Annotated in this window: 66 protein-coding genes and 1 tRNA gene (1 of these 67 running past the window's edge); 21 read left to right on the forward strand and 46 right to left on the reverse strand. The window is 46.2% G+C overall.

The annotated features are described in order from the left end of the window. Window positions 1–96 precede the first annotated feature (96 nt). From C5O23_RS08790 to C5O23_RS08840, 11 genes are all read right to left on the reverse strand, one after another. Entirely contained in the window at window positions 97–2,781 is a 2,685-nt protein-coding gene (locus tag C5O23_RS08790; RefSeq protein ID WP_107032573.1) for a tape measure protein, read from the reverse strand. Window positions 2,782–3,019: 238 nt separating this feature from the next. Continuing rightward, the gene (locus C5O23_RS08795) at window positions 3,020–3,736 is read right to left on the reverse strand and encodes a hypothetical protein (protein ID WP_240597762.1); all 717 of its coding nucleotides are present in this window, start codon (window positions 3,734–3,736) and stop codon (window positions 3,020–3,022) included. Between the two features lie 12 nt (window positions 3,737–3,748). After that, a complete protein-coding gene (locus C5O23_RS08800) occupies window positions 3,749–4,264 on the reverse strand; it encodes a hypothetical protein (protein ID WP_107032574.1) in 516 nt (171 codons plus the stop codon). Between the two features lie 13 nt (window positions 4,265–4,277). Next, window positions 4,278–4,706 (reverse strand): hypothetical protein, encoded by a 429-nt coding sequence (locus C5O23_RS08805; protein ID WP_107032575.1) that lies wholly within the window; start codon window positions 4,704–4,706, stop codon window positions 4,278–4,280. Continuing rightward, window positions 4,703–5,173 (reverse strand): hypothetical protein, encoded by a 471-nt coding sequence (locus C5O23_RS08810; protein WP_107032576.1) that lies wholly within the window; start codon window positions 5,171–5,173, stop codon window positions 4,703–4,705. The genes C5O23_RS08805 and C5O23_RS08810 overlap by 4 nt, the downstream gene beginning before the upstream one ends. Next, window positions 5,164–5,496 carry a hypothetical protein gene (locus C5O23_RS08815; protein ID WP_107032577.1) on the reverse strand — a complete coding sequence of 111 codons (333 nt, stop codon included), beginning with the start codon at window positions 5,494–5,496 and terminating at the stop codon, window positions 5,164–5,166. Before C5O23_RS08815 ends, C5O23_RS08810 begins: the two co-directional genes overlap by 10 nt. Before the next feature lie 2 nt (window positions 5,497–5,498). Then, a complete protein-coding gene (locus C5O23_RS08820; protein WP_107032578.1) occupies window positions 5,499–5,834 on the reverse strand; it encodes a DUF6706 family protein in 336 nt (111 codons plus the stop codon). A gap of 3 nt (window positions 5,835–5,837) precedes the next feature. Continuing rightward, on the reverse strand, window positions 5,838–6,191 hold the full coding sequence (locus C5O23_RS08825) for a hypothetical protein (protein ID WP_107032579.1): 354 nt from the start codon (window positions 6,189–6,191) through the stop codon (window positions 5,838–5,840). A gap of 11 nt (window positions 6,192–6,202) precedes the next feature. Then, window positions 6,203–7,438 carry a hypothetical protein gene (locus tag C5O23_RS08830; RefSeq protein ID WP_107032580.1) on the reverse strand — a complete coding sequence of 412 codons (1,236 nt, stop codon included), beginning with the start codon at window positions 7,436–7,438 and terminating at the stop codon, window positions 6,203–6,205. Between the two features lie 9 nt (window positions 7,439–7,447). Then, a complete protein-coding gene (locus tag C5O23_RS08835; protein WP_107032581.1) occupies window positions 7,448–8,095 on the reverse strand; it encodes a hypothetical protein in 648 nt (215 codons plus the stop codon). Window positions 8,096–8,108: 13 nt separating this feature from the next. Next, window positions 8,109–8,726 carry a hypothetical protein gene (locus C5O23_RS08840; protein WP_107032582.1) on the reverse strand — a complete coding sequence of 206 codons (618 nt, stop codon included), beginning with the start codon at window positions 8,724–8,726 and terminating at the stop codon, window positions 8,109–8,111. 258 nt (window positions 8,727–8,984) lie between these two features. On the opposite strand from C5O23_RS08840, the gene C5O23_RS08845 reads away from it, so the two are divergent. From C5O23_RS08845 to C5O23_RS08875, 7 genes are all read left to right on the forward strand, one after another. Beyond that, entirely contained in the window at window positions 8,985–9,407 is a 423-nt protein-coding gene (locus tag C5O23_RS08845; RefSeq protein WP_107032583.1) for a hypothetical protein, read from the forward strand. 46 nt (window positions 9,408–9,453) lie between these two features. Continuing rightward, the gene (locus C5O23_RS08850; protein WP_107032584.1) at window positions 9,454–10,035 is read left to right on the forward strand and encodes a hypothetical protein; all 582 of its coding nucleotides are present in this window, start codon (window positions 9,454–9,456) and stop codon (window positions 10,033–10,035) included. Window positions 10,036–10,075: 40 nt separating this feature from the next. Beyond that, a complete protein-coding gene (locus C5O23_RS08855) occupies window positions 10,076–10,399 on the forward strand; it encodes a hypothetical protein (protein ID WP_107032585.1) in 324 nt (107 codons plus the stop codon). Continuing rightward, a complete protein-coding gene (locus tag C5O23_RS08860; protein WP_107032586.1) occupies window positions 10,392–10,961 on the forward strand; it encodes a hypothetical protein in 570 nt (189 codons plus the stop codon). Before C5O23_RS08855 ends, C5O23_RS08860 begins: the two co-directional genes overlap by 8 nt. Window positions 10,962–10,965: 4 nt before the next feature. Beyond that, window positions 10,966–11,247, forward strand: a complete 282-nt coding sequence (locus C5O23_RS08865; RefSeq protein WP_107032587.1) for a DUF3846 domain-containing protein — start codon at window positions 10,966–10,968, stop codon at window positions 11,245–11,247. Between the two features lie 231 nt (window positions 11,248–11,478). Next, window positions 11,479–12,642, forward strand: coding sequence for a hypothetical protein (locus C5O23_RS08870; RefSeq protein ID WP_133166532.1), 1,164 nt, complete (start codon window positions 11,479–11,481; stop codon window positions 12,640–12,642). A gap of 3 nt (window positions 12,643–12,645) precedes the next feature. After that, on the forward strand, window positions 12,646–13,458 hold the full coding sequence (locus tag C5O23_RS08875) for a radical SAM family protein (protein WP_107032589.1): 813 nt from the start codon (window positions 12,646–12,648) through the stop codon (window positions 13,456–13,458). Window positions 13,459–13,517: 59 nt separating this feature from the next. Here the strand turns inward: C5O23_RS08875 and C5O23_RS14305 are convergent, their stop codons facing one another. Continuing rightward, complete coding sequence (locus tag C5O23_RS14305; protein ID WP_161553581.1) at window positions 13,518–13,688, reverse strand: hypothetical protein; 171 nt, start codon at window positions 13,686–13,688, stop codon at window positions 13,518–13,520. 187 nt (window positions 13,689–13,875) lie between these two features. Here C5O23_RS14305 and C5O23_RS14160 point away from each other — a divergent pair, with 187 nt between their 5' ends. The 6 genes from C5O23_RS14160 to C5O23_RS08895 are packed head-to-tail and all read left to right on the forward strand — an operon-like array spanning window position 13,876 to window position 15,857. Next, a complete protein-coding gene (locus tag C5O23_RS14160) occupies window positions 13,876–14,085 on the forward strand; it encodes a hypothetical protein (protein WP_133166533.1) in 210 nt (69 codons plus the stop codon). Beyond that, on the forward strand, window positions 14,078–14,281 hold the full coding sequence (locus tag C5O23_RS14165; RefSeq protein ID WP_133166534.1) for an FtsB/FtsL family cell division protein: 204 nt from the start codon (window positions 14,078–14,080) through the stop codon (window positions 14,279–14,281). The genes C5O23_RS14160 and C5O23_RS14165 overlap by 8 nt, the downstream gene beginning before the upstream one ends. 39 nt (window positions 14,282–14,320) lie before the next feature. Further along, window positions 14,321–14,587 (forward strand): hypothetical protein, encoded by a 267-nt coding sequence (locus tag C5O23_RS08880; RefSeq protein WP_107032590.1) that lies wholly within the window; start codon window positions 14,321–14,323, stop codon window positions 14,585–14,587. Further along, window positions 14,565–15,353 (forward strand): ADP-ribosylglycohydrolase family protein, encoded by a 789-nt coding sequence (locus C5O23_RS08885; RefSeq protein ID WP_107032591.1) that lies wholly within the window; start codon window positions 14,565–14,567, stop codon window positions 15,351–15,353. Before C5O23_RS08880 ends, C5O23_RS08885 begins: the two co-directional genes overlap by 23 nt. Continuing rightward, window positions 15,350–15,541: a hypothetical protein gene (locus C5O23_RS08890; RefSeq protein ID WP_107032592.1), complete on the forward strand. Its 192-nt coding sequence runs from the start codon at window positions 15,350–15,352 to the stop codon at window positions 15,539–15,541. Before C5O23_RS08885 ends, C5O23_RS08890 begins: the two co-directional genes overlap by 4 nt. Before the next feature lies 1 nt (window position 15,542). Beyond that, complete coding sequence (locus C5O23_RS08895) at window positions 15,543–15,857, forward strand: hypothetical protein (RefSeq protein ID WP_107032593.1); 315 nt, start codon at window positions 15,543–15,545, stop codon at window positions 15,855–15,857. Between the two features lie 58 nt (window positions 15,858–15,915). On the opposite strand, the gene C5O23_RS08900 is transcribed toward C5O23_RS08895, so the two are convergent. From C5O23_RS08900 to C5O23_RS09035, 28 genes are all read right to left on the reverse strand, one after another. Next, on the reverse strand, window positions 15,916–18,381 hold the full coding sequence (locus C5O23_RS08900) for an ADP-ribosyltransferase domain-containing protein (RefSeq protein ID WP_240597763.1): 2,466 nt from the start codon (window positions 18,379–18,381) through the stop codon (window positions 15,916–15,918). A gap of 175 nt (window positions 18,382–18,556) precedes the next feature. Then, window positions 18,557–19,993: a phage portal protein gene (locus C5O23_RS08905; RefSeq protein WP_107032595.1), complete on the reverse strand. Its 1,437-nt coding sequence runs from the start codon at window positions 19,991–19,993 to the stop codon at window positions 18,557–18,559. Window positions 19,994–20,005: 12 nt separating this feature from the next. Then, window positions 20,006–21,430: a phage terminase large subunit gene (locus tag C5O23_RS08910; protein WP_240597764.1), complete on the reverse strand. Its 1,425-nt coding sequence runs from the start codon at window positions 21,428–21,430 to the stop codon at window positions 20,006–20,008. Beyond that, a complete protein-coding gene (locus C5O23_RS08915) occupies window positions 21,423–21,959 on the reverse strand; it encodes a hypothetical protein (protein ID WP_107032596.1) in 537 nt (178 codons plus the stop codon). The genes C5O23_RS08910 and C5O23_RS08915 overlap by 8 nt, the downstream gene beginning before the upstream one ends. A 103-nt stretch (window positions 21,960–22,062) precedes the next feature. After that, on the reverse strand, window positions 22,063–22,302 hold the full coding sequence (locus C5O23_RS08920) for a hypothetical protein (protein WP_107032597.1): 240 nt from the start codon (window positions 22,300–22,302) through the stop codon (window positions 22,063–22,065). 39 nt (window positions 22,303–22,341) lie between these two features. Next, window positions 22,342–22,962, reverse strand: a complete 621-nt coding sequence (locus tag C5O23_RS08925) for a M90 metallopeptidase family protein (protein WP_107032598.1) — start codon at window positions 22,960–22,962, stop codon at window positions 22,342–22,344. Window position 22,963: 1 nt separating this feature from the next. Next, window positions 22,964–24,010 carry a DUF4417 domain-containing protein gene (locus tag C5O23_RS08930; RefSeq protein ID WP_240597765.1) on the reverse strand — a complete coding sequence of 349 codons (1,047 nt, stop codon included), beginning with the start codon at window positions 24,008–24,010 and terminating at the stop codon, window positions 22,964–22,966. Between the two features lie 73 nt (window positions 24,011–24,083). Beyond that, window positions 24,084–24,539 carry a hypothetical protein gene (locus C5O23_RS08935; RefSeq protein WP_107032600.1) on the reverse strand — a complete coding sequence of 152 codons (456 nt, stop codon included), beginning with the start codon at window positions 24,537–24,539 and terminating at the stop codon, window positions 24,084–24,086. 84 nt (window positions 24,540–24,623) lie between these two features. After that, entirely contained in the window at window positions 24,624–25,055 is a 432-nt protein-coding gene (locus C5O23_RS08940) for a hypothetical protein (protein ID WP_107032601.1), read from the reverse strand. Beyond that, a complete protein-coding gene (locus C5O23_RS08945) occupies window positions 25,052–25,471 on the reverse strand; it encodes a hypothetical protein (protein WP_240597766.1) in 420 nt (139 codons plus the stop codon). The genes C5O23_RS08940 and C5O23_RS08945 overlap by 4 nt, the downstream gene beginning before the upstream one ends. A gap of 4 nt (window positions 25,472–25,475) precedes the next feature. Next, window positions 25,476–26,048, reverse strand: a complete 573-nt coding sequence (locus C5O23_RS08950) for a 3'-5' exonuclease (protein WP_107032602.1) — start codon at window positions 26,046–26,048, stop codon at window positions 25,476–25,478. Then, the gene (locus tag C5O23_RS08955) at window positions 26,045–26,242 is read right to left on the reverse strand and encodes a hypothetical protein (protein WP_107032603.1); all 198 of its coding nucleotides are present in this window, start codon (window positions 26,240–26,242) and stop codon (window positions 26,045–26,047) included. The genes C5O23_RS08950 and C5O23_RS08955 overlap by 4 nt, the downstream gene beginning before the upstream one ends. Continuing rightward, window positions 26,239–27,054, reverse strand: coding sequence for a ParB/RepB/Spo0J family partition protein (locus C5O23_RS08960; protein ID WP_107032604.1), 816 nt, complete (start codon window positions 27,052–27,054; stop codon window positions 26,239–26,241). Before C5O23_RS08960 ends, C5O23_RS08955 begins: the two co-directional genes overlap by 4 nt. 11 nt (window positions 27,055–27,065) lie before the next feature. Beyond that, window positions 27,066–27,812, reverse strand: a complete 747-nt coding sequence (locus C5O23_RS08965) for a hypothetical protein (RefSeq protein ID WP_107032605.1) — start codon at window positions 27,810–27,812, stop codon at window positions 27,066–27,068. Then, on the reverse strand, window positions 27,812–28,282 hold the full coding sequence (locus C5O23_RS08970; protein WP_240597768.1) for a hypothetical protein: 471 nt from the start codon (window positions 28,280–28,282) through the stop codon (window positions 27,812–27,814). The genes C5O23_RS08965 and C5O23_RS08970 overlap by 1 nt, the downstream gene beginning before the upstream one ends. A 40-nt stretch (window positions 28,283–28,322) precedes the next feature. Then, on the reverse strand, window positions 28,323–28,892 hold the full coding sequence (locus C5O23_RS08975) for a nucleoside triphosphate pyrophosphohydrolase family protein (RefSeq protein WP_107032606.1): 570 nt from the start codon (window positions 28,890–28,892) through the stop codon (window positions 28,323–28,325). Then, the gene (locus C5O23_RS08980) at window positions 28,889–29,581 is read right to left on the reverse strand and encodes an ATP-binding protein (protein ID WP_107032607.1); all 693 of its coding nucleotides are present in this window, start codon (window positions 29,579–29,581) and stop codon (window positions 28,889–28,891) included. The genes C5O23_RS08975 and C5O23_RS08980 overlap by 4 nt, the downstream gene beginning before the upstream one ends. Continuing rightward, a complete protein-coding gene (locus C5O23_RS08985) occupies window positions 29,547–30,425 on the reverse strand; it encodes a hypothetical protein (RefSeq protein ID WP_133166535.1) in 879 nt (292 codons plus the stop codon). Before C5O23_RS08985 ends, C5O23_RS08980 begins: the two co-directional genes overlap by 35 nt. Before the next feature lie 7 nt (window positions 30,426–30,432). Next, window positions 30,433–31,191, reverse strand: a complete 759-nt coding sequence (locus C5O23_RS08990) for a hypothetical protein (protein WP_107032609.1) — start codon at window positions 31,189–31,191, stop codon at window positions 30,433–30,435. Between the two features lie 22 nt (window positions 31,192–31,213). After that, window positions 31,214–31,636, reverse strand: a complete 423-nt coding sequence (locus C5O23_RS08995; protein WP_240597770.1) for a hypothetical protein — start codon at window positions 31,634–31,636, stop codon at window positions 31,214–31,216. Between the two features lie 8 nt (window positions 31,637–31,644). Then, the gene (locus C5O23_RS09000; protein WP_107032611.1) at window positions 31,645–32,013 is read right to left on the reverse strand and encodes a hypothetical protein; all 369 of its coding nucleotides are present in this window, start codon (window positions 32,011–32,013) and stop codon (window positions 31,645–31,647) included. Between the two features lie 2 nt (window positions 32,014–32,015). Further along, entirely contained in the window at window positions 32,016–32,681 is a 666-nt protein-coding gene (locus C5O23_RS09005; RefSeq protein ID WP_107032612.1) for a hypothetical protein, read from the reverse strand. A 134-nt stretch (window positions 32,682–32,815) separates the two neighbouring features. Next, window positions 32,816–33,253 (reverse strand): NinB/YbcN family protein, encoded by a 438-nt coding sequence (locus C5O23_RS09010; RefSeq protein WP_107032613.1) that lies wholly within the window; start codon window positions 33,251–33,253, stop codon window positions 32,816–32,818. Then, complete coding sequence (locus tag C5O23_RS09015; RefSeq protein ID WP_107032614.1) at window positions 33,253–33,981, reverse strand: MBL fold metallo-hydrolase; 729 nt, start codon at window positions 33,979–33,981, stop codon at window positions 33,253–33,255. Before C5O23_RS09015 ends, C5O23_RS09010 begins: the two co-directional genes overlap by 1 nt. Before the next feature lie 10 nt (window positions 33,982–33,991). Further along, on the reverse strand, window positions 33,992–34,984 hold the full coding sequence (locus C5O23_RS09020) for a recombinase RecT (protein WP_107032615.1): 993 nt from the start codon (window positions 34,982–34,984) through the stop codon (window positions 33,992–33,994). Next, window positions 34,981–36,948, reverse strand: a complete 1,968-nt coding sequence (locus C5O23_RS09025; RefSeq protein ID WP_107032616.1) for an AAA family ATPase — start codon at window positions 36,946–36,948, stop codon at window positions 34,981–34,983. The genes C5O23_RS09020 and C5O23_RS09025 overlap by 4 nt, the downstream gene beginning before the upstream one ends. 6 nt (window positions 36,949–36,954) lie before the next feature. Beyond that, complete coding sequence (locus C5O23_RS09030; protein WP_107032617.1) at window positions 36,955–37,239, reverse strand: hypothetical protein; 285 nt, start codon at window positions 37,237–37,239, stop codon at window positions 36,955–36,957. Between the two features lie 2 nt (window positions 37,240–37,241). Continuing rightward, a complete protein-coding gene (locus C5O23_RS09035) occupies window positions 37,242–37,460 on the reverse strand; it encodes a hypothetical protein (RefSeq protein ID WP_107032618.1) in 219 nt (72 codons plus the stop codon). A gap of 396 nt (window positions 37,461–37,856) precedes the next feature. Here C5O23_RS09035 and C5O23_RS09045 point away from each other — a divergent pair, with 396 nt between their 5' ends. The 4 genes from C5O23_RS09045 to C5O23_RS09060 are packed head-to-tail and all read left to right on the forward strand — an operon-like array spanning window position 37,857 to window position 39,232. Then, the gene (locus C5O23_RS09045; RefSeq protein ID WP_107032620.1) at window positions 37,857–38,327 is read left to right on the forward strand and encodes a hypothetical protein; all 471 of its coding nucleotides are present in this window, start codon (window positions 37,857–37,859) and stop codon (window positions 38,325–38,327) included. A 4-nt stretch (window positions 38,328–38,331) separates the two neighbouring features. Further along, the gene (locus tag C5O23_RS09050; RefSeq protein WP_107032621.1) at window positions 38,332–38,517 is read left to right on the forward strand and encodes a hypothetical protein; all 186 of its coding nucleotides are present in this window, start codon (window positions 38,332–38,334) and stop codon (window positions 38,515–38,517) included. Further along, complete coding sequence (locus C5O23_RS09055) at window positions 38,517–38,984, forward strand: hypothetical protein (protein ID WP_107032622.1); 468 nt, start codon at window positions 38,517–38,519, stop codon at window positions 38,982–38,984. Before C5O23_RS09050 ends, C5O23_RS09055 begins: the two co-directional genes overlap by 1 nt. Before the next feature lie 23 nt (window positions 38,985–39,007). Continuing rightward, window positions 39,008–39,232: a hypothetical protein gene (locus tag C5O23_RS09060; protein WP_107032647.1), complete on the forward strand. Its 225-nt coding sequence runs from the start codon at window positions 39,008–39,010 to the stop codon at window positions 39,230–39,232. A gap of 494 nt (window positions 39,233–39,726) precedes the next feature. On the opposite strand, the gene C5O23_RS09065 is transcribed toward C5O23_RS09060, so the two are convergent. The 5 genes from C5O23_RS09065 to C5O23_RS09085 all read right to left on the reverse strand — a co-directional run bounded on the left by C5O23_RS09065 (window position 39,727) and on the right by C5O23_RS09085 (window position 50,117). Then, window positions 39,727–41,013, reverse strand: a complete 1,287-nt coding sequence (locus C5O23_RS09065; protein WP_107032623.1) for a site-specific integrase — start codon at window positions 41,011–41,013, stop codon at window positions 39,727–39,729. Window positions 41,014–41,119: 106 nt separating this feature from the next. Next, a tRNA-Arg gene (locus tag C5O23_RS09070) sits at window positions 41,120–41,191 on the reverse strand. Window positions 41,192–41,467: 276 nt separating this feature from the next. Beyond that, window positions 41,468–48,862, reverse strand: coding sequence for a T9SS outer membrane translocon Sov/SprA (gene sov, locus C5O23_RS09075; RefSeq protein ID WP_107032624.1), 7,395 nt, complete (start codon window positions 48,860–48,862; stop codon window positions 41,468–41,470). Window positions 48,863–48,951: 89 nt separating this feature from the next. Then, a complete protein-coding gene (gene ruvA, locus C5O23_RS09080; protein ID WP_107032625.1) occupies window positions 48,952–49,545 on the reverse strand; it encodes a Holliday junction branch migration protein RuvA in 594 nt (197 codons plus the stop codon). A gap of 170 nt (window positions 49,546–49,715) precedes the next feature. After that, window positions 49,716–50,117, reverse strand: coding sequence for a hypothetical protein (locus C5O23_RS09085; protein ID WP_107032626.1), 402 nt, complete (start codon window positions 50,115–50,117; stop codon window positions 49,716–49,718). Between the two features lie 103 nt (window positions 50,118–50,220). On the opposite strand from C5O23_RS09085, the gene C5O23_RS09090 reads away from it, so the two are divergent. Genes C5O23_RS09090 through galE form a run of 4 tightly spaced genes read left to right on the forward strand, consistent with a single transcriptional unit; the run spans window position 50,221 to window position 53,806 of the window. Beyond that, window positions 50,221–50,898: an RluA family pseudouridine synthase gene (locus tag C5O23_RS09090; RefSeq protein ID WP_107032627.1), complete on the forward strand. Its 678-nt coding sequence runs from the start codon at window positions 50,221–50,223 to the stop codon at window positions 50,896–50,898. 31 nt (window positions 50,899–50,929) lie between these two features. Beyond that, the gene (locus C5O23_RS09095; protein ID WP_161553582.1) at window positions 50,930–51,766 is read left to right on the forward strand and encodes a 1-acyl-sn-glycerol-3-phosphate acyltransferase; all 837 of its coding nucleotides are present in this window, start codon (window positions 50,930–50,932) and stop codon (window positions 51,764–51,766) included. 28 nt (window positions 51,767–51,794) lie between these two features. Further along, a complete protein-coding gene (locus C5O23_RS09100; RefSeq protein ID WP_107032629.1) occupies window positions 51,795–52,739 on the forward strand; it encodes a GNAT family N-acetyltransferase in 945 nt (314 codons plus the stop codon). Between the two features lie 35 nt (window positions 52,740–52,774). After that, window positions 52,775–53,806, forward strand: a complete 1,032-nt coding sequence (gene galE / locus C5O23_RS09105) for a UDP-glucose 4-epimerase GalE (protein WP_107032630.1) — start codon at window positions 52,775–52,777, stop codon at window positions 53,804–53,806. A gap of 180 nt (window positions 53,807–53,986) precedes the next feature. On the opposite strand, the gene C5O23_RS09110 is transcribed toward galE, so the two are convergent. Continuing rightward, window positions 53,987–55,505: the 3' portion of an acyl-CoA dehydrogenase family protein gene (locus C5O23_RS09110; protein ID WP_107032631.1), read on the reverse strand. Its footprint extends 185 nt past the window's final position; 1,519 of the gene's 1,704 nt are visible here — the last part of the coding sequence; the start codon falls outside the window, past its right edge; its stop codon occupies window positions 53,987–53,989.

The raw sequence follows: 55,505 nt of genomic DNA on the forward strand, positions 1-55,505 counted from the left end.
AAAAGCATGGGGACTGAACGTTAGTCACGGGTTTTGCCACCCCCTAATCTGCCTTGTTCCATGCTTGTGATGCCTGATATTTGAAGATAAATTTATTCAAAAACATTTAACCGTACAAATGTACGACCCATAAGTTTTACAATCAATGGTAACTGTAGATCCATTAAGATCCTCAACCAGTTTATGAAGTTCCTCCAGGCTTAATTTTGTAATATCTATTTGCTCAACAACCTCATTCCCATCTGGAGCATCCCCAAAGAATGTGGATAACTCCTCATCAATGCGAGCCAATTCTGCATTACAAGCCTTAGCATCGGAAATAACTGTTGTTAAAACTTGCCTAAGAGCCTCTTGGAAAGCCTCCATTTCCTCGGATGATGCGTGGGTTGCCTCCTGGATCTTTTGCGATTGTTGGCTAATTAAGGCATCAACCGCTTGGGTGTAGGCATCACCAGTAAGGGTTGAAATTTCCTTTGATTTCTCAACACTTTCTGATATTACACTATCCCAGAGGGCATCAGTGGCATTTCTAAGATTTTCAGAGGCTACATCTACCACTTTATACATCTGGGTTGTTACGCCCTCTGGAGTTTGGTAGGTAGTCCATTGCATTTCCTTATGAGTTGCCTTATCTGCCTTTTTGATTAACTCATCAAGCTGTTTTTTCTGCTTTTCTCGGAGATCAGCATATTCTTGTTCAATATATTTAGCCTGGATCTTTGCTTTTGTAGTCCTCTCCAGAGCCTCAATAAGTTCATCATGTTTCGCAATCTGATCCTCCAGGGCACTATTTTCCTCCAATAAGGATATTTTATATTCCTCACACATAGCATTGATCTTTGCCAGTGCCTCCTGGTAGGTTTTAGTGTTTGAATCGGCTGTTTTAAGGATCGCAAAATAGGTGTTCAGTTTGGCATAGCCATCCTCAACCGTATCATTAAACTCCCCAGCCATAGTTTTCGCCTCCTCTGTTGTGTTATCAAACAGCATGAAAGCACTGATCAGCATTCCGAAAAGGGTTAATATAGCTCCTATCGGATTGGCTGCCATTGTAGCCCACAGCATTCTGAAAGCAGCGGTAACTTTGGTGGTTGCCGTTGCCAGCAATCCCTTTGTTACTACCTGGGCTTGTGTGGCTGCATTTTCAGCGATCGCAGCAGCTTTACCTTGAACGGAGGCAACGGTTTCAAGTTGTTTCTTTTTGGTGTAGAAATCCGTTTGGGCTGCCAGAGCTGCCTTTCTGGTTATGGTCTGGTTGTCTATAGCTCCAGCCAGTTTTTTCTCTGCTGTAGCGATCCTGGTTGCATCGCCAGAGGCTTTTGCCCAATACACCTCATATCGGGCTGCCTCAACCGCCTGGGTGGATGCTATAGCGGTTGTTTTGGCTGCCTGGAGTTTGGCAGCAGCCTCCTTAACGCTTAACCTCATGGCATTGAGAGTGGCATTCTGGTTTGCCACCTTTGTTGCCACCTCTTGCTCCAGAGCTGCCTTATAGATCGCACTCTTTGAGGATAGATCAATCTTACTAAGAGCCATCTTTTGCTCAACGGATAGCACACCCATCACCACCGCCTCATAGTTGGCACTGGAGGCAGTGATATTGAGATTGGATAGATACTCTTGCTGTTGAACTGTGAGGAGCTGTTGAATGGTGTTGATTCGGAGTTGTTTTACCAGATTTGCCTCATCCTCCGCTGTGAGCTGTTGCTGGAGGGCTGCAACGTGAGCCTCCTCCGCTGCTGTCATTGCTTTTGTCTGGGCTGCCACCTTACCAGTTGCAACCGCCTCAAGTTGCATCAGTTTCAGCTTTGCGGATCTGGCTGTATTGTCAATGAGAGCAACCCCAGTGTAACCCTTTGTTACAAGCGTCTGGAGCACCACTGCTGCCTTATAGGAGCCATAGGCAACTGTAACGGAGGTTAGGATCCTTAGAATCTCCTCCATGTGCTCCACTAAATTTGTAGCTCCACTGATACCAGCAGAGAAAACACCCTCTCCCTTTTCACCCAGATTATTGAGAGCCGTATCCCAGGCATCCTCCAGATTGGCGATCTGCCCAGTAAGGGAGGCGGATTGTTTCTCCATGAGGTTGTAGAATTGACCGCCAGCATCAGTCATTTTGTTTAATACCTCCTCAACTTCGGGGAAACCGATCTTACCAGCCGATACCATTTCATTGATCTTATCAGCCGTAACACCGTATTTCTCCGCCAGCTCTTTCACCAGAGGAATACCCCTACCAGTAAATTGTCTAACATCCTGGGCATATAGCCTACCTTGTACCATTGTGGTACCATAGAGGTAAACAATATCATTAAGAGGAATCGAAAGTCCAGAGGCAATATTTCCAAGCCTTACCAGGGTGTCATTTACTTTATCAGCAGACACTCCATAAGCCATAAGCTGTTTGGCACCCTCCGCAACTCCCATTAGATCAAACGGTGTCTTAGCTGCTGTTTCTACCATCTGATCCATGAGGGTTTTCGCCTTGCTCTGGCTCCCCAACATGGTTTCAAAGGCAATCTCTAACTGCTGGAATTGCCCTCGCACTTGCACAATGCTATTGAGCAATCCCATCATTCCTTGCCCTACCAGATAGTATGAGATATATTCTCCAGCCCTCTTTGCAAAGGATTGGAAAACATCCTCAACGCTCTCAACTTCATCAATAGCACTATTGGAGAAATCTCTGATTCTATTCTCCATTGCTTGTGCCGATACATTGAAATCGTCTATATCCAGAGTAGCCCTAAAAGCTAATGCACCGTCTATATTTTCCATTATATTATGCCTTTGATATAGTTTTTAATATCATCCTTAGTTTTTAGCTCTCTGTGAATAATTTTCTCTTGTTTGATCGGTTGTCCGTTCTCATCAGTCTGGATCTCCGCTGGTCTTAGTAGATCGGCTAACATAGTTTGCACGTTCAACCAGGAGATCCCCCAGAGCAAATAATCGTAAGTCCATCCAAACTGCTTTAGGATCTCCCCACGATACCCCCAGGGGCTACATAGCCCCCTTACTCTATCAGATTCGCTCTGTTCTCTTTCGGCTTGGTCGTTCCCATCTCCACGATTGATCTGATAGAGGAGGTAAAACCCCCTGGATTCATCATCTGGCTTATTACATCCGCCAGCCTTTTCAGCCTGGTTACTGTAAGGTGCTCAATAAAGAATTTCTGGAGCGTTTTCACCTCGGAGTTGGGTTTGATCACGGAGGGATCGTTAATGACTGCAACGGCAGCAATCTCCGCCATGAGGGGGATATACTTAAAGAGCTTTTTGCTCTCCTGGATCGGTTGATCCTGGATCGCCTCCTCATCATATTCTATCTGGATATATAGCTTTCGCAGATAGTCAATAGTTCCCAGATAGAGCGGTTTGATATAGAAATTCCTCTGATAGATATGCTCCATCGTTGTTTTCTCCACATTGGGCACATCTGCCTCCGTAACATCCCAACCTTTGGGAATGCGTTTATCCCTCCAGATCCTTGCTTTCTTAGGGAATTTCTTATTCCACCAGCGGATAAACCTGGGAGGTTTTACTGGGTAAATTTTCAGAGGCACTGTAAATTTAACACCCATCTGTAAGAGGGCATCAATGGCTTTCTCCTCCACCTCCAGGCGTTGCTGGCGGTTGAGTTCCGTTGGTTGTATCTGGTTGCTTTCTTTATCCATAGTAGTGAAAATTAAGCCCCCCATCCTGGGGTGGGATAGGAGGCTTTCCTGGTTCATTTTCGGGATCGGTTACGCTGTTGTCTTGGTGGGATCATTGAATGATTCATCCGCCATCAGCTCTGACTGATATTTGAGTGTCATAGGCACCAGGCAGATACCCTTTGCAGAGTAGGTGATCTCAAACTTGGGAATGATACGCACGTTGGCACATCCGACCATCAAACCCTCCTCTGGCTGCTGCCATACAGCCCATTCCTTGTAGGGGAGTTTCCTGGGGCGTACCCATTTACGTTTACCCTCCGATCCAGTGATAGTACCACCGAAATAACGAGCCATCAGCTCCAGATCGGGATCCATCAGAGAGAGCTGTACGTTGGTGGGAGTTTCACCAGTGAGCGTGATACGCTTGCTGGAGGTTTCAGATTTGTGCTCGGTGATTTCGGGATCATCATCAACGAGCTGGCAAGTGTCCTGGTAAACATCGCCCAGGTCAAGCCATCCATTTCCGTTAGGAGGCATAGAGCCATCCGAAAGAGCCTCATGGATCCAGATCTTTTTAAGACCCATTGTTGATAATATAGGCATGGTTTCTTTGTTTTTATTGGTTACACTTTTTATCTCTTACTGTTAGCTCCAGAGCCAGTGAAACAAAATGCTCATCGTGATCTGGTTCCTTGATCGGTGGATTGAGCCTCCCTATATTCCAGTTATAGCCCATCCCTCTCTCATAATGGTTTTGCAGTATCTCGATCACCTTTGCTCGGATCTCTATGAGCCGTTTGGTGTTGGTTCTCTTTACTGATTTTCCTCTCCCCATCGAGATAGTAAGATCTGGCACATGGATATTCACATTGATTTGACCGAATCGCACGGATCCCTCTCCGTCAATGGTATGAGGCACAATGATCACATCCTCCTGGGTGTAATCGTTTCGCTCATAGTCCACGCATCCAGAGATCATCTTTGCCACATCGCTCTCCTGGAGCAACTGGAAAACTCTTATTGCTATTTCCTCGGTTGTTATCATGCTACATTTCCAAATTTCTCCAGAGCCTTTTGCTTGGCTTTGGTTATCAGTTCTTTTACCACGATCGGAAACTCCTTTTTAGCTTTGAGTTCAGCAGGGAGGATCACGTTATATCCCTTAGCCTCTACATAGGCAGCATAATTCATTCCAGCTACTATAATGAGGGAGAATTTGTTGGGCAAAGAGGATGCTATTTTCATAGCCAGCTTTAACGCCTCCTCCGCACCCTCTCCAGGCTGGTTTGTCGCATCATAGTAAACTATTTCCTTATCCTTTACCACAGCATAGGCGATTGAGTTAGTGAGATTGCCAGTCCTATCAGTGTAGTTGTGGTTATCTTTGGCATATTTAGCCAGGCTTTCACCCAGATATTGCAGAGTGAAAATCGTGGCTTGCTCCAGGCGTTTCTGGAATAGCATCACCTCATCAAACACAGCTCCTTTACTGAATTGTGGCGTTATCCCCATAGCTCAATGTATTTGCGGTTTAACAGATCCAGGCTTTTGATCTCAAACTCATCCTCAATGCCATTCTCTCCAATCACTTTGATCAGCACACCGATAGCCAGATTACCCACTCCAGAAAAGTGCTTTGGGATAAACACGTTATAGTTGTAGGTGTATTCTTGCCCATCAGTGCCGATAAAGTGTTTTGCTGGCACCACATTATCAATCTGGCACTCACATCCAGGCTGCCAGTCAGATCCATCATCACTGGAGTACAATCCAGTTTCGGGATCCCTGGCTACCTGGGAGAGCGATTGGTATAAGAATTTGCCGTTGATCCTCATTGCTACCAGTACATTGACCCATCAGTAATTGAGGGGAGATCATCAACAAAATCATCAGCATCCAGATCGTTTTCAGTACACAAAGCCTTGATCCTTTTCTCCAGCTTATCTACATTGTAGCCCTGGGAGGATTTTCCCAGGCTATCACTGGAGAGCACGATCAGCTTTTTGAGCACCTTGATTGCAGCCACGGCAATAGGCTTTTTGTCCTCCTGGGTGTATTCAGCATCCAGATCGGTAACATTGGCATCCGCCAGGGCTTTCATCAAAGTGAGCCGATTTGGAGTGTATGGCTCCAGCTCTCCGATTAGGGCATCAAACTTTGTCAGATTCTCCATCTCTTACTCCTGGGTTAGGGCATCATTGAGAGCCTGGGTTTGTTCCTCTGTGAGCTTAGAGAGAGCGTTTTCCACGCCCTTAGCTTTGGCATTAGCAGCCACCGATACACCGATAGCAGCCAGAGCCTCCTTGATCACGTTGATCTCATAGCTTGTACCCTGGAAACTTACCATCTCCTTAGACTGGGGAGCCTCGGAGGGTGTGGGAGTTTCCACAGATATGATCACACACAGTTTGCGACTTACCATGTCATTGACACGGTTAAGATCGGATAATGTGAGCACATCACCCTTGCGGTGGATATGCTCAATATTATCACGATCCCTAAAGTCTGTTACAACTTTCAGTTTAAGCATACATCGGAAATTTAGGCGGTGGGCAATCCAGCGTTACCCTCATACTCGGATTTAGTCCAGTATGAACGTGCAACACCGTTTTCATCGTTGGGAACGGTCTTTTCCTCAAAGCCACGAACTTGCAGACACACGATCGCATCAATCTCTGTTACCAGAGGGAGCATCCTGGCAGCACCCTCCGTGTATTCAGCAGCAACCTGGTTGCCAGAGGCACCAGTACGCCACTTAGAAATACGAATGCCGTTGCCAGCGTTCAAGTAGTCCACATTGTCCTCCTCCATCAGCTCACTATCCTCAATGGCGGGCTGGATTTCAGCAACAACGCCAGCGGGCTTGATACCGATAAAGTTAGCATTCCAGGGCTGGATAGGATAGCGTTTGCCATCCTTCGCAATGCCCATCTTTCGTGTGATCACAGTGATCGGGGGGATCTGGTTCTCCTCCAGCAAATCGTTAAGCTCTGAAACCTTGACAGTCTGAGCCTTTTTATCATTGCCATGAGCCATGAGGCGTGTGCTCTCATCCATACGGATCCAGGTGTAGAGATCCTGGCTCATCAGAATTTCGCCAGGCTCAATGCCACGGTTGCGGAGATCAGAACAGATCATAGAAAGCATGAGGATCGGGTTCACCTTGCCAGCAGCGGTGTTTGCAGTGTTCCAGAGGTAGGCACTCATCAGTTTGTTTGCCTCGCTCATCTGGTAATCCACCTCATACGCACGACCGCCAGGGTTGTTTACCGCTGGGATAAACTGGCATACACCCCAGTTAGAGAAAGCAGTGAGGAGGATAAAGTCCATCACATCCTTACAGCCCAGATATGCGTTCTGCATATCGTTGCGGAAAGTCTTTTCAATGGCTTTTACCTTATCACGCTCCTTGATCCTGGGGTTCTCATAAACCTCCAGCATCTTACGGTATTCCCTGGCTTGGAGCTGGAATGTGTGTCCGATCCTGGGGATCTCACCAGTCCATATATCGAAACCATCAGAACGCCTCAAAGGTGTGGGGGATTCATTGCCTACCAGAGTAGCCATAAGGCGCAACCGATACTTACCCACAATAGCCTCCGCAGTGAGCGACATCTGGGGTGTGTTGTAGGCACACCACCGATCGGAGTAGGTTTTCTCAAAGAGAGCCACTTCCCTTTCAGAGGCTTTATCGAATGTTTTTCCCCAGGTTGCCAGGAGATCCAGAGGAGCACCGTTTTTGTGCAACCCCTTGAATGTTGAAAAAATTGATTTCATAGTTTACCGTTAGTGTGATTTAGTGAATTTCACATGAGGGTTGGCTTTGAGGAAAGCCCCAGTTTCATCTTTCTGGCTGGCAGGGATCGGGAGCACACGCCTCTCATAGAGGGCATACTGGAGAGTGTCAGCAGAAACATCCATTGAGGTTTCAAATTCCTTAACCTCATTGTCTGCCACCGTTACAGAGTTGGCAAGTCCTCTGGATTTGGATTTGGGAGTGGCAGCACCATCGGAGATAACCTCCTCCAGCACATCGCCCACAGCCAGACCAGCGATAGCAGCAGACAGAGTGATTTTGTAGATGTTGCCCTTTTCCTCCACCTTTGTTACGGTGGGAACGCTTGCTATTGCCGTGGCAGCAGCACCCTCTTTGAGGATCATATCACCAACAGCAAAGAAAGGAGCATAGAACTCATCGACAGCCAGAGTGATCTGCTTAGGATCCTCGGAGTCAATTTCAGCGACTTTTGCAGTCTTGATCACTTGCACCAGCCTGGTTTCCTCATCATAGATCGCCAGCACTCCACCAGGGATAATATCGCCATCAGCAAAATTCTGATTGCTCCTATCCAGGTTAAAGCCTCCGATCACTTTTGAGGGAGAGCCAGTAAAGATCGGGCGTGATCCAGTGAAAGAGTGTTTCTTGCGTTTCATCTTTACTTGTTAATTATTTTGCGGTTATTGATTCCAGCAAGCTATCGGCAGCCTCATCAACTTGCTTTTCACTTGCAGCTTTTTCGCCCTCCCCATCTTTGGGCATCAGACCATCTGTAATGAGATCTTGCTTAATGGCAGCCACAGCCTCCTCAATATCCTCCTCATCGGAGATTGATTTAGCCAGGCGGTTGCGGAGATAGCTGGGGATTTTGTGCTTTTCCATTGCGGTTGCAATATCGGAGGAGCGTTGAGATTTAGACTTTTCGCCCTCCATTTCAGCAATTTTTTCCTTGAGCTTTTTGATCTCTTCTGCGTGTGGATCATCGTTGCGCTCCGTTTTGCCCTTACCTTTGCCCTTGTCGGGATCTTCATCCTCTTTGGATTCTCCCTCCCCACCTTTGCTCTGGTTGGCGTTCTCCTTTGCGTTCTGCGCCCATCGTGTAGCCTCACCCTGGCTGGATTTGGCGATATTCACGATCTTGGTTGCAGTCTTTTCGATCAGCTCCTCATCGGTAGAATCATCCTCTACGACATCACCGATGCTTTCGGTGATCTCTTTAAGGTACTTCTCCGATAAATGAGTGTCTTTACAGCGGTCTTTGACCTTTGTGTAGAGTGCTTTGTTCATCGTTGATACTGATTAAATTATAGAATGGTGCAAATATAATAATTTTCCTCCAATAAATGCGTTTGGCAGACACACAAAATTAACCAGGTAAATAAACTATTTTTCAGTTACTTAAATTAGCCAGGTAAATTTTACTTGAAAAATAATTGCTGAAAAGTTTGGTATATTAAATAAAACACATTAACTTTGCGATGTGTTTGAAAAACACAGATAACTCAAACTGATTGCAACACCGAATTAAAAAAACAAAAGAAAGATATGGAAACAAAAATTGTTTATGTGGTTTACGGATCACGCACCGAGATCAGCAATCTTATCGCCTTTCTGGTATCTGGAGAATGGGCATTTAACTACAGCGGAGAATATCTGTATTTCCCCAACGATCCCACAGAGCTGATCAAAGAGGCTGGGATGGATCTCAAAGTAGTAACCGAAAACTGGTGTACAAACTGTTTCGGTTTTAAGGATGCTCCCAAGGAGTTTAATCACACAGTGGAAAGATCGGAAACAGTTGTTAAAGCTGATACGATCATCAAAACCAACAACCTCACCACTGCCTCTGAATACATGGCGTATTTCAAAACACACGGAGCCACCGAGATCCGAGATCCAGAAACCAGACAAAAGGGAGGCAGAAAGTATCTCCACAAAGGAAAAGTAAGCTATCTCTATCAATTCTAAAACCACCAGGGGAGGGGCAACCCTCCCCACAAAAGGAAAGCAGATCATGGCAGAAAATAAATTTAAGATCGGAGAGATCGTTGCCGTTTCCGACAAAAAGGAAAACATCCTATATACTGGTATGGTAAAAGGCTGGGATTATAACCTTTGCACATTTGAGATCCAGTATGATATTGACTATTACAACGCAAAAAATGAGCGTGTTTTTACGCTTATGGGAGCACCAGAAAACAAGCTCCAGAGCCTAACTCTTACCGATAGACAGAAAGAACTTTTTGAGGAGTTGATCCAGGGATCAAAGAGATACGGTAAACTTGCTATTGAGAATTGCGAAAAATGGGTTTCCGCTGGCTATGCTGGAGGCAAAACCACTCCAGATAAGCTCTATTGTTATTGTGGAGAGGGTAATGGCTACCAGGGAGCCGATGTTGCTCCAGCCAACCGAATTGCGGTGATCTTTGATACCAGGGAGGCAGCTATGATAAATAGTGGAAATGCTGGTGATAATGGGTATGGCGAAAGGATAATGCTGGAACCGATGGAGGCTTACACTTATTTCAATATCCTCCAGACGGATGCCTACAGAGTAGCAATGATGGCTCTAAATGTGATAACAAACGGACTTTAACCAGGAGGGGAGCAATCCCCTCCACAATGCAACACCGATAATGGGAATACTTAAAGATGTGATCCGTTCAGTGATCGAAAAAGATGCAAAGGAAAGAGGGCTGGATATTCAGTTTCTTGATACCCCTACCAGGGTGATTAAGACAGCAGCCCAGGCGAAATATGATGATGTAAGACGTGCGGAACCTGGCTATGTGCAAGGCGTTCACAGAGCCAGGAAAGAGGCAACACCCTCCATTTGCCGATCATGCAAACACAGCATGAGATATGGATCGGGGATCTATTGCTCCTGGACTGGTAAGACACTCCACAATAAGAAAAGCAAGTGTAACAACTATGTAGAGAAAGGAGGCACCAATGGATAAAGAAATGATTGTGGATCTCCAGAGCTACTTTGATGGCAGGGGCAAACTCAACAACGCGATAACAGCGATTAAGTGCTACTCCAGGGATTCCAAAGAATCCTCCGTATTTTTTGGCTATGTGGATGGATTCAAAAACAAACGCACAATTAACATCCCAATAGACCCCAAAGATCTTCTCCCGATCCTGGAAAAATATGTGAATAATATAGATATTCAGATCATGGAGATCACCAATCCAAAAATCCTGGATTATGAACTTTCCCCAGATGGCATACCCTCTGGCTGGGAGCAAAACATAAGAGAGAGCATTGAATCTGCCTTAAAGTGGTATAATCACGATCTGGCAAAAGGCACTCCAGGTTATGAGCTTTGGAATGAAATAACGGATCAATCTGGAGTATGGGAAACGCCAAACTGTTTTATCGTGAATGACCTGGGCGATGAATCAAAGGATGATATGCTCCTATTACAGATCACCAACCCCAATGAGGTAATATCTGGATTATCACGGATGGTACCAGTAACAATAAAACTCAAATTCATAAGCAGATTAAAAGGATAATAATATGGCAACACTAATCAAAGCAGACGGAACCAAAGAAACGATCCAGCCCCAGAACGGCACGGATTTCTCCCTGGAGGAGTTGCAAAAGTATGTGGATGGATATATCCAGGAGGTATGCCTCAACAACCAGGAGGATGAGATCCTGGTACTCAACGAGGATGGGAAAGATCGCTATACAACCAACAAGACTGCAACCGAGCTGGCACTGAAACACCGTGCTATCTTCCCCTGGGATTGGATTGATGGTGATGTGGTACTCTGTAAAAATTCAGAGGTTCGATGATCACCATAAACGGCACAACATTCTACGATAAACCAGGGAGCTGCGGATCATGCCCCTGGTTTAACAGTGGATCTTCCAGACTATCTCCCAACCCAGGGAAAGGGCATTGCACCATGTTTGATGAAATGCACCACCGATACATCAACCCTCCCAGACGGTGCCAGAAACTCTTTAATAAGGCCTTTCGGATGCCAGAGGGGAGTAACTTAGTAATTGTAATCAATTCGGAAAATGATGGAAACTAAAACTCATACAGTTCATTTTACACTGGGTGAAAATTTTGGCAGGGTTATAGTAAAGATAGCCAGAGAGCACCTAACAATGAATCTGAATCCTAACAAAGCTCTATCAGCTATCCAGGATAGTTTGGTAGGGTGCCCCAGAGATATAGCATTAAAGATCCTCTCTGGAGAGCTGATCATAACCACCGACAAAGATAAAGTTTCGGTTAATGTAAGCAAATACACCCCAGACATGAAAGATCTTTACCCTCCATTCTATATTGAGGAGTGGGCTGGGCAACAGATCCTAAACATGAGAGAGGATGCGGAGGAGTGGATCAATGCACTCAATCATCTGCGAAAAGCCATTATAGATGCGGATGGAGAGTTTAAGATCACAGTTTCTTATGATCGCCTATTAAGATTTTTCTATGATGGTGATAGCGAGAATCTGATTGATCCGTTTATGGATGGTTCAGAGGATAACATCCTGGCAAATATTAAAACCACGATCAATGGGGTACGCAAATTCTCTGAAATGGCTTTTAAGAAAATGGCTGTTATTGAATGGCTGGGCAAGGCATATCCTGGAGAGATCCCCGATGGATTTGTTATGCCTTACCAGGTGAGAGATCTTAACACCCAGCTTACAACCCTTTTGTTTGATGATAAGTCAGTAAAGCAGGAGATCGCCAGACGTAACTACAGATTTGATTTGCTGGATCGTTTCCTACAGAGCGAAAGGGATATTGCGAAAACGCTCAACAACGGCATTATTCAACCAGTGGAGATCACTGATAACTATGATGCTGGCTGGTTATCTCCGAGTGGGGATTTTTATGGTCTTAATGGAGAATATGCAAATATGCTCCATATTCAGATAGCCGATGCCCTTTTACAAGCCAGAGTGATCCCCAATGAGGTAGATTGCAATGCGGATGTTTGGCTGGAGGAAAAAGGCTGGGTAAAGATTCATGGAGATATAATACATTACGATGGGTACTCTCAAAAACCGATGGTAAGAATAACCGAAAAGCAGAGAGAGCAACTGGTAAGATATGGCAATGTATGCCACAGAGGTTTTTTGAAATTCGGTTATAGATTCAATCAGATCTCCATGATAATGTTTTCATCTATTGAGCCTCTAATGCTTGGTAAACTATTTGAATTATAAAATATGGAAAAATCAGTAAAACGCTTTAACGGAAACGCGATATACAACCCCAGCGGAAAGGCTGGGGAATATGCTGCCTGGGCTTGCAATTTCTTTACTGGGTGCTCCAACGATTGCGAGTATTGCTATTGCAAAAAGGGATTCCTGGCAAAGGTCTGGAGTGATAAAGCCCAGCTCAAAAAGTGTTTCAAGGATCGGGATCATGCCCTGGAGGTTTTCACCAGGGAGATAGATGCCAACCTGGAGGCTCTGCAAGCCTCTGGATTGTTCTTTACGTTCACCAGTGATCCAATGCTCCAGGAAACCAGAGATCTCACGCTGGAGGCGATCTTTACCGCTAACTCCAGAGGGATCCCAGTTCAGATCTTAACAAAGAGAGCTGATTTCCTGGATCACCAGTCAATGAAAGCTCTGAAATTGATCGCTGGCTCAATCGCCTGGGGTTTCACGCTTACTGGGCATGATGAGCTGGAGCCTGGTGCCTCCTCCAACATTGAACGGCTCCACGCTATGAAAAGACTGCATGACTGGGGATTTAAGACGTTTGCCAGCATTGAGCCAGTGGTGGACTTTGCCAGTGCTTTCTCAATGATCAATCTCTCCCTGGGTTATTGCGATCTCTACAAAATAGGTCTTATGAGCGGAAAGCGATACAACGCCCAGGAGAGATCAGAGGCTCATTTTCTCCTGGATATGCTGAAAGAGGCTCCTGGCAGATACTATCTCAAAGATAGCCTAATTAAGTTCCTGGAGATAGACAGAGCGGATCTGCCAGCCGATAAGTTTGTGAGTGTAGAGTTTAATATATTCAAGTAAAACCAACTATTATGAGTTATTGCCCAGATTGCGGATGCAAAATGTATAATGGCGTTTGCTCAAACTGCCATGAGGATCTGATTATATTTGATGAGTGCCTGGAGTATGGCATTGAAATGAGTGAGGAGTTTCTGGAGAGTGTAGATGAATGTAGGGAACGCCAGAAAGAATATGCCCAGAGGGAGGATGTTAAACGAGCTATCGGTAAGCAATGAGTAAACTTTTAGCAATATGGCGGATTCTCTGGGCTGATCATTATGCTGTTTTCACCTTTGAGGATGCTGCCCCAGATCCTACCTGGCTAACAGTGCCAACATTTCGCTGGATCGTATGTAAGACCTGGAAAGAGTGTGATCTATTCTGGTTTATTCGGCAACGATTAACCAGCATTGAAAAGTATAATTCACCGATGGAGCAATGAATAAATTAAATGGACTTATAATAGAGAGTGAGGTTTACATAGCCAAAATATCTGATAATCCAGCAAATCGCTGTGAACAATGTGAGTGTAGTTGGTGTGATGGCGAAAAACTTGGCGATGCTCTTTGTAAGGCTGTATTATGTAGTAATGAATACTTGATACTATCTCAATCTTTGACGCATAAAATTAAAGATTGTAATGAGTGAGAAATGCCATTATATCCGTGTGCGTGGCGTGGGGCGTGTGCTGATCCCTGGCTGTATGGCGGTTGCTGTAAGTGGAGATCTGGATCAATGCACTTGTAACGCTTCACCCACACCACATGAGGAGATAGAACGGCTCAAAAAAGAGAATGAGAACCTAAAAGCAGAAATAAAACGGCTCAAAGGTTTGTTATATTAAATATAATAGTTACCTTTGTGTCTGATAAACGCATTTAGTATGAAACAGCAAAGGAAAGTAATCCACGTTGAACTCCATGAGCCATACCAGGGAAAGCGACACTATTATTTTGGCAGCGTGGCAGCCATATATGATGTGCTCCCCCTGGATGTGGTAGGGATCGCCAGAGAAACGCTCTGGAATACCCTCAATGATGGGGAATACACTGGCAGACGTGCCACTATCAGAAAGGGCACACTACATTCAAAAGAAACCAACAGAGGCATAAAGAAAGGAGGCAACGATGATCGGAGCGATAATAGGTGATATTGTGGGATCACCATACGAATTTCACAACACCCAGGATTATGATTTTCCCTGGCTCTCTCCAGGGAGCACTTTCACTGATGATACCATTTGCACTATTGCAATAGCAGATGCAATTAACAGACGGATCACCAGGAATGATGGAGATCCGTGCTATATGGCTAATCTCTTACGCTGGTGTAGAAAGTACCCCAATCCCAAAGGCGGTTATGGAGGTAGGTTTGCCCAGTGGATCCAGTCAGAGCACCCAGAGCCTTATAACAGTTTCGGGAATGGATCCGCTATGAGAGTAAGCCCTATCGCCTGGGCATTTGATGATCTCTCACAAGTGCTCCAGGAGGCAGAAAAGACTGCAATGATCACCCACAACCATCCAGAGGGTGTAAAAGGAGCCGTTTGTGTGGCTCACATGATCTGGGCTGGCAGACACGGAATGAGAGGGAGTGAGCTTATGGAGATCTCTCAACGATATTACCCAGGCTGGGAGCTGAAAGCCCCAGAGATCGGCAAATTTGATGAAACGTGCCAGGGCACTCTACCAGTATGTTTCTGGGTTTTATTTTACGCAGATTCATTTGAGGATGCGATACGCAGAGCCATCGCCATTGGTGGAGATAGCGACACAATAGGAGCTATCGTTGGAGCAATGGCAGAGGCGATCTGGGATATACCAGAGAAGATATGGCTTTCCACTCTCTCCAGGCTCCCCAGGGATATGCGTAATGTGATAGAGCGTTTCTATGAAAACGTGCTCCCAGACAAATGAAAATCACGTTTACCATTCCTCCAGAGATAGTTGCCAGGATCATCATGGAGGAAAAGATCAAAGCAGTTAAAGCTCTGGTTGCCGATCTCAATTCAGAGATCCAGGATCCCAGGCACAAATACACCTGGCAGCAGCAAGAGGGTTGTATATACATCCTCAAAGGAATAAACATAGTAACATCTATCTGATATGGCAAAAGATTGGAATAACGCTGGATTTTTCTCTGGGATCACGGAGGATTATTCAAACTATCGCTGGTACAAAGGAGAACCCCAAAACCCCTACATAGGAAACACAGAGATGCCTCTGGCAGCCTCCCTCTGGGAGTATGAGAGAAATTTCCATGCCTCCTACCTGGATCAGTGCGACACAAGCCGATCCCTGGCAGAGGCATACAAGCAATGGAAAGCGGAATTTATCCAGGAGTATTTACCTGGTAAAGCCCCCAATCCTTATGGAGATACAACCGATTGGGGAAAGGTGTTTGAAACTGGTAAACGATAACCAACAGCACCAGACAATAACGGGTCCAGATTGCATAGGCAGTTTGGATCCGTTTCTTTTATAGCTCCTCCAGCTCAACAACCCAGCCCCTACCAAATCCATACTTTTGAGTAGTTTCCTGGTACACTTTGAGTACCTTGAACCTGGAGCCAGCTCTAAACACAATCTCATCCTCACTGGGATAATAGGAGATCGGCTTTATATTGGCTCCCTTTTTACTCTTGATCACCAGCATAAGGTTATCACCAAACATGGTGGTTTTATCTATGTTGGTGGTGGAACTCATCAGAGCCTTATTCACATAGGGAGTGCCAGAGGATAGGCATTTCTGCATATCGGCTATATAGGTTGATAGAAGACCCTCCTCAAACGAGATCCCAGAGAAAACAGTACCCTCATAGCGTGGCAGCTTTTCCAATACAGCGTTTGTTGCCTGGATATACTTAGGACATAGCCCATCATAATCCACAACACGCCCATAGGAGGGATCTGGAACGCCATAACTGTAACGATTGATCCACTTGGATCCACGGCTATAGCGGTTGATCAATCCCAGTTCATCCTCACTAATACCAGTAAGCCTGGAAAATTCAGCGATCTCTGTTTTATTGTAACAGTATTCTGTGAGCTGGAAACGCCCTCCTACTGGTGTCATAGCGGAATGATTGAGCGGAGCATCCAGATACTCCTCCAGGGCTTTCTGGGCACTCTCAACGGTTTCCCCATTGAGCTTAACCAATCGCCCTTGCTTTGAGAGATATTTCAAAGCCAGCTCTTTCTTATAGTCTGCCATCCTCATGTAGGCAGCATTGACATTATACGCCCACTGACTACCAGAGGCAGCCATTTCTGCATTGTAAGCATCCAGGAGCCTTGCCAGCTCCAACTTTTCCTCTGCTGTAGCATAGAGATCAATCACAGATCCATCACCTCCAGCAGTTTTAGCCAGTTTCGCCAGCCTTGCCTTTTCAATCGCCAGGATCTTAGCGTTACCTCTGGCAGTAATCGCTCGGATCTCGTTTGCAGTCGCTCCCTGGCTTATGGCATCAGCCAGCTCCGCCTGGATCTCTTTGAGTGGTTTACTCTTGCTCTGGAATCCCAGAACGGTATTAGCATCAGCAATCGCCAACTGGAGATCCTTTTGAGCCTCCACCTTTGCCAGTTGAGTATTGAGCATCTTAACCATTTCTGGAGAGGTCGGAAACTTGTTTTTATCGGCTACCCATTGAGCCTCAAATTTGAGTTTCTTTATCTGATAATCCAGATCTCCAGTTGAGATCTTATCCAGAAACGCCTTGTAAGCGTCATAGAGGCTCTGCACGGCACTTTCCCCATACTTGGCTACTAATTCCTGGTGGTGTTTCTCCTCTGGCGTAGGAGGCTTTAATATTTGCTCCACCGCCTTTTTGTTATCCTTGATAAAATAGGGCAATGTGCCTTTCTGCTCCGCCTGGTTGTATCTCTCCTCGTTGGCTTTGATCCAGTCCTGGAATTGATCGGGCATTTCCTCAACGGCTCCTCCAGGGTGAACGGTGCCAGGATCCTCTCCATCCAGGATCTTATCAACCATATTGCTCACATCCTCTTTGTTTGCCAGTACTGGCACCATGTAGCAACGGCAATTAGGGTGCCAGCCAGTCCACTTGAAATCCTTTGGGTAGATCCCTTTCAGATCATCACAAATATCCTCCGTTGGATGATTATTGCTCAACTTGATCTCCACACCGATCACAAAGGGGAGCTGCTGCCATCTGTCATAATCAGCGGTGCGATATGCAATGTTGGTTTCAGTCCTGGCTAACCTCTGGGCATTTCGGGAGGAGGAGCGATAAACACCCCTCCCTGGGTGATAGTTTTTGGGGTTATCATCTATCCACTTATAGCCACCACTTTCACTGTCAAATACCCTCCGTTTCCACTTGTAGCCCCAGATCGGAGTGCCATCATCGTTTTCACCGATCTTGACACGAAAACGCCTATAAAAGCGATCTGGATCATTGAGGTACTTTTTGATCTTTGAGGCTAACTGGTTTGCTGGTGTGCCCTCTCCGATAGCCAGATCCAGGCTCATTTCCAGCTCTGATTTATACATACCAGTGTACCTCCAGACTTTCTGAGATAGATCCAGCCCCTCATCACCAGTTTTCCTGGCAAAGAAAGCATCCATAGCCTCCATGTTGCGCATGAAGAATTTGGCAAAGTGGTGATCCTCGATAGATCCTTTGCCGAAAATGGCTTTAACCAGAGCATCGTTATTCTCATTTGCCATCAGCCACTCTTTGCCGATCCCCTCTTTGATCGCCTGGTAGGTGCTGCTATACATTGAGCGGAAAAGCGGTGTCACCTCATCGCTTAATCCATACTCCGAAAAGGAGAAAGGCTTTCCCTCCTCCAGTTCCACATCTTTTACCAGGTCAATGATCTGTGAGAGCATCCTCTGGTATATAGAGCGAACTTTGGCAGCATATCCCTCCGTGCGTTTGAATAGCTGCTTTTGCATCTGGTTAAAGTCCAATTTCGGCATAATCATTTATGGCTAAAATGTTCACAATGATCCCTGGTCAGAAACTTGCTATACTTGTGGAAAGAGCATTTGCATAAAATCCAGTGCCCATCCAGAGCCTTGCTGTGAAAGTCGGTAGCGTGTTTGCAATCCTGGCAAGAGTGCTGGGGTTTGCTCGGTGTTACTTTCTTTGCCATCATTCAGCCTCCCCAAAAGCATCCATTTTATTCAGCTCTCTCTGTTGCTCCAGTTGTTGAGCCATTCGCTCCGCCTCCTCTTGCTTAATACGATCCATTTCAGCCTTAACATCCTTAACCAGATAAGACATTTCCAGGTAGGTTTCACGGCTCAACGCTCCATCATTGTACTGCTTGGAGAGATCGGCAAGCATTTCACTCACATCATCACCAAACGGTTCCTGGAACTCATGGCGCAACACCAGGGCATCATATTGAGCCTTGTTGCGATAGTCCAGCACATTCCCCATTATGGCTTTCATAATGGAGGCGTGGCGATTCATGTAGCCATCGTGTTTCTCCTTGTGTCGCTCCGCCTTGATGACTGCAAGCAACATGATTTTGCGGATAGCCTTAGCCGATAGGTTGCCCAGGCTTTTCATGTTATCAAAATCTATGTTGGGAGTGAACGACTTGGAGAGGATATGTTTATCCAGACGTTCAAACTGGTTGCGCTTGCTTTCGCTCGCTTGATCCCATGTAAGGTAACGCACATCGCCACCGTTTTTGAGGATATACAGCTTTGCCTCATCCTCCGCTTTAGGCAGAGAATTAAGGATCTCCGCTGTTGCCACCATCGCTGGGTTGGCAAAGCGATCAATCACATCAGCCTCGGTGCTTTCACTATCCTCTATCTTTTCGATCAGAGGTTGAACGCTGGAGTGCTCTGGAACTTGCTCAAAGAGCAACACTGGGATTTTGCCTACTGGGTTGGGCATAACCAGCACCTCCCATCCCACACTTTCACGCTTGGCACGATAGATTGTATCAGCGGTGTAAATATCCACATGATACACGGTGCGATTGCCAGCCTCGGTAAGATAGTAGCCCCAGGCAAATGAGGTCAAACGCTTGTACTGGTCTTTGACGATGTAGATCGTATCTCCGTTTTCGTGGGAAAGGAGATTGAGGAGGAGCCTGGGGTTGTTATCTTCATCCTTATAGCAATGATAGAGGATCGCAGATACACCCTCCGCTCCAGCAGCACGTTTCGCCTCCCTAATAATAGAGTTGAAACGGATCTCCCCCATGAGGTTCTGGTAATAGGAGAAAGCATCATCGGTGCCCTCGGATCCCTGGCTCCATTTCACTGGTCTGCCATAGAGGAAAACCAGGGCGATCTCATTGATGAAAGGTTGGTAAGGGATAGGAATTTTGTTGCGCTTGCTCCAGCGGAGGAAATTGCCCTTTTTGTCGTACACAGCACGATCCTCACGCTCCATCACCTTATGAGTGTTGATCTCATATTCCTTGCGGAATTTGGCAGCGGATTCAGAGCGATCACGCATCATAGATAGTGCCCTGGTTACATCCCTGGATGCAAGCAGCTCGGCAAAAGACTGTTGATAGCCCACAGCAGCCTTGATCTCGTTTTGAATTGCGTTGATTAAACCCATATCAGTTTATTTTCAAGTTAAACCTAAAATTTGCTCTATATTGTCGGGGATCTCCACCTCATTGTAATCAAACCAGGATCGCATAAGAAACAGATCCCTCCAGTCTGGGGAGTGCCCTATATCGTTTTTGATCTCCTCTTTCGGCTTTAGCTGGAGCTTTCCATCACTATCACCTTTCCAGGTTTGCAGTTGTTCCAGCTCACGCACGATCTCCTCTCTCTCCGCCTGGCTTACAATATCCTCCTCCATACCTACCTCATTGGCGTTTATATGCTCCGCCAGCTTGTAGCCACATTGAGCCTGGAGGTTTCTGTAATTCTCTCCAGCCAGAGCAACAGAGTTGTTTACAAAGCCCTGGATCTCGCAATTATCAACCACGCCACCTCCAACGCCATCCTCATCCACAATACAGCGATAGTTAGGGATCCTATACTTTTTCTGTTTGTTGATAATCCAGGTTTGAATCTCGGTGGTTGTGCTGGTGGGGAAACTGATCTTTTCAATGATAGTCCACCCATCCCAGACCGCCAGCCTCGCATAGTCCGCTCCGAAACGTGCAATATCTCCAGTGATATAGTGTTTACCAGTACGCACGGAGATCTTATTGCCGAATATAGCACATATAGCATCATAGGAGCATAGGGCATTGGGGTTATCATCGTAATCCCAGTTACCCTTAAACAGTCGCTCAAACTTAACCTTATCAGAGGTTGATCGCAGACCCTCTATGTAGTCTGGATCTATAAAGGGGTTTTCTTGCACCAGACACGCAACATAGTAGCGATACTCCAGGAGCACCCCAGTTTTCCAGGGCTTGTAGAAAGTATCATACATCCAGTTCTTTTTGGGGTTACAAGTGATAAAGAGCTTTCGTTTCAATCCCAGCTCTGCATTAAGGCAGCGACCCACACGAGTTTTTAGAGTATCATAGGCACCGAAATTAACCTCACCGCCCTCCTCAATCCAGCCACCAGTAAACTCAATGGAGCCATAACGCTCATAGAGCGGATCACCTGGCTTAAACTGGAGATCCAGAAAGTCAATCCTGGAGCCATTCCAAAACTCAATGTAATTCAGTTGCCCATTGTATTTCCAGAGATCATCTGGCACACCATACATCTTTGCAACTCGCTTGAACGTGATATAGGTTGATTGGGTGATCCTCTTTAGCTCGGCACGACCAACAAACCATTTAGTACCAGCATAACAGAGGCACATAAAAAGCAACCAAACGGCACCAGTCCACGATTTAGCACCACCAGCAGCACCACCATAAAGGATCTCCACATGATCTGAATCGGTCAATATCTGGAGAGCCAGAGATTGCTTTTCATGTTTCTTGCCATCTCTGGTGGTGATGAAATCGAAGCATCCACGCCTCCACAATTCCATCTTGACTGCAAGTGCCATCGGCACTGATACCGCTTTGTTAGCCATTATTGCCAGCCTTGATCTTTTCCAGGAGCGTGTTGTATTGCATCAGCTCCTCCACAGAAAGAGCTGATAGATCAACATCGTTGCTTGTTACCTGGGCATTAATCTCACTTTCGATCGGCTGGGTTGCTTTGCCAAACAGATACTCAATTATCCAGCGGATAGTTGAGCTTTCACCCTTTGCTGATTCACGGCTTATCGCCTGGGAGAGGACAATAAACACCTGGCTTATCACCTCATCCTTTTTCAGCTTAGGGATCGGCTCCCCATTCTTGATCTTCTTAACTATCTCCTGGAGATCCTGGTTTAGCTCAACGCTTAGGGCAGTGGCTTGGCGTATATCTACACAGAGCAACGCCTGGAGCAAATCCTGGATCTGCCCCTGGGAGAAATCGCCATTGGCTGCCAGATCTATCCCATACCGCTTTTTCAGTACGGTGTAGATCTTTGGTTTCCTCCTATTCTCTGGTTGATTGTCGGAGGAAAAGCGGTTGCCAATCTTATTTCCAGGTTGAAATAATTTCTTTGCCATTTTTCGTTGTATCTCCGTAGTAACGTGTTTGTCAAACACACTTTATAGGTAAAGAAAATCAGACAGCGTTTCACCGTCTGATCCTCTTTACCTGGTGAACGTATTACTGGGCGTTCTGGGCATTCTCTTTCTCTTGCTCCTGGTACTTGTTATAATACCAGGCGATCAGATCCTCACCCACATCATCAAAGGCATTCAGCTCATCTGCCAGAGCAACTGCCTTATCTGTTACGCCCATAATGAGCTGCTGTTGTCTGGGGGTTGCTGTAAACGCCCCAAACTCTCCGTTTAATTGCTCATGGATCACCTGGATCTCATCAGCAGATAGTTCGATCTTTTTCATAATACTTTACTTTCTATGAATAATTTACAAATTTAACGATTATAGCTTATACTTTCGTGCTATGTTGATCACTCTTTTGGTGTAGCGGTCTGACTTGCCATGCACAGCTTTGGTTACAGCCTCCGCCCAAAACTCACTTACGTTTGTAGCACCATAAGAGCCATAGCCCTTTTTCTTTTTATCTCCCAGCCATCGGTGATAGAGCTGGGTGATCTCTTTCTTAGCACCCCTGGCATTGGCACTACTCATGTGAGCATTCCAGGTTGCGTGTGCCAGCTCATGTGTGATCGTGTGCTGGAGAGGTGCGTTTGTTCGGTTTTTGAAACCAGTATCGTAGTGCTTGGTTCTCACATCGGATATGATAGCCTTTCGTTTGCGATCAAAGAATTTCTCATTGAGGAGAATACCAGCACTCTTGCCCTCTCCTCCGATATAGGTTACACCCAGTGCATTCATGCCAGAGAGATCAGCGATCCTTACACTCCTCTCCCTCACACCCAGCACAGCATGAAATCGGGAAATGCCTTGTTGCAGTTCTTTTGCTACCGATCGGTCATTTATCGTTGATATGGAGCGTGAATTTTTCACAGCCTTAGCGACAATGCCAGCATTGGCACCACCACCAGACACATTCACAACTCCGCCAGAATTTCTGCCCATGTTATTTCTTTTTGGCGTTTATAAAATCAGTTACATACAGCAGCCCATGTTTCCTACAGAACTCCTGGATCTCATCTCCACCGCCATACACGATCAGATTAGGTCTTTCAAGTCCAGAGATCTCCTGGGCTACCTGGAGATCGGATTTTAAGCTCTCCATCCACCCATCCAGCCCACGGGTAAAAAAGGCGTTATATCCTTTGGGGATCCCCATTTTATTGTATTCAATGAATTTGTGGGAAACATTGAGATCAGCATAAACTTTGATACCGCACTCCTGGAGGTATCGGCAAAGCCAGCGTTTCTTATAGATCAACTGAATACCCCAGGCGATAGGGGTTTGATCATGGCAGCTACAATTAGGCTCAACAACCGCCTTGCATCCACTTGTGAGCAACTTGATCGGATCCTTAAAAAGAGCCTCAAAACGATAATCATCAACGTAGAAATGATACGTTGTTACATCCTTTCTCAATCGGCTGTTTGCTCCCCAGGGAGATAGAGGCAGCTCCAGGTTTCCAGCTTGCTCCTCCAGTAACAGAGTGGGGATCTCAAAGATATTATCGCTCGGATATAGCACATCCTTAAACATTGAGCGATAGAAAGCCTCTTTCTCATCAGCTTCATCATCGGGATCCTCATCCTCGCTTTCATCATCCGCTGGATCATCATCTGGATCCTCCAGACCATCCTCTTGTTTCGGAGCCTTAGCCTTGCTCTTTTTCGGCTTTTCCTCCTCCAGGGAAAGATCTGGGATCACAAGTCCTATGGCATCATAATCCACATCTTTGAAAAGATCCTCCGTGTTGAGAATGTTCTGATCCCATTCTCCGTTATTTATATTCCCTCGGAGGATAATTTCCCTCTCATCCTCTGGAGTTGTATCAATGTAGAGCACGGTTGGCACCTCTTTCAGCTTTAGTTTTTTTGCAGCTTTGAGCCTTTGGTTGCCATCCAGTACAACCAAAAGCCCATCACGCTCAACGATCGCCAGAGGTCTATGCTCATAGAAACCGTTGATCTTTATAGATTCCACCAGGCGTTTCATCCCTTTGGGAGTGATACTCCTGGGGTTCTCTGGCAGATTATGGAGATCCGTAACCTTACGCCATTCCAGAGGCTCACTTATCATCGCTCACCTCGCTTTCCTGGCTATCCTTGATCTCATCAACCGTATCAACTGGTGCCATCTTCATGTTATCCACCTCATCCATCACAGCAAACGCCTTGCGTATGATCTCCGCCACACGCACAAAGCGATAATGCTTTCTGTTTCCCAGGTAAATCAGACGGCTCCCATCATTCACATCAAAGCCCACGGCATAAAAGCGACCTCTGTAGTCCAGAGGCAGTCCTATTGAGCCGTAGATATACACCTTATCGGCACTAATCCTGGAGATCGTTGCCGTTCTGTTATACTTTCCATTGAGGAAAATATCTACTTGATCTCCCTTTTGGGAGTGGTTCCTGGGGAGGATTTTTACAATATGATCCCCCAGAGTTTCCCTTAACCCTCCCAGCACAAATAACACCATGAGGATCAGAAAGAGAGAAACAGTAATAATCAGTATATCCATTGTGAAAAATTTACTCGGTTAATGTATGTTGCAAAGATACAAAATAAATGTGTTTGTTGAACACATTTTAAGCAGAAAATTCTCTCAAAACCCGAAAACTAACATAGCAGCATCTCTGCCATGTTCATTTGTCCGATTCTGCCAGCCAGTCATAACTCTGAAACGATCCTGGGATAGCTTGGTAACATTCCTTTTCGGAGCCACCATTTCAAACTCTACTCCCAGATCGGATAGGTAGTCCTCCCAGATAGAGGCATCACGTTTGACAGAGCCAACGCCTTGCAGTTTTTTCCGCTCCGCCTCCCTGGTCATTGGCTCATACCAGGTGCGCTGCCTCGGATCCTCAACCCTCACAATACACCTGGTGCCAGCATCCAGAGCTTTCTGGGCATACTCCTCAACGATCCTCATAGCCTTGTGGATCGCCACACAACCGACACTAACAAAGGATCGCTGGCGGTTATCCCATACAGCAATCCCAGTGTTAGTACCAGTATCAATACCGATATAGATCATTCCGCCTCCTTGATATGTTTGGGGATCTCATAGAGCACAACACCTTTGAGCTGGTTTGCCTCTTTCCTGGTGCCATAGAGTTGCGCCATCAACAGATCATCGGGGAGATACTTATAACGGATCTCCTCAACCAGTACGGAGGAAATAAACTCCTCACTCATCACATGGAGGCTCCACAATCCGTTTTCTCTCTGAACGGTTACGATTGCAGCCTTATGGAGGAATGAGCCAGCACGATACTCCCCATACTCATCAGAGGCGATCACCTCACTGTTTGCCGAATCCTGGAGCTTCTGGATAAACTCCTTTTTCAGCTTTCTCTTTCTCTTTTCCCAGTAGGGAGAGAAAACAACCCTTTTTCGTGGAGCTTTTTCCACAGCCACCTCAACGGTGGGCACATCTTTTTCTTTTTCCATGAGTTTATAACTTGTAGGGTGAAACAATGTCAAAGATCGCTTTGCAGATCTCTATGTCATAGAGGGCATCATGGAGCTTGGTATCATCCACCTGGATCCCCAGAGCCTTTGCAACGGTGCCTTGCTTAAAGTCTTTCATTTCTGATCGTTTTTCAGCCAGATACGGTGTAGCCAGCACCATCACATCGGCACTATTGCTCCAAAACCAGGAGCCAAAGTATTGATCATCATTCTGGAGAAACCAGCCTCGGAGAAACTGATTATCAAAACTGGCGTTGTTGTAGCCAACCAGGAAAAACTTATCCTTTTTGTTGTAGCGATCCACATACTTTGCCAGCAGATCCACAAACTGACGGTAGATCTCCTCCATAGGAGGGTAAGCCAGAATTTGCTCCCTGGTTACACCAGCCACAGCCAGAGCCTCATCCAGGATCTCCGCTTTCGGATTGGGTCTTACTTTATAATCAAATTTCTCCTTGATCACACCATCAATCACGATCATTCCGCTCATCTGGTGGATCCCATGCTTTCCTGGATATGTGCCAGTAGTTTCCAGGTCAAAGAATAACGCTTTCATTTTAACTCTTTTATGTTGAATTTACGATAGCCAAACATGGCATAAACTTTTCTCATGTGCTGGAGGATCAATCTATAGTTTTCCCTCCCAGCGGTCTTAATGATCCGCTTTTTCTGCTTTCTGGGGAGCCTGGGCATCGGAGTGGCATCTATCATCCACTGGGGTATGTTGATTACACCGTATTTGTCGCTCATTTTGCACCTCCTTTCTTGTATTCCCTCATGGCTCTATGTAGGCTCCCTCTCTGATCCAGGAGCGTTGCCAGGCGGTCAATATCCACCAGATTCTCTCCATCCATATAAGCCCACACCTTTCTTAGAGCCTCGGAGATCGCTTTTGCCTCCCTCATATCTTTGAGAGATCCGCCAACCTCCTTATTTGTGGCGGTGGATTTTCCTTGCTCCTGGGCTTCTGCAACGGCTCTCTTTGCAGCCCTCACCTGGGCACCTGGAGTTTCATAGCTGTTGCCGATCTCCCTGGCTGCCTTTGTGGAAAGGGTGCCAGATATGATCTGATCCTGGAGGTATTTGGGGAGATCCAGCAGAGAGAGACATTTGCTCACAAACGCTGGCGATTTCTTAAACTTATCGGCTATTTGCACCTGGCTATAGCCAAACTCCTCCTTGAATCTGCGAAACATGATTGCACATTCGTATTCAGTGAAACGCTTGCCCTCATTTCGCATCATCTGTTCTATATAGAGTTGTTCTGGGGTGCTATCTTTCGGAGCTTTGAGAGCCTTGATAAAGGGGATGTTTGCACCCTCCTCTATAGCCAGCATAGTAGCACGGTAACGCCTTTCACCATCCACCAGCTTGTATCTCTCATTTCCATCCTCATCCTTGAAAGGAATAACAGTTATAGGATTGAGTACTCCAGCAGCCTTGATCTGCTCTTTAAGCTCATCTAGATCAAAATCAATTCGCACATTGAAACCATCCATCACCACGATATTTCGGGGATCAATGAGGAATATATCCGTTCTTTTTGTAGCGTTTGTTTTCATTAACAAATGATCTATTCAAATTCAAAAAAATTATCAAATAATGTTGTTTCGTTTTTTTCTTGAGTTTTCCCAAGAATGAAATCACATATAAAATTCCTCGCATAATCGGGGCTTATCATTGACCGTTCCTCGCTACAGATACCTGCCTTAGCTCCTTTCTTTGCATGAATTATACTTTTCTTTTCTTTGTCAAATTGATATGTTTGTCCGTTGGTTGGTTCGCAATTTACAAACCAATAAGCTGTGGGTTTGACAAAGAAATCTCCTCTCATCATTCGATTATTATCTATTAAAGAGGGCTGTTTAACAAAATTAGCCTTTAAGTATGTTTGCATAGACCAGGGATTTTCAATGATCAATCGAAAACCCATTATCTCCGCTAAAGAATACAGCTTGATTAGTAGCACATAGAAAGTCAAACGATTGTTTGCTCTTTTGATTATTTCATTCGACTTTGATTTAGTATCAAGTTTTCTATAATTCTTTGCGTTCCATCCAAATAACATTTGACTAACACAAGAGAAATAGATACACGGAAAGAAAGCCATAACCAAATCATCTTTAGAAATGCCATCAAACAAGCTGGGTTTTCCATCATAGGCTTTTTCAATCTCAGCGAACAAATCATCCGTATGATCTGTTTCGCCAAAATTATTTTGAATGTCGTAATCTTCGGCTGGGATCCCAAGTTTAATAAACTCGTTTTTGAATGTTCCCGATTGCTCAAAGAAACAATGTACTTTCCCTTTAATTTCCATTAGTAACGAAAGTTTGTGAAATGAATTACTACGCCCTCAAATACATTACCCTCGTGAACGCTGCCAAAAAACCAATTCACAAAGTCCTCTACTGAAAGCCCATCGTTTTTAGCCAGAGCCTCCACTGGCACCTCTCGACCATCAACCCATGCCTGGGGTATGGCATCATCGGAGCCATAGGTCATGGTGATTTTTTGCATTCCGATCTGATCACGCCTAGCGATCTCCCTCTGCTGGGAGTTATACGGTCTGCCCTCCCATTCACGGATAGAGAGATACTTACCACCAGAGGCTATATCGGCATAGCGACTATCCCACACGCCTTTGTTGTTGCCTCTGATCGTGTGGATCTTTTCCCCACAATTCAGTTTTTCCTCAAAACCAGTGGGCTGTTTTGCTCTCTGGTGTGTTACTGGAAACACCTTACAGAGAGTGAGGATCACTTTCTTTTTTGCTACTTTCTTAGTCATTATTCTGTTGTTAGATTGTTCGACAAACACACTTTTGGTATCAATAACGCTTTCCATGTTTGGGAGAGCGGAGAGAATTGTATGCCATCTTTTTCTTTATATGCCATACCAGATCAATGTTATACTCCCTTGCAAGCTGGAAACAGTGCCCTATGGTAGTGTGGAGCTTTGCTGTGAGGGTTGCACGTCTATCCACCAGGGTACTCACAACAAACCAGATTTTCTCGGTGAACGTGTTGCCTTGGTTTATGATCGCTGGAGGAGTGCCATACGGCAATTCAATCTTATTGGCTCCAGCCATATCCAGACAGCGGATTACAACATCTGCCAGCTCATCCTCCAGGGTGTTTTTGATTTGCACCTCAAAGTTTTCTTTGAAATAGATGTTGCCAGGGTGGAAAGTCTGATCAGAGAAAATTCCATACCTTTTCCAATCCTCGGAGTGGGTTTTCGCCCTATGGTTTTTCCTATCAGCCTCAACCGCCTCCATCAGCTCTGAAATGATCAGACAGAGGAAATGGATGTTGCTGGGCTTATCCTCATAGAAACCATGCTCCACGGATGTTTTATGTGCCCAATCTCGGAGCTTATTCCAATCTACTGGTGTCATTTTCTCCTACTGCCTCCACGCAGCTCAATTACGTTAAACGATTTGAAACGATCAACCAAACGCTTTTCAAACCTACTTTTGAGATCCTTAACCGTTAGGTTGGAGGTGATATGAAAGCGTTTCTGGTACTGCTGGTAGATCTCATACCTGGCAAACAGAAACTCATCCATCACTTGATTTAGCATCGTGCCAAAACTTTTCTGGTTCTCTGTTTGCAATCCCAGATCATTGAGGCAGATATGTAGCGGATTGCAGCCATCATAGGTTTCCACCTTATCTGTTTCGTTGTAGGTGTATTTGTTGATATGCCCATTCACCTTGTGAAAGTTCATCAACTGGGTTGCACTGATATTCCTAAACACCATCTCATTACCAATTTCACGGAGATAATCCGCAAAGATCTGCATAAGGAGCGTTTTCCCAGTTCCAGGCTCCCCTATGAGGAGGATATTTTTGTGGATCTTATAATCCTCCTCTGGGAAAACATCCTCTGCCAATGCACATCCATTGAAATAGAGGAGTAAGAATTTGAGCACTTTTCGATTGTGCTCATCAACCTGGAATGTGCCCAGCTCTCTTAGCATGAGATTATTGGCGATCGCCATAACCAGGCTTCTGTGTCTGGCATATTCCTCTGGGTCTGAAAGATCATACTTAAAACCTTTCAGAATAGTCTTTCTGTGCCTCATCGTTGCTGCCGCCTCCTTCTCTTTGGTTAGCTGGTAGCGTTGCGCCTGGGCATCCCTTATTATTCGCAGAGCCTCCTCCTGGGTTAGCTGTTGCGATATGTTGCCGTGGATAAACTCCATTTCGTTGCTGTTGTTCGTAATATGCGTTTATAACCCATTTTCGTATGGTGAAATAATCACTCTTTGTTTTCTTTCCATTTGATCCTTTCCAGTTGTTTAGAATATCAATCATGTCCTTAACGGCATCCTCTCCAAACTCTGCAACCAGTTTGGCATACTCATCATGTGTTAGGGTTACAAAATCGCTGTATTTATACTTTTTCTTTTTCTCTGCTGCTGCCTTTTCCTTTTCTGTGAGAGGTGGCGGTGTTTCCCCCTGGGGAGGATCATCAGCTATCAGAGGTAAGACTGGATCCACATCTGGTTTCTTTGGTGGCTCCACTTTCGGAGGTTTCACTTTCGGCTCCTCAACGGATAACATCTTTGCTTTGGTGGCGTTTCCGCCTTTCAGCCCAGCCTCTCTCCGTTTAGCTCTGATCTCCTCTCCTCGGATAATCTGCCTACTTATAAGAGCACCATCATCACGCCATGCACACAATCCAGCATCAATGAGGGTTCCTATCACTCCATCATCATTTATCGCCAGGAGGCGGTTTATTTCGCTCCTGGAGTATGGATCTCCGTTAGGCTTTAGCAACGCTCCTCGCTCAACGCTCCCCCACATTAGGCATAGCAGATCAACCCAGAGAGATCTGATCTCTGGAGATAGCCCCCTCACACCTGGCATGGAGAGCCATGCCAAGGTGTCAAAGGGCATTAGTGGGATTTGACGTTTACGAGCCATGAGATTGTTATACCTCCAGAATAGCAATATCTGGTGCGATTTCACGGATCTTATTCAGCACGGTATCAATGCACTGATCACGGTAGCTTTCGGTAAGCTCATTGGCTCCAGGGGAAACGAGCTGTAGGAAAACCTCTCCATCTTTGAGGTAGTGATCAAACTCCACCTCAATAGCCTCCTTTGCAGTCCCCTTGAATATCGCCACGTTCACTGTGAAACTCTTGGGGAGGTTGCTTTCTACCTCCTGGCGGTAAACATCGGCTGTAGAGCCAGAGGGATCACGCTGTTTCTGGATCTCCGCCTTTGCCTTAGCGGTGAAATTTTTGAGCTTTGAAACCAGAGTCATGCACTCCTGGCGATCGGTAAACACGCCACGATTGAGGCGGAGGAACTGCCCCAGTTTGGCTGGGAGCCATCCTATAGTGCCATCGTTGATGCCAAAGCGTGTGTAGGTGTCTGTGAAAGCAACCGTGCCCACGATCTTTGATTTGGTGTAGAAATCACGCTCATTCACAGTGAGGGTGATTTTCATATTTTCACGATCTACCTTGATATTGGCTGTGAGCTGGTCTATTGTACCAACACGCTTTTCCAACCAATCCAGAGGTGTTGAGATCACGCCCTCAACATTGATGCTCTCTGGAGCCTTTGTTGCCAGAGGAGCTGGCTGGGGGGCTGCCTCCCCATTGCGATAGATAACCTCAATAGGTTTCTCACCGTCATAGTTGCCGATATTGACAACGATCTCTTTGTTCTGATCTTCCATCTTTGAAATTGTTTAAGGTTTGTTAATCATCCGTACCAGTACGGAAATTTCTGATTGCCGACATGATTGTAGGCTGTTTTTCACCAGGTGTAAGAGGGCGTTTCTCCAGGAGGTGCCCATCGGGGGCATAGATTGCAGCCATACCGCTTTCAAAGTCCTTGAAAAGGAAAACATCGGTTGTAACCCATTCGCCACCAGATTTGATCTCCTCCAGGATTCCACTCATCCGCTCAACGAGGGGCTTGATCTTACCTTTGTATTCGGCACGGATCTCTGCAAGCTGTTTTTCAAGCTCTGCAACCTGGATGCCTACATTGGCATATTCTGCCCTCCGAGCGTTGATCGCATCCTGGTCAAACTTGTTGGTATAACTCCGCTCCAGAATCTGATCGCAGTTATCCCTCATTACTTGCTCCCTCTCCTCTACTGGGAGATCCAAGCACATAATTTCATCTACCATTGCGTAAAGAGATTATAAATTTGTTTGTAAAAGTTGATATGCAACTGGTATTTGTTTATCAGCACAAATGCCAGAACCATTATTGTTATGATCCGTTTGGTTAGTGTCCTCCAGCCCATCCATTTCCCCAGAAATATGTTGAAAAGGAGAAATATAAAGAGAGCTGATTGAGTGCTGAAAACACCTCCGAAAAACACCACTACAGTAGCAGCAGTAAGGGTGTTGCACACGATCCCCAGTAGGGAGTAGTTGCCCTGGGTTTTGAGCTTGCCGTGGATCTTTTCCCCCAGGAATAGGAGCACGATCTGAAACACCAGAGCCAGAGCCACAACACCGTAAAAAATGTTAGTCCACATAGCCATTTTTATTTGAGGTGATCACCAACAATGAAATTGAACTGGTGGTATTCAGCCCAGAGCTTGATAAACTTTTTGCCGAAATACTCTGCTTTCTCCTTCGTTTCCTGGCACAAGCGGAACCCAAAGTTCGCAGTCGCAAACGAGGAGCGATTACCCGAATCCAGAGAACCGAAACCCGCAAGCGCACCATCATTCGCACCAGCAGCGAGCAGGGCACCCCTACGATCTTCATCCATGCCATTCACCTCCTCCTGGGTATAGAGGGCAAACCAGGGGTACCAGAGGATCTGGGAGCCTTTGCCATCGGGTTTAGGCTGGAAATTACGCCCCCAGAGAGCACGGCTAATGGTTTCCAGCTTCATCAGCGCAATGATATGTTTAGGCATATCCTGGCGATAATCCCAGTGATCAAGGAATTTAGCACACAGAGCCTTTTCCCTATCCTCCGAAAGGATAGGATTTTCTCCCAGAGCCTCACAAGCATCCTCATAGCTCTGGATCGTCTTGTAATCATCCAGGGAGGGTTTGGGGCAATTGTCCTCTGTTGCAGTCTTGCCAGTAAGGGCATCAAGGAGGCGGATCATACGCTCGTCACCGCCATTTTCGTTTGCTACCTTATAGGCAGCATTGAGATTACTTTCGTATATCTCCACTTTTTTGTTTTCGCTCATCGCTTAACTTTTTTAATTTGTTGATATTTTGTTTGGTAACTCTTATTGCATTTAATAACCTTAGCTTGTTACTTGGAGCTTTCGGCATATTCTCCAGAATCATTGGCAAATGCCTGGCTAACTCATGGATCAAATTATCTGGTACGCTTATCATTTATCCTCCAGTATTTATTGGGATCGGGGATTTCAATACCCAGATACTCTCTGCCATATTCCCTCAACTTTTCACAGTATGTTGAGAATGTTACGGTGTCCATAGTGGCAGTAGATCCAGGGAACTCTATGATCTCTCCAGTGTGTTTGTTCACTACCTTATCAGCAGTTATCCGAGCCTTGAAAAATTCGTGAACTTGCTCCACACTCACAAACTCCCATCCAGCCTCCAGGAGGGCATCCAGCATCATTGGATAGATGCAACCCCATAGCCAACCATTCTGATCATTGCTTCTGGGCTTTCGGATCCTCTTGATCTCAATCCGATAAAACCCATCCAGGGCATTGTTGAACCAGTCGTAAAGAGGTTTGAGATTGAACAAACCTTTCCTTTTTTCTATGAGGGCTTTGTTTGCCATTAGATACGATCCAGATTTACAGTTAGACCACGTTTGCCAGCATATACCTCTTTCCCAGTCGCTCTCTCAATCTCCGACACAAACAACGGCTCATCGCCATTATCCTTAGAGAGATGGAGCAGAACGATATTTTTTACCTGGGATAGGTCAGAACTTTTCAGATACTCTTTGCAAGTTTCCAACTCCATGTGTGAGGTTAGCAACCGCTCCCTCTGGGAGGGCAATGTACGCCCCTCTCTGATCGCCTGGTATAAGGCGTTATCGGCATAGTTGCACTCTATCAGCACATGATTGAGATTGCGAAACTTGTATTCACACACATAGCTATCGGTAAGAAACATGATATTACCACTCTGGGGGTGATTTATCATGTAGCCCACGCACGGCACATCATGGAAAGCTGGAAAGGGAATAATCTTAAAATTTCCCAGTTTGTAGCCCTTACCAGGAGCTATTGCAACGGAGCGAGATCCCCAGACCTCTTTTGCAGTCCAAACCTCTGGGAGAGCCAGAGTGGTAAAACCCATTTCAACCATGCCCTTAATGTACTTTGCGTGATCTCCGTGCTGGTGTGTGATTAGGCAGCCCACAACCTTGCGGATGTTGAATCCTAAAACCTTTTTTACCTCATTCAGTCGGATCCCAGCCTCCAGAATCAATGCCTCATCGCCAGCATCCAACACATAGCAGTTACCGCTGGAGGAGCTACCTAACACAACCAGTTTCATATCACGTCAATTAGTAGGGTACAACTACATCATCATCGCTTTGGGGATTTGCCACCTGGGGAGTATTCCCCTGGGAAAGATCCTCAAAGGAGGTGGTTTCCAGATCAATCACATTGCTTTCCATACCCACGCTGGAGGTTGGGAGCTGGTGATCAGTATCTATCTCCATTGCTCTCTCATCGCTCTCTGCCTCATAGTTAAATGCCTTTTCCATTTCCACAGAGAGATAGCCGTATTTACTAAGTAAATTGCGGATAGTGGTTTTGATCGCCATGCCATGAAAGTTGCCCAGCCAGCCCAGAGTTTTGCTATCGGCAACCATAGGCAGATTTGCCAGGTTGAGCAGACTTTCCACAGTTATATCTTTTCCAGAGAGTGCCTTTGAGTATTGCTTTGCATGAGCAGCCATCGCCTCAACCGACATATAGAGGGTTTTTGAAAAGCCGTTCAGCAACTCAAAGTAGCAGAAATATCCTATCACCTTATCGGATTTTTTCTCTCCGTCAAAGTCGTATATCCCAGTGAGCTTTGAGCCTTTTCGCAGCTCTCCCTCATAGACCACATCGGCATTGATCGTGCGATATTGACCAGTACGCATAGCCAACTGGATCAGACCTTTGTAGCCTATCTGGAAAGTGGGCGAATAGACATCATCCCACACCTCACGATATGATCCATCGGGATTTTGTACGGTAAATTTCTGTCTGGATTTGTAGGCGATCACGAAAGCGAAACCCAGAGCCTTGCTTATAGGGAGGCGGAGGGAAGCAGCTTTAAGGCACTCCCAGATCACACGTTTAGGTTCGCATTTCTGGAGCTTGGAATCACCTCCAAAGAGTTCCAACACAGAGGTTATGAATGAGCCAGCGTTTTTCCCCAGGGCATCCTGGATCTGCTGTTGCACATCTTTCTCATTGATCGCCTTTTTGAGGAGATCAACTGGCTTTAACTTGGCTGGTTCCTGGTTTGCAGCCGTTACGGTTGTTGTTTGCGGTGCCATCATCGTATGGTTATTTTAGCATCCAGGGAAACACAGAGGTTGATCACCTGGGAGATTGTTGGGATAATCTGGTTTACGCTCTCTCTGTTGTCAATGAAAATCGGAGCTGATACGCCTTTGTGTTTGCACACGGCATTGATTATATCCAGTCCAGCATTGAGCTTTCCAGCAGCATTAACATCGGGATAGGGAGTGCCATTGACAGTGCAAATGCACGTTACATTCTCGTTGCCGTTCAGTTGCTCTTTGATGAAAGAGAAAGAAACGTATGTGAAAAGGCTATCAATCTTTTCCTGGAGCTTTGCATCTTTGGCTTTCTGAAATTCCAGGGCTATCAGCTCCCATCCCTCCAGATCTGCCAGAGCTTGATTGTTGGCAATACGTTTTTCCTCCAGATCATTGATCTCCTTATCGGCTCTTTCGATAGCATCACGTTTTAGCAGAGATCTTTCCAGTTCTCGGATCTCTCCCTGGAGTTGCACTTTCTCTTTTGAGAGATCGGAAACATCCACCGTTTGAGCGTTCATTGTGAGCTGATTTTCCAGCTCGGAGATCTCATTGCGGAGAGCCTGGCAAACGGTATCATTCTGGATCATGGCATCCACATTGGGAGCCTCTGGGATTGAGGCTTTCTTTGCCTCAACCTGGGCACTGACGGCTTTAATGTTAGCATCCGTCTTACTGATAGCGTTTCGGATCTCATCAGCCTCTTTCTGAAGCTGGTTTTGCTCATCTGTGAGCTTTTTACCCTTTTCCTCATTGGCTTTGAGGCGTTGAGATTTATTACTGTTGAAATTCGCCTCCAGTTCCGCCTTTTTAGCCTCAATATCGGCTGCCTCCAGAGGGCGGTTGCAAGTAGGGCACACAAATGTACCATTGGGGATCAGAGGCATAACCTCTTTGAAAATACGGATGTATTCCGTTTTCATTTCAGCTATGGTGCTAACCATCTGGGTTATTTGATCCTCCTTAGCCTGGAGTTTCTTTACCAGATTGGATCGTGCTGCCTGGGCATTGGAGAGATCAAACTGGAGTTTCTGTAGATCCATTTTCGCCTGGTTGATACCAGAGAGGGCGGTGGTTCTGATCTCATTCTCTGCTTTGTTGAGTTCCATGCGTTTCTGTCCGATCTGTTGTTGTATATCGGATTTACGCTTATACTCTGCCTCTGTAGCCTTAGAACGATCACTGATCTGATCATCTACAGCCTGGAGGCGTTTTTCTTTATCGGCTTTCTGACTCTCCAGCTCCTCCCAGTTTTCGGGCTGGGGGCGGAGGCGGTTTGCAGTATCTATCTGGCTGGGGATGATTTTCAGCTCATCATTGCAAGCCCTCTTTTTTGCTGCCACCTCTTTAGCGTATGCTGCCAAAGATCTGCCATTGAGTTCTGCCAGGAGCTTAACGAAAGCCTCATTTGTGCCAGCAACCTCCTCATCACTAACAGTACCCACCATTTCCAGGAGGATTGCTTTCTGATACTCTGGTTTGAGGCTCACAAAGTAGTAAGGGTTCGTTACCAGCTTGAAAACATCCTCTGGTATGATCTCTGCAATCTCTGAATCAAACTCCCTCTTTGTGCCCATTTTCACATCATTGATATAAAACTCCGTGAAATGGTTGATCAGTCGCTCCTCGGTGTTTGCCGTTGCACGGCTCCACTTTTCACAGTAGCAACGCTGGATCTTAACTTCTCTGCCATCAACGAGCAGAACGGCTGTCACAGAGTGTTCCAGGTGCAAAATCGGTTTCTTTGTTATCGGATCAATCGTTTTAATGTTGAAATTGGAATCCGATCTGCCAGTGCTATCCTTGCCGAAAAGCAGCCAGTGGAAAGCATCAAAGATGGTGGTTTTGCCAGTACCGTTTTCACCAGATATTACAGTTACCTGCTGGGTGAAATCCAGATACAGCTCCCTCACACCCTTGAAATTCACCAGCGATAGCGATTTAAGCGTGATTGTGCTCATACTAAATTATTTATTGATTATTGAATTGAATTTTTCAGCGGTATTTGCAGCCATTAGCTCCGCTCTGGAGTATTGGATCTTTGAGCGGATCGTGCTACCCATCCTGGAGCCAGTTACCAGTCCATCATGCACCCAGCGTTTCACTCTTGCCTCACCAAACACCCTATAAGCCTCACGTTGCGACATGAGATCTTTTGCTGGCGTTGTGCTCTTGGCATAGTTAGCAGCTCCTAACTCCGACATTTGGGAGCAGATGTTTTTGAGTTCGTATAGATCCAGAATTATTTGCATGATTATTTTCCCTCGGTATTGTATCTTACCATACGCACGGCAAAATCTTTGAGGCTTTCCCCATCCTCATCCTCCACGATAAGGAGGTAGGAGAAATAAGCACTGCCAGCAGCAGTAACGAGGTGTGCCCAGTTGCCCATAATGATACCGTAAATTCCTCCGATACCGAGCAGTGCCCATACAATGAGCCACACGAGATTGTAAATTTGACAACCTTTCATCGGTGTTGCATTTTTAGATTGTTGTTAATCGAATAATTCACTCTCTGGGATGTTCAGATGCTTTGCAATGAGAGATCGCCTTAATGCGTCTGGCTTTTGAGTGCCGTATATCCAGCACCTAACCGTGGCTGGATGCACCTTGCATAGTTCAGCGATCTCATCTACAAATGCCGACTTGGGAGCTTTTTGCGCCTTTGGGGGCAAAGCATCATAGTGTTCCCGAAATCTGTTTTTTGCCATAATTTTTACGCTTAAATTGTGTGTTGCACAAACATATTTTGTTATATTTGCACCACTCAAAATGTTTTAGTGATGCAAAGATAAAGACTTTCTACGAAATTACCAAATCTTTCGCGAAAGAATTTCTATTAAATTTTTGCTCAAAATTACAAGTATATGATAACCAACAAGATAGATAGATATAAAATTTTGATCCGATTTATGATAGAATCGGGCATAATCACCTCACAGAAAGATCTTGGGGCGAAAATGGGGTACTCTAAGGAGAGCACAATATCCCAGATCATCAATGCAAAGGTGAAAGAACCGAAAGACTTTATAGAAAGACTATCGGGGTTTGTTCCAGATCTTAATAAGAGCTGGCTGGAAACTGGAGAGGGATCAATGCTCAACTCGGAAACTGGGGAACAAAATTTTTTTGGGGATATAAACGGTAACGACAATAAGTTTTCTGGGCGAGATATGACAATAAACCCTCCTTGTGCAGTTGGATTTGATATAGATCGTATCTTTATAGAGATCGCTGCTCAGAGAAAGCTCACAGAGGAGGCACAAGCTCAGACACGCAAAGCCCAGGAGCAGATGGATCGGCTTCTAACCATTATTGAAAACTTAAACAAGAGATAGAAAAATGGAAAAGTATTATCGAATGGTGATAGACCTCTACAAAGAGGCACTGATAAACCAGGTAAATTCAGAGAGAATCCTGGAGGTGAAAAAAGAGATCGCAAACGCAATAACAACTGCCAGAATCCAGGGCAATCCTTATGACGGACTGCAAACACTCCTGGAGGATGTAAATATGATAGTGATATAATGGCAGCGTGTCCTAAATGTGGCAGCACAAATATTCATGCCGATAAAAAGGGTTTTAGTGCTAAAAAGGGGATTGCTGGGATGCTCCTATTCGGAGGATATGGATTATTAGCTGGTGCCCTGGGAAGCAATAAGCTCCGTTTGACGTGCCTGGATTGTGGTTATCAATTCAAACCTGGGGAAAGTGCCCCAGATCTGCCACAATACACATCAGCCAATAGCTATGATCTGCCAACATCAGCACCAACTAACCAAAAGGGCACATCCGAGCAGAAAGTGAGAATTGAAACGATCCTAAAGTACCGATCAGTGATTAAGGATTCAAAGGTAACACTTCTGGAGGATCTGAAAGCAGAGGGGAAAACTCATGTGATCGTACCTGGAGGAGAGATTGAGGCTCTTAACAAACTCCAGGGAGCCAACAATGGAATGAAAAGGATCGTTTCTTTTAGAGAATGTGATAAATGAATACACCAGTGAGTAAACAGATCATGGAGCGTTTCTACACCGCTCTGGATGCGATTATAGCGATGAAAAAGATCCGAGGGGTAAACACCTATTGTCGGTTGAACGAAATAGACAGACGCAATTTCATAGCCCAGAGGAAAGATCTGGATCGAGGCTGGTTCCAGGTGAGCTGGCTACAACCAATGGTGAAAGACTATGGCGTTAGTGCCAGGTGGCTCCTCCTGGGAGTTGGAAAGATGTTTGAGTAAGAAAGAAAGCGGAGCCTGGAGATTGGGCACCGCTTTTTGTTCTTTCCCCCATACCCCCTATTTCATATACTCTTTATAATCATAACAATTATAATCTATATTTTTATATTATAGTTTATGTATATACGCTCACGCGCACGCGAGGAAATATTTGCTTAGGCAAAAGGCGATTTTTCGGAGATTGATTTTCAATCATTTACAAACATTTGCCTAAGCAAAAGACTTATTTGCCTAAGCAAAAGAAAATAGCTCAAAACATTTGCCTAAGCAAAAGGGCGAAAAATCCCTATTGAATATCAGCGAGTTATAACATTTGCTTAGGCAAAAGATTATTTGCTTAGGCAAATGTTCATAAGTGATTGATTTTCAATGCTACTTACTTTTGCTTAGGCAAAAAATTTTGAAAAATTCGGGCGAAAAACATTTGCTTAGGCAAAAGGCGATTTTTCGGAGATTGATTTTCAAGTAATTACAAACATTTGCTTAGGCAAATGTTATTTTTGCTTAGGCAAATAACGCTCCTCTTTGACATCATAAGAGGTAGGGATCAGATCCAGAACGGCTCTATTGGCTTTATCTATTGGATCCCAGGATTTACGGAGATAAATATCCGTTACTTTCATTGAATCATCCACATGATTGAGTGCTGCGTGAACGGTGTACTTATCCACCCCAGCATCATTGAGGGCGATGGTTGCCCATGTGTGCCTGGCAGCGTAAAACTCCAGATCATCTATCTGGAGAGCTTTGCCGATTACTTTCAGCCCTTTGTTTATTGCAGCCGTGAATGTATCAATGGAGGCGTAAAGCCGATGGAAATTGAAAACCCTCTCTCCAGTCGGATCTTTGTATTTCTCCAGGAGAGCCTTTGCCTCTGGTTCAATCTTGATGGAGATCTCCGCCTTATCGGATCTCCTGGATCTGGTTTTGGCTCTCTGGTAAGTAAGCCTCCCTCCCTTGCAGTCGGTACAAGTATAAAGATCCGCCTCATTCATGCCCAGCAAAAGGTACGAAAGCATAAACACATCCTTTGCCAGATTATGCCTATTGGTACCAGGTTGCATGATCATAGTATAGGGGTGCGCTATGAGTGCCTGGAGCTGATCAATGGTTAGGGCACGTTTCCGAGTGATCGGCACTTTGGGGATCGTAACCTTTTTGAACGGAGAGAGAGGGATCCTAATAATCCCAGCATCCTCATCATTAAACTCAGCCTTTGCCTTATTGTGGATCGCCCTCAACACGGAGGGATAGAGGCTTTGTGCTCGTTCCCCTCTTTCTCTGTTTTTTCTGGCTGGTAGTTTCTGGAGCCAGAGGATCCAATCATTGATCAGCTTAACGGTGATCTCCTTGATGGATATGTTTTCCCTTTCAACATACCTAACCAGGCTATTGATCGCAACATTGTAGGTTCTTGCAGTCCCGATCCGCCCCTCATTCTCCAACTGTTTTGCATACGCTCTGCCATAAGCCACAATATCCAGATCAAACACCTCCTGGGTATCTCTGGTGATTATTTCAACCACTTGCTCAACCGTCATGCTCTTGATCGCCTCTCCGACACGATCACAACGCGATCGGTATTTCTTTATTAAATCATCAGTGAGATCAACGTATTTCTGGTTTTTCAGTTTTAGGGAACGTGTTAGATCCTCCCTGGTAACATACCAGGGGGTTGAGAGGTATTTTTTCCTCATATTTTGAGTTACGCGGATCTTGATATTATAGGTGCCATCAGCCTTTTTCTGGTGGGCATAAACCTCCGCCTTAAATGTTGCCATGTTTTTCTGTAGAATAATTGTAGAATATTACACCGCAAAATTACTAATTTTTTGCGGATTTTGAGAGCGTAAAAAAGCCCAATCTTATTCAGACTGGGCTAATTTGTACCTCCGAAGGGAATCGAACCCTTATCTATGGTTTAGGAAACCACTATTCTATCCGTTGAACTACAGAGGCTTATGTGTAATATTCTCAATTTTATTCATCAGCTCCATCACGGAGTGGATTATAAGAGTTTTCGGGAGCCTTTTAATAGAGTGGAAGATTAGGAATTTCCCATTCTATCCGTTGAACTACCAAGGCTTATTTGAATGCAAAATTACAACTATTAATCGATTTTTCCAATTTGCAGCCTGTTTTTATTGCGGATTGAGGCCAAATTGGAGTCAGGATCGAGGCTTTTTGAATCTCAATTCGAGGGTGCGGATTTATATAGGTATTACGTGACAGAGTTTATCTTGCGAGTGAAAGATTGAGATTAAAGCCGAATGAGGTGTTGGTTGTGGGGTAGGAGGTCGATGATACGATCGGGGTATTGATCTGATGATCGAAGAATGCTCCGAGCGTGAGGCGACGCGACATGATATATGATGCGGTGAAGTTCATGGTCAGAGAGCGGGTGCCTGATGTGGGCTGGGTGTAGGCAGTTTCGATGCGGCGGATTAGAGCCTGGGTTTCTGAGAATGCAAAATCGGCGTTGAGGGTGAGGTCGTTGGATATGCCTCGTCCCGATCCTTTCATTTTGAGGACAGTATTGAAGCCGATGATCTTGTAGCCGAGTCCTATAGTCAGGCCGCGCTGATTGGCTTCGACTATCTGACCGGCTGAGGTGTTGAGTGTCAGAGTGCGGGAATCACGATAGTCGGCCGAGATTGTCATGTCGTTCTTAAGTGTTACGGCTGCGCCGAGAAGCGGAGCGAATTTTTCGGTTATGGCCACAGATGAAATGTTGTAGGGCGATGTCGGGACCGGATTTCCGGTGAGTTCGTCAATAGTGAATCCGAGGTCGCCCTTGTCGGCGCTCATCCAGTTAAGGTATGATGAATATGATCCGACCGAGTAGGTGCACTGGTAGGCATGGCTCAGTGTGAAGGCCTTGAATACGTTGCGCAGGTTGCCGAGGTAGATGAGTCCATCATAGGTCACACGCCAGTTCGGAAGAGCGTTTGCAAACGATGGGAAAGGAGTCAGATATTGCTTGCCGGGGTTGGTGCCTGAGTAGGCGGCGATGAATGCCGGAATGAGTACATCGGAACTTGTCGGGCTGATGTCGCCGACGGAGGGATTGAACGGATTGCCGGCGTTGATATTTCCTTCCATGAATCCTCCCATCGGGTAGTTGAGCCCTGCATACTGGGAGCGCACACGGTTTGCGATGACAGGTATGTTTGCGAGGAAGTCATTGAAGGCATCTGAGGCATATCCGTTGTCGGCTTTGAAGTGTCTGAGGGCTGTTTTCAGAGCCACATGGGTCTTGGTGTAGGAGCCGGCAAGGGCTGTCGGCATGTTGTCATACATAAACTGTACTGATCGCGTGCGGTTATCGGTCCGGTTAGTGGTCAGCACGATCTTAAGACCTTTGACGGGCTCAAGAGTCAGATCGAAGTTCAGTTCTTTTGTGTGGGCGAAGATCGCCGGAGATGTCTGGCCGTCGTCGGTGATCAGCCATCCGCGGTGCAGGGCCTTGTCAATGTAGCTTTCATCTGTGAATCCGAAAGCAAAATCCAGTCCGGGCGACATCGGCCCATAGCTGCGTGACTGGCCGAATACATTGCCGATGGTCGGGCGGAACAGAGGGAGAGAAAGTGAGTTGGTGGAGCGGAAGCGGAACGATGCGTTGCGTGGTGACATGACGAAGCGGCTGGCATATTCGCCGATCTCGCGCCAAAGAGTTTTTTCTTCCTTCAATACTTCCTCGATAGTAAATTTGATGTTCTGATCGCCACGTGTAAGTACTTCGATGCTGTTGGCATCCTTCACTTTGTGTGTGATGCGGAATGGCTTGCCGTCAACTGTCGTGGCTTTTACCTTGACTTTCGAATTGCGCAGATTGTGGCGCACTGTCAGAGTGGTGTCCGGCAGCAGCGCGTATGTACGTTCGAATTTCTTCGGTTTTTTTACTCTTGTCTGAGCCTTTTTGGCCTGGAAGCGCTGGTTGACTTTCTTTGTGTAGGACCACTTGTTATAGAGCGATTCAAAATTGACACGACCGTCCATATTCCATGAAGCCTGATTGGCAATGGAGTTGCCGGTTTCGATTCCATCGACCTCCGCACCGCGGTCCCAGCGATAGGTCGAGTTATATGATATGTTACCTGTCAGCCAGTCAAGAACCGGAATCTTGTTGAACGGTGCCCGATAGCTGGCCACGAATGACTGATTGTAGCTCCACGGAGTTCCGAGATGAAGAATGCTCTGCAATACGGTGTCTTTCCATTCCTTGTACTTGTCAGGGAACAGTTTGCGGTTCACAGCGCCCATTGTCTCTTCAATGCGGGCCGATGTGTTGCTGTTGAAGTTGAAGGTGAGAGATTTGGTCAGGTTCCATGTGAGCGAGAGCTGACGGTCCCAGATGAAGTTCTTGCTGACAGATACCGGAAGCTGGAAGTCGACATCAGTCTCAGACCGAGTCTGCATTTCGTAGTAGTAGCGCGAAATGGTGGTCAGGAACGTTATGTTGCTCGGCAGATAGTTGAACTCCCAGTCCTTGAAGAACTTCATATGTTTCGACTTGCTTTTTATAAAGCTGAAGGGCTTGACACCTTTAAGATAGGGGGTGTAGGAATACTGGAGAGAACCGCGGTAGTCGTTGGTGTTCTCATATTCGGTGGTCGGATCTGTTTTCGACTGCTTGTTAAACGAGAAGTTTATGGTGAAGTTAGCCGGGTCCCACGGCATCGGATTTTTGGATTTTACATCAAATTTCAGACCTGAAATGGAGAAACTTTTGATAGTGGAGTGCTCCACGGAATAGCTGCGGATCGAGTCTTTCTGGGCTTTCGTGGTGCATGCGTCAAGCGCGTCTTTAAGTCTTACGTCCTGATCAAGAGGATTGTATTTCGGCGTGATTATTTCTTTTGACACTGAGTAGTAGATCGGAGCGCGCAGCTTGACTTTCTCAGGGAGGAAACGGCCGGCATCGACCTGAAGGGCGAAGTTGTACTGCTCATAGTCATCCATGCGCCGGGCGTTGAGGCTCTGATCAACCCCGCCGAAGCCGGCGGTCTCTACGTGGGCGCCAAAATTCAGCGTGGCGATATCACTTACTCCGATATTCAGATTGCCTTTCGCTGCCCATCCTCCTTCGCTTTCGAAATCGGTTACTTTCAGTTCGTTGAGCCACACGATGGCATCTTTTGCGGTACTTGCATTGTTGCGGACACCAATAAGCATCACACGGACATCACTGAGCGACGGATTGCCTATGACGGCCATGCGGTTGCGCTCGTTGTCCGGGTCACGCCCTGTAAAGAGAGTGGCGAATCCTACGCCAGGCTGCTGTTCATTCTTGGCCCGGTTGCGCTCTTTCTTCAGATCGACAAGTGCCTGAAGGTTGAAGTCCATGTAGTTTTCACGAGGCCATACGATGGCACGGTCTTTGGCATCGTCGGCATATTTACCGGCCGGGGTCAGCTGCAGAGGTACTTCATATTCATAATAGTTGCTGCGCACATCAGTGCCGAGGCGCAGGAACACGGAAATTTCACCGGACTGGAGCTTTGTCATGTCATCAATGAGCTTTTCCGCGTGGACCCACATCTGGAGTTTCTTGTAATTTCTCAGATCGTGATGGGTGTTTTTGTAAATACCACGCGCGTCACCTGGCTGGAGGCCGGTGACTTTAAGCGAAAGGGACTGTTCGTTGAGCTGCACAATCTGGCTTTGGCCGGGGTCTGTGATGCGGCTGACGCCAGGGGGGAGCACATAGTTGACCGGTTCGCGTTTTGAGTTTTCCTCGATGTTGACCACCGACATGTCAAGCTGACCCTCGGCCGGGGTATCTCCTCGTGAATTGAGATTGAACTGATAGGGGCGCCATTCACCACGCACGAGCTCAAGAGTGGCAAAACGCAGGTGTGTGACGGCTTTGAAGCCGGTCATGAACATGCGGGCAAAACGGATAGTCGAGAAGTCACTGATGTTGCCGACTACTTTCTGATAGTCGCTCAAAGGAATCTTGAATTGATACCAGACTACTTCCTGTGTAGTCTGATCATTGTTAATTACCACTGATACTTGCTTGTCGGTGATGTAATTTTTCCCGACAACAAGGTCTTCAGGACGGATTGAGATCTTATATTGGAAATAACGCTCGTATTCGTTCAGAGTGTTGTCTTGATTGATGTCCTCCACATCAGGAAGCGCACGTGATGACTGATAGAGCGGATCAGTTGCGTCTGAAGGGGAAAGTGAGTTACCTTCCACTCCGTTATAGCGTTTATAACGATCCAGCACTCCGAGACGCTGTTCGTCGTAGTCGTATCCGCGGAAAAAGTGGTAGTTATCACCTGCCGGGTCGTTGAAAGGGGAAAATGGATCTGCTTCCATGCGTTCGATGGCAGACGGACTGAGTTTACGGCGCAGTTCGGCAAGATAGTCGGAATATGTGCTGAAGCCGAATTCATCTTCATTGATGAGGCCGTCCAGGCCGACGTCCTGCGGGAGTCGCGAGCTACTGTTGTTGTCAAAAGCGTAGGTCAGAGAGTTCTGGGCCGAGACGCGTCCCCATACAGTAGACTGCATGAACTGGTCATCGCCGTTGACGGGAACACCGTTCTCATAGCTCTTCAGGCCATCTTTAAGTATATCTTCAGAGATTTCTCCGAAATTCAGATAAAGATCTCCACCCTCAAGGTTGTCATTGTCGGGGTCAAGGAATGGCGAAAGCATCCAGAATTGGACATATTCGATGTTCGATGCATCGAAGTTGGTGTTGTCCATCTTACGCATGATGCCTCCCCACCGGCGTTCGGGATAGAGAAGATTGCCTTGGTCATCGATATCTGTCGCGTCAAGGTTGTAGGGCCCGCGTTCGGTAGGATAGAATGACAGATTCAGAGTCTGGATGGTATTCGATTCGCCATATGTAAGTTCTCTACCTGGAAAAATTTCACGTGAGGTTATCTCGCGGACATAAGGGTTATTGAGCATGGCTGGATCGTTCTTGATATAACCGGGACACATCGAGGAGTTGCGGGCTGTGAACATGCGGTCTATATTATACCAGTTAAGCAGCGCGCGGTTTTTGCCATAGCGGATGTCATTTGACAGCGATGCCTCAGGAAACAGCGCGTCACCGCTCGGATCATATGGAGTGGATGCGAGAAACCATGAGTATGGTGACCGCAGATCAATGCCGATCTGTGAACTCTCGAAGTCATCAATGTATGACGATCCGCGGTTGCTGCCGCTTTTCTGTTTGTGTGGAATAAGATTTGCGAATTCAGCCTGGAGGCTCAGGGTAGACGGCTGGACTGCATTGACCGTAGGTATCTTGTTCAAGAGGTTTGTCAGCCACATGAACTGGGTGTTATACTGCATGTTGAGCCCCCAGATGGTATTGTTGACTATCTCATCTCCGATATTTACCTTTTCGGTCTGAGCTTTCTCGGAGAAGTGCATGATAGTGGCTCCGAGGTTGAAATCTTTGTTGAACTTATAGTTGAGATCAAGGCCCAGCAGGGTCTTGCGTTGCATGGAGTAGAGCGACTGATTTTCCAGTGTCACATTGATGCTCTGCCCGGAGTCAATGATGCTTTGGTTGGTAATGGTCACAATGCCCATTGTGTAGTCTACCGTATAGTCGCTGTTTTCTACAAGTGGAACACCGCCGGCAGTGACAACTACTGATCCGCGAGGCACATTCATGGCATTCAGCCTGATTTGCGAGGATGAACCTTCAGCTCCCTTATATTGGCCTGAGAGGATGAATTTGTTTTTGTCTGCAAACTGACGGGCGACAATTAGGGTTGAATCATAGAGCTGATTGTAAACATAAGGCTCCGCGGCAGCCGGATTGCCGATTTTTTCCTCAAGGTTGGATCCGAACGGCTCTACAACCGGGAATATAATTTTGCCCTGAGAGGAAAGAATGGTGTATCCCTCTATGAAGTCAAAGAATCCGTCAGGATTTGATGCTTCGTTTGAATCTATGCGGTCAAGATTCATGACCTGGAGCAGCGGCACATTATTAATAGGTGCCACGGGCAGATAGTTGATCTGGGTGCCGGTCGTGTCACTCAGATATTTTATATTAAGCCGAAAGTCTGATTTGCTTATCTGGTAGGCGCCGAGTGAATAGACGTTTTTCATCATAAGATCCCACATCGGGAGTTTGGGATTTATGGTGGTTGATTTCAGCATCTTCAGATAGAGCGACTGGTCGGTGGTCGAAATGTCGGCGGAAAATTCACCGACCTGATAGACTTTGCCGTTGTATGTGTATTCATAGGCCACACCAAGGACCTCGTCAGAAGCCAAGGCGCTTTTGAGCGAAATGTATCCGAGGGTAGGGTTCAGTGTGTATTCTGAGGATGAGAGCAGACGGGCCGATTCAACTTTTTCATAATCCATGCCTCCGTTTATCCCCAAGGCAGACAGCGGGGCAAGAGCCTGGGTCACAGTGTTGATGTTTCGTGCTCCGGGATAGTCATTCTTGATTGTGGCGAGCAGGTTGTTTGAAAGGTTTGATGGCTGTGGATAGGCAGGGTCTGTCAACCAGTAATCACTGGCGAGCACCCGATTCTCGCCAAGGTCCATGAACGCGACAAAATTTCGGCTCTGGTCAAAACGCGCATTGCGGTTCGTGATCCAGACTTCAATCCTTGTGATCTGTATGCCTGACGAAACATATGGCAGACGTGAAGCAAAGACGTCGTAATTGTCACGGAAGAAGTGACCGAGGAAGAAGTGGCGGTTCTGATCGTATTCATCCGCATTGATTGAGAACTCAGTTGTCTGCACACCGCCTTTCGAACTTACAGATGTTGACTGCGAATTCTGTTGAGAGACAAGAGCAGTAGCAGTCAGCTTGCCGAACTGCAACTGAGTCTTTATGCCGAACAGGGCGGTGCTTCCACGGATGAGTGATGAGCCTGTGGTCATCGAGACATTACCGGCCTCGATTGACTTGACAATGTCATCTTCCTTGCCTTCATAAGCGAGTTTTATGTTTTTCGAGTCGAAATCGAAGGTCGCATCTGTATTGTAGGTCATATTGAACTTCATGCGGTCGCCTACAGAGGCATTTACCGTGGCCTGGATCTTTTGGTCAAAGTCAAAATAAGTCCTCCTGCGGGCATCAAGTGCAAGGGCTGGGTTGTCAGTCTTGTTGGTCTTGACACCCATTGAAAGATTCACTGAACCCTGGGTTTTCAGCTGAACACCACCGGGGCCAAATATTTTTTCAAGCGGTCCGAGAGCAAAATTCATGTCGAGAATGTTGAAGGGCTCCTTGTCAGGTGTTGTCAGAGCTTCAGCATTCCGCAGCCTGAAATAGTCTTGCATCTGACGGCGCGTCTGCCAGGTGTTGTATTGTTGAGGTGTCAGATAGAAGGGTGTGACGATATCTGATTCGCCCAGACGTGTGCGGATCACATAGCATCCCAGTTGAGGATCAAATTCAGCGGTAGTCGAAATGTTTGATGGCAAGTCCAGGTCTGTGGCAAGTTCCTGCTGCATGAGCTCATCGTATGTCTGAGGTATCAGGGGCCTTACCGGAAACAGCGTTGTGATAGTGTCAGTCTGGCCTTGCTGAGGAGCTGTTATGACTGGAGCCGGAGGATTGAATTCTGGAGAAATACTTTGGCCGAATGCAAAAAAAGCACTTGTCACCGTCAGAATGGCCATGACGGTGATAATGCTTCGTAATTTGAATATGTTGCGCCTTTGTTTCAGGACTGTGTCGCTATGATGAATTCCGGTTAGTGTCCGAATCTCTACATCATGCTCAATGCTTTTTTTATCGCCGTTTCGACTTTGACGGCAGGGTCAGCATCGAAAATCCTTTTCAGGACCTTCTGTGACTGCTGCCGGACAAAGCCAAGGGCTGTCAGAGCGGCAAGTGCTTCTTCATACACTTCTCCGAAAGAGCCGGATGAGTTGGACTGTAAAGATAACGTATCGTCTGTGGGTTTTATTTTATCCCTCAGATCAACAATTATCCTTTGAGCTGTCTTTGTTCCTATGCCCTTGACATTTTTGAGCGTATTGTGGTCACCTGAATTGATGACAGACTCCAGTCCGGTGACAGGCATGGATGAGAGAATAAGAATAGCGGTGTTCGGACCAACTCCGGAAACACCGATGAGCAAACGGAACATCTCACGTTCTTGTGAAGTAAAAAAGCCATAGAGTACATGTGCATCTTCGCGGATCACTTCATGTATGAGCAGTTTGATTTCTCCGGTTGAACGCTGGATGTCCTCAAATGTAGCCAGCGAGATATTAAGCATGTAGCCTATGTTGCCGGCTTCGATCACGGTATATGTGGGGGTGAGCTCGGAGACCGGCCCTTTTATGTATTCTAACATTTTTGCGGAATATTATTTTATGTTTGTCTGCAAAGTTACATTAAAAAGCCAAGACATGCAATTGTAGGGCCTGAGAGGAGGTTAAGATAAAAGAAATCGGCTCTGAGACATGCCGGAATTAAATCTGGTAATGTCACGGAGCCGATAGGTTCGGTCAGTCAAGAGGCTGATTAAAGCTCGTTGTTTTCAAATACGATCTCGTAGCTGTCGCCGCTCTTGTTGCCTTTATAAGAAAATTTGATACCGCGGTCAGAGAGCTTCACGAGCTGGACAAATTTTTGTTGGGCAGGAGCACTGATTACCTGTGCCTTTACCTGAGCTTTCTGCTCTGCAGCAGATTCTTTCATTACGCTGAGATCAGCCTGGTCTTCATCGACAACATAATTGTAAACTATGTAGCCTTCATCGGCCGAAAGGCTCATCTTTTCGATGCCGGGCATTTTCTGTCCTTCAAGCTGTTTGTTAATTTCTTCTACGGCCAGATCAAGAGCCTTGTCTGAACTGCCACAGGCAGTTGTCATTGCCATCATGACTGCTACAGCCACGAAAGCGACATAACGGATAAGTTTCATGAAAAAAATGATTTGATTGGTAAATGTGGAGTGCAAAATTACTCTTTTTTTAATATATGGCCAAAAATATCTAACTTTGTGGCAAAATAAAATCGTAATTGCGATGCAAGTTGTCTACGAAGATAATCATATTATAATAGTAAATAAAGCTCCGGGTGAGATTGTCCAGGGTGACAAAACCGGAGATGAGCCTTTGGTTGAAACGCTAAAGATTTGGCTGAAGGAGAAATATGATAAGCCTGGGAATGTTTTCTGTGGAGTGGTTCATCGTCTGGACCGCCCGGTTGGCGGCCTTGTCGTATTTGCCAAAACTTCAAAAGCTCTGACTCGTCTGAATGAAATGTTCCGTAATGGCGATGTCGAAAAAACTTACTGGGCATTAAGCCGTAATATACCGGCATCGCCAGAAGGTCGTCTGGAACATTATATCACTACTACCGAGCGTAACAACAAGAGCTATGCGTCGCTGACAGAAAAGAAAAACTCAAAAAAGGCGATTCTCAGTTACAGACTCCTTGGCAGCTCAGACCGCTATAATCTGATAGAAGTAAAGCTTGAGACCGGGCGCAAGCATCAGATCAGGGTTCAGTTGTCAGCCATCGGCTGCCCGATAAAAGGAGACCTGAAATATGGAGACAAACGTAGCAATCCGGACGGATCTATTTCGCTGATGGCTCGCCGGATCAGATTTGTGCATCCGGTATCAGGCGAGGTGATTGATGTGACCGCACCGCTTCCTGCGGATCCTCTGTGGCAGGCATTTTCTAACATTGAAAGTTGAGATTGTCTATATGTCTGTTCAGCCATCTGTCATGAAAATAGATCTGGATGAGGTGTTGCGCCAGCGCGTTTCTGCCTATTATCCGTTTATCCCCCGATGGGTCATCCGAAAACTTGAGAATTACATCTGCCAGGATGGCCTGAACAAATTGCTTCAGAACAATGCATCACTTGATGGGGTGGATTTCTGTCGCGGGGTTATCGGAGACCTTGGAGTTAGGTATAATGTGCATGGATCGCTTCCTGCTTCTGACAGCCGTGTGGTTATCGTTTCAAATCATCCGCTTGGAGGTCTTGACGGCATGATTCTTGCCGACATGGTTTCCAGTCAGTATGGAGGCCGGAAAGACATACGCTTTGTGGTGAACGATCTGTTGGATTTCGTTACACCTTTACGTAATATATTCGTAGGGGTCAATAAGCATGGTGACCAGTCACGTTCAGCCGCTGCACAGATTGACGAAGCCTTTGCGTCAGACATGCCGGTGATCATGTTTCCTGCGGGGCTGGTATCAAGGAAAAGAGATGACGGTACCATCTCTGACCTGCAATGGCACAAAATGGTGGTAAATAAGGCCATTTTGCATAAGCGAAATGTAATTCCGGTATATTTTAGTGGCCATAATTCCCATTTTTTTTATAAATTTGCGCGTCTAAGAGTCTGTCTTGGTCTGAAATTCAATATCGAAATGATCTGTCTGCCACGTGAAATCTTCAAAAGCGCCGGCAGCATCTTTGATATTCATATCGGGAAGACGGTGCCTTGGACTGATCTGCGAGGCGGAAAAAACTCACAGGCTCAGGCTGAAGAACTACGTAGAGCAGTCTATAAGTTGTGCGATAAAACAGACCGCTGTCAGCCGGAGTGAAAAATGAATATGAACTGATAATAGATAGATGACCGAAAAAATAATAGACCCTATTGACCCCGTGCTCATAGAGCGCGAACTTACCCGTGACCGGCTGTTGCGCTCGACCAACAAAGGGAATAATGAAATATATGTGGTGGACGGCCGCGAATGTCAGGCTGTCATGAACGAAGTCGGACGGCTTCGTGAAATCGCATTCCGCATGGCCGGTGGCGGCACAGGCAAAAGTTGCGATATCGACGAGTTTGATCTGATGGATCCTCCTTGTCGTCAGCTCATAGTCTGGGATCCGGAAGCAAAACAGATTCTTGGCGGTTATAGATTTATAATCGGGCGTGACATCAGACTGGATGCCCAGGGCCGTCCGCGTATTGCAACAAGCCACATGTTTCATTTCTCAGACAGGTTTATAAATGAATACCTCCCTTACACCATAGAACTCGGAAGGTCATTTGTGAGACTTGAATATCAGTCATCAAAGGCCGGAGCCAAAGCAATCTTCGCTCTTGATAATCTTTGGGATGGGCTTGGGGCGCTGACTGTGGTCTACCCCGAAATCAAATATCTGTTCGGAAAAATGACCATGTATCCGAATTATCATCGTGAGTGCCGGAATATGATCTTATATTTCCTTCACAAACATTTCCCGGATACAGAGGAACTTGTTCGCCCACTGCATCCTTTCAACCAGAGCTTTGATTCTGTAGCGATGGACAGACTATTTACCGGACGGACATTCAAGGAAGATTACCGGATTCTCAACCATGCAGTCAGAGAATTCGGATTCAACATTCCTCCTCTGGTCAATTCTTATATGAGTCTTTCGCCGACAATGAAAATGTTCGGTACAGCTATAAACGATGAATTCGGAGATGTAGAAGAAAGCGGTATCTTTTTTGCCATTTCCGATATTTTTGAAGAAAAGAAGCAGCGTCACATAGGTACTTATCACCCTCTCTCAGAGGATGAATAAAAATATCCGATAGTAAATTTAAATTCAAAATTCAAATGGATAGGATTTTAGTTACAGGCGGAACCGGATATATCGGTTCGCATACAGTTGTGGAACTTCAACAAGCCGGCTATCCGGTTGTTATTATTGATGATCTCTCCAACTCCAACCGGGAAGTGATTGACGGTATAGAACGTATTACCGGCATCCGTCCGGATTTTGTTGAAGGAGACTGCACGGATATGCAGACACTCTCCAAACTCTTTGCCGATTATCCGGACATAAAAGGCATTATAAATTTTGCCGCATCAAAAGCTGTCGGAGAGAGCATGCATAAGCCAATACTCTATTACCGTAATAACCTCAACACTCTTCTCAATCTCCTTGACCTGATGGGGCCGAATGGAGTGAAAGGCATTGTATTCTCCTCGTCATGTACTGTCTATGGAGAGCCTGATGAAAATCCGGTTACAGAAAAGGCTCCGATCAAAAAAGCCACATCGCCTTACGGCAACACTAAGCAGATCTCTGAAGAGATTATCACAGATGTGATCAATGCCGGAGCGCCATTTAAAAGTGTGATTCTCCGCTATTTCAATCCGGTAGGCGCACATCCTTCAGCCGAGATCGGCGAATTGCCAAACGGAGTGCCTCAGAATCTGATCCCTTATCTGACGCAGACAGCTATCGGAATCCGCCAGGAACTGAGCGTGTTCGGCAATGACTATGACACACCTGACGGATCTTGTATCCGCGACTATATAAATGTGGTCGATCTTGCCAAGGCCCATGTTATCGCAGTAAAGCGCATGCTTGAAAACAAAAGCGATGCCAAAATAGAAATCTTTAATCTTGGAACCGGCAACGGAGTCTCTGTACTTGAACTGATCAATGTGTTTGAAGAGGCTACCGGTGTGAAAGTGCCCCACAAAATTGTTGGACGCCGGGCCGGAGATATTGAAAAAGTCTGGGCTAATCCGACTTATGCCAATGAAGTTCTGGGCTGGAAAGCCACATCGACACTTGCTGACACCATGCGCTCGGCATGGGCATGGCAGTTGAAACTGAGAGAACGCGGTGTGATGTAAAATCAACTGTCGGATTCAAAACAGACGAATAAGCTAAGTATTATCATATACTGACCCTGGCGGCGTATGTCATGTGAAATGACGTGAGCCGCCAATTTTGAACAATTCAGTAGAAAAGCAGAAGTCCTGGAAGAATTGTCGCTCTTCCAGGACTTCAGTATTTTTAGTAGTAGGTGAAAATCAGTCTACTTTATATATTTCTACTTCAGCCGGTTTGAAATTGGCAATGAAATCGGCATGCTTGCAGACTTCTGCTTCGGCAAGATTTGTGTAAATCTCCGCCGAGCGCTTGAAGCTTTCATTGCGGTTGGCATCAAGAAGAAGCAGATAGCTCATCACAATCACACCGGCCATTTCAACCAGACGTCGGGCCATGAAATCGCCATAGGCCGAATCTTCAACTGCAGTGACAGCCTCTACGGCTTTTGCATAGCGTTCGGTCATGGCAACCAGACGGTCTTTGAGAGACTGGAGTTCGGGCTTGATTTCCTCTGAATTGTATTCGTTGATCAGGTTAAGGTAAGTCCCGGTAGTGACGTGGCGGATAGCGGCCACAACCTGCAGCTGGGTAGTACCTTCGTAAATTGATGTGATACGAGCATCACGATAGAGACGTTCGCAGGCATAATCTTTCATGAAGCCTGAACCGCCGTGGATCTGGATGCAGTCATAAGCATTCTGGTTGCAATATTCGCTGCCCATGCCTTTTGCCAGCGGAGTGAGGGCATCGGCCAAGCGGCTGTAATACTTCGACTCCTTGCGTTCCTCAGGAGTAAGGCTGCGTTCTTTTGCCAGATCGTCATAGATCTTGTAGATGTCCACATAGCGGGCGCAGGCATAGAGAAGCGAACGGGATGCGTCAAGTTTGGCTTTCATCACCGACAGCATTTCATAGACAGCCGGGAATTCGATGATGGCTTTACCGAACTGTTTGCGGTCACGGGCATAGGCGAGAGCTTCGCGGTAAGCGAGTTCGCTGACGCCGACACTCTGTGCGGCGATACCCAGACGAGCTCCGTTCATGAGAGCCATCACATATTTGATGAGGCCGAGACGGCGTGATCCGCAGAGAACGGCTTTTGCATTTTTATATGTGAGCTCACATGTGGGAGATCCCTTGATACCCATCTTGTTTTCGATACGGCGAACGTTAACACCTCCGTCACGCTTGTCATAGATGAACATCGAGAGACCACGGCCGTCTTTTGTGCCGGCTTCTGAGCGGGCAAGTACCAGGTGAATGTCACTGTCGCCATTGGTGATGAAGCGCTTCACGCCGTTGAGCAGCCATGTGCCGTCAGGCTGTTCTGTGGCCTTTAGCATTACACTCTGAAGGTCAGATCCGGCATCCGGTTCTGTAAGGTCCATTGACATGGTTTCTCCCTGGCAGACGCGGGTGATGAATTTTTCTTTCTGAGCTTCGTCTGCGAATTCATAGATGGTCTCGGCGCAATCCTGAAGGCCCCAGAGATTTTCGAAGCCTGTGTCGGCACGGCTGACAATGTCGGCAGCCATGATATAGGGAGTGATCGGGAAGTTGAGACCTCCGTAACGGCGGGGCATTGCCATGCCCATCAGACCAGCTTTGCGGCAGGCTTCGAGATTCTCTTGTGTTTTGTCAGCATAGATCACGCGGCCGTTTTCTACGCGCGGACCCTGATGGTCTACATCCTCTGCGTTGGGTGCGATGATGTCACCG

The organism is Duncaniella muris (assembly GCF_003024805.1).
Classification (GTDB): Bacteria; Bacteroidota; Bacteroidia; order Bacteroidales; family Muribaculaceae; genus Duncaniella; species Duncaniella muris.

Coding starts and splice junctions, on each gene's coding strand:
- C5O23_RS08790 (WP_107032573.1), bottom strand. CDS start 2,781: ATGGAAAATATAGACGGTGCATTAGCTTTTAGGGCTACTCTGGATATA.
- C5O23_RS08795 (WP_240597762.1), bottom strand. CDS start 3,736: ATGAACCAGGAAAGCCTCCTATCCCACCCCAGGATGGGGGGCTTAATT.
- C5O23_RS08800 (WP_107032574.1), bottom strand. CDS start 4,264: ATGCCTATATTATCAACAATGGGTCTTAAAAAGATCTGGATCCATGAG.
- C5O23_RS08805 (WP_107032575.1), bottom strand. CDS start 4,706: ATGATAACAACCGAGGAAATAGCAATAAGAGTTTTCCAGTTGCTCCAG.
- C5O23_RS08810 (WP_107032576.1), bottom strand. CDS start 5,173: ATGGGGATAACGCCACAATTCAGTAAAGGAGCTGTGTTTGATGAGGTG.
- C5O23_RS08815 (WP_107032577.1), bottom strand. CDS start 5,496: ATGAGGATCAACGGCAAATTCTTATACCAATCGCTCTCCCAGGTAGCC.
- C5O23_RS08820 (WP_107032578.1), bottom strand. CDS start 5,834: ATGGAGAATCTGACAAAGTTTGATGCCCTAATCGGAGAGCTGGAGCCA.
- C5O23_RS08825 (WP_107032579.1), bottom strand. CDS start 6,191: ATGCTTAAACTGAAAGTTGTAACAGACTTTAGGGATCGTGATAATATT.
- C5O23_RS08830 (WP_107032580.1), bottom strand. CDS start 7,438: ATGAAATCAATTTTTTCAACATTCAAGGGGTTGCACAAAAACGGTGCT.
- C5O23_RS08835 (WP_107032581.1), bottom strand. CDS start 8,095: ATGAAACGCAAGAAACACTCTTTCACTGGATCACGCCCGATCTTTACT.
- C5O23_RS08840 (WP_107032582.1), bottom strand. CDS start 8,726: ATGAACAAAGCACTCTACACAAAGGTCAAAGACCGCTGTAAAGACACT.
- C5O23_RS08845 (WP_107032583.1), top strand. CDS start 8,985: ATGGAAACAAAAATTGTTTATGTGGTTTACGGATCACGCACCGAGATC.
- C5O23_RS08850 (WP_107032584.1), top strand. CDS start 9,454: ATGGCAGAAAATAAATTTAAGATCGGAGAGATCGTTGCCGTTTCCGAC.
- C5O23_RS08855 (WP_107032585.1), top strand. CDS start 10,076: ATGGGAATACTTAAAGATGTGATCCGTTCAGTGATCGAAAAAGATGCA.
- C5O23_RS08860 (WP_107032586.1), top strand. CDS start 10,392: ATGGATAAAGAAATGATTGTGGATCTCCAGAGCTACTTTGATGGCAGG.
- C5O23_RS08865 (WP_107032587.1), top strand. CDS start 10,966: ATGGCAACACTAATCAAAGCAGACGGAACCAAAGAAACGATCCAGCCC.
- C5O23_RS08870 (WP_133166532.1), top strand. CDS start 11,479: ATGATGGAAACTAAAACTCATACAGTTCATTTTACACTGGGTGAAAAT.
- C5O23_RS08875 (WP_107032589.1), top strand. CDS start 12,646: ATGGAAAAATCAGTAAAACGCTTTAACGGAAACGCGATATACAACCCC.
- C5O23_RS14160 (WP_133166533.1), top strand. CDS start 13,876: ATGAATAAATTAAATGGACTTATAATAGAGAGTGAGGTTTACATAGCC.
- C5O23_RS14165 (WP_133166534.1), top strand. CDS start 14,078: ATGAGTGAGAAATGCCATTATATCCGTGTGCGTGGCGTGGGGCGTGTG.
- C5O23_RS08880 (WP_107032590.1), top strand. CDS start 14,321: ATGAAACAGCAAAGGAAAGTAATCCACGTTGAACTCCATGAGCCATAC.
- C5O23_RS08885 (WP_107032591.1), top strand. CDS start 14,565: ATGATCGGAGCGATAATAGGTGATATTGTGGGATCACCATACGAATTT.
- C5O23_RS08890 (WP_107032592.1), top strand. CDS start 15,350: ATGAAAATCACGTTTACCATTCCTCCAGAGATAGTTGCCAGGATCATC.
- C5O23_RS08895 (WP_107032593.1), top strand. CDS start 15,543: ATGGCAAAAGATTGGAATAACGCTGGATTTTTCTCTGGGATCACGGAG.
- C5O23_RS08900 (WP_240597763.1), bottom strand. CDS start 18,381: ATGCCGAAATTGGACTTTAACCAGATGCAAAAGCAGCTATTCAAACGC.
- C5O23_RS08905 (WP_107032595.1), bottom strand. CDS start 19,993: ATGGGTTTAATCAACGCAATTCAAAACGAGATCAAGGCTGCTGTGGGC.
- C5O23_RS08910 (WP_240597764.1), bottom strand. CDS start 21,430: ATGGCTAACAAAGCGGTATCAGTGCCGATGGCACTTGCAGTCAAGATG.
- C5O23_RS08915 (WP_107032596.1), bottom strand. CDS start 21,959: ATGGCAAAGAAATTATTTCAACCTGGAAATAAGATTGGCAACCGCTTT.
- C5O23_RS08920 (WP_107032597.1), bottom strand. CDS start 22,302: ATGAAAAAGATCGAACTATCTGCTGATGAGATCCAGGTGATCCATGAG.
- C5O23_RS08925 (WP_107032598.1), bottom strand. CDS start 22,962: ATGGGCAGAAATTCTGGCGGAGTTGTGAATGTGTCTGGTGGTGGTGCC.
- C5O23_RS08930 (WP_240597765.1), bottom strand. CDS start 24,010: ATGAAACGCCTGGTGGAATCTATAAAGATCAACGGTTTCTATGAGCAT.
- C5O23_RS08935 (WP_107032600.1), bottom strand. CDS start 24,539: ATGGATATACTGATTATTACTGTTTCTCTCTTTCTGATCCTCATGGTG.
- C5O23_RS08940 (WP_107032601.1), bottom strand. CDS start 25,055: ATGATCTATATCGGTATTGATACTGGTACTAACACTGGGATTGCTGTA.
- C5O23_RS08945 (WP_240597766.1), bottom strand. CDS start 25,471: ATGGAAAAAGAAAAAGATGTGCCCACCGTTGAGGTGGCTGTGGAAAAA.
- C5O23_RS08950 (WP_107032602.1), bottom strand. CDS start 26,048: ATGAAAGCGTTATTCTTTGACCTGGAAACTACTGGCACATATCCAGGA.
- C5O23_RS08955 (WP_107032603.1), bottom strand. CDS start 26,242: ATGAGCGACAAATACGGTGTAATCAACATACCCCAGTGGATGATAGAT.
- C5O23_RS08960 (WP_107032604.1), bottom strand. CDS start 27,054: ATGAAAACAAACGCTACAAAAAGAACGGATATATTCCTCATTGATCCC.
- C5O23_RS08965 (WP_107032605.1), bottom strand. CDS start 27,812: ATGGAAATTAAAGGGAAAGTACATTGTTTCTTTGAGCAATCGGGAACA.
- C5O23_RS08970 (WP_240597768.1), bottom strand. CDS start 28,282: ATGACTAAGAAAGTAGCAAAAAAGAAAGTGATCCTCACTCTCTGTAAG.
- C5O23_RS08975 (WP_107032606.1), bottom strand. CDS start 28,892: ATGACACCAGTAGATTGGAATAAGCTCCGAGATTGGGCACATAAAACA.
- C5O23_RS08980 (WP_107032607.1), bottom strand. CDS start 29,581: ATGAGGCACAGAAAGACTATTCTGAAAGGTTTTAAGTATGATCTTTCA.
- C5O23_RS08985 (WP_133166535.1), bottom strand. CDS start 30,425: ATGGCTCGTAAACGTCAAATCCCACTAATGCCCTTTGACACCTTGGCA.
- C5O23_RS08990 (WP_107032609.1), bottom strand. CDS start 31,191: ATGGAAGATCAGAACAAAGAGATCGTTGTCAATATCGGCAACTATGAC.
- C5O23_RS08995 (WP_240597770.1), bottom strand. CDS start 31,636: ATGTGCTTGGATCTCCCAGTAGAGGAGAGGGAGCAAGTAATGAGGGAT.
- C5O23_RS09000 (WP_107032611.1), bottom strand. CDS start 32,013: ATGGCTATGTGGACTAACATTTTTTACGGTGTTGTGGCTCTGGCTCTG.
- C5O23_RS09005 (WP_107032612.1), bottom strand. CDS start 32,681: ATGAGCGAAAACAAAAAAGTGGAGATATACGAAAGTAATCTCAATGCT.
- C5O23_RS09010 (WP_107032613.1), bottom strand. CDS start 33,253: ATGGCAAACAAAGCCCTCATAGAAAAAAGGAAAGGTTTGTTCAATCTC.
- C5O23_RS09015 (WP_107032614.1), bottom strand. CDS start 33,981: ATGAAACTGGTTGTGTTAGGTAGCTCCTCCAGCGGTAACTGCTATGTG.
- C5O23_RS09020 (WP_107032615.1), bottom strand. CDS start 34,984: ATGATGGCACCGCAAACAACAACCGTAACGGCTGCAAACCAGGAACCA.
- C5O23_RS09025 (WP_107032616.1), bottom strand. CDS start 36,948: ATGAGCACAATCACGCTTAAATCGCTATCGCTGGTGAATTTCAAGGGT.
- C5O23_RS09030 (WP_107032617.1), bottom strand. CDS start 37,239: ATGCAAATAATTCTGGATCTATACGAACTCAAAAACATCTGCTCCCAA.
- C5O23_RS09035 (WP_107032618.1), bottom strand. CDS start 37,460: ATGAAAGGTTGTCAAATTTACAATCTCGTGTGGCTCATTGTATGGGCA.
- C5O23_RS09045 (WP_107032620.1), top strand. CDS start 37,857: ATGATAACCAACAAGATAGATAGATATAAAATTTTGATCCGATTTATG.
- C5O23_RS09050 (WP_107032621.1), top strand. CDS start 38,332: ATGGAAAAGTATTATCGAATGGTGATAGACCTCTACAAAGAGGCACTG.
- C5O23_RS09055 (WP_107032622.1), top strand. CDS start 38,517: ATGGCAGCGTGTCCTAAATGTGGCAGCACAAATATTCATGCCGATAAA.
- C5O23_RS09060 (WP_107032647.1), top strand. CDS start 39,008: ATGGAGCGTTTCTACACCGCTCTGGATGCGATTATAGCGATGAAAAAG.
- C5O23_RS09065 (WP_107032623.1), bottom strand. CDS start 41,013: ATGGCAACATTTAAGGCGGAGGTTTATGCCCACCAGAAAAAGGCTGAT.
- sov (WP_107032624.1), bottom strand. CDS start 48,862: ATGGCCATTCTGACGGTGACAAGTGCTTTTTTTGCATTCGGCCAAAGT.
- ruvA (WP_107032625.1), bottom strand. CDS start 49,545: ATGTTAGAATACATAAAAGGGCCGGTCTCCGAGCTCACCCCCACATAT.
- C5O23_RS09085 (WP_107032626.1), bottom strand. CDS start 50,117: ATGAAACTTATCCGTTATGTCGCTTTCGTGGCTGTAGCAGTCATGATG.
- C5O23_RS09090 (WP_107032627.1), top strand. CDS start 50,221: ATGCAAGTTGTCTACGAAGATAATCATATTATAATAGTAAATAAAGCT.
- C5O23_RS09095 (WP_161553582.1), top strand. CDS start 50,930: ATGAAAATAGATCTGGATGAGGTGTTGCGCCAGCGCGTTTCTGCCTAT.
- C5O23_RS09100 (WP_107032629.1), top strand. CDS start 51,795: ATGACCGAAAAAATAATAGACCCTATTGACCCCGTGCTCATAGAGCGC.
- galE (WP_107032630.1), top strand. CDS start 52,775: ATGGATAGGATTTTAGTTACAGGCGGAACCGGATATATCGGTTCGCAT.